This is a genomic window from Lysinibacillus phoenicis (assembly GCF_047238325.1).
Taxonomy (GTDB): domain Bacteria; phylum Bacillota; class Bacilli; order Bacillales_A; family Planococcaceae; genus Lysinibacillus; species Lysinibacillus irui.
In genome coordinates this window covers 57,672-115,342 of the sequence record NZ_JBDFMP010000002.1, presented here as the reverse complement: position 1 = coordinate 115,342, position 57,671 = coordinate 57,672, and the positions used below count along the sequence as shown (strand labels likewise).

Below are 57,671 nucleotides of genomic sequence, written 5' to 3'. Positions count from 1 at the left end.
TGGTCCTCCCGGATTCCGACGGAATTTCACGTGTTCCGCCGTACTCAGGATCCACTCAGGAGAGAACGAACTTTCGACTACAGGGCTTTTACCTGCTCTGGCGGACCTTTCCAAGTCGCTTCATCTAACTCGCTCTTTTGTAACTCCGTATAGAGTGTCCTACAACCCCAAGAGGCAAGCCTCTTGGTTTGGGCTCTTCCCGTTTCGCTCGCCGCTACTCAGGGAATCGATTTTTCTTTCTCTTCCTCCAGGTACTTAGATGTTTCAGTTCCCTGGGTCTGCCTTCAAGACGCTATGTATTCACGTCAAGATACTACGCGATTAAACGTAGTGGGTTCCCCCATTCGGAAATCTCCGGATCAAAGCTCACTTACAGCTCCCCGAAGCATATCGGTGTTAGTGCCGTCCTTCTTCGGCTCCTAGTGCCAAGGCATTCGCCGTGCGCCCTTAATAACTTAACCTACAGCTTTCAATTCACATCGCATTTCGTTGTCAGCTTCACTCGTTCAATCAGTCACGTACTGAAGTACGCTCCTTCATTCACTCGATTGCTTCCTAGAACTGCTTGTGTCTTGAAACCTTACTAATGTTATTAAGCCTATAAAAAACTTAAAAAATAAATGTGTTTGTTACAATTTCAATGTCGTTTTATCCAGTTTTCAAAGAACAAAGTTACTGCCTGCTTCTACTTCTTCGCAGCTTTGCGACGAAAGCGTAGCGACAGGAGCACATATTTGAAGTATTTCATTCGGAAGAATGAACCTTCAAAACTGAACGCAAAACGTAATCTTACAAACCCTAGGTTTGTATTCCGAAATAATCCTTAGAAAGGAGGTGATCCAGCCGCACCTTCCGATACGGCTACCTTGTTACGACTTCACCCCAATCATCTATCCCACCTTCGGCGGCTGGCTCCAAAAGGTTACCTCACCGACTTCGGGTGTTACAAACTCTCGTGGTGTGACGGGCGGTGTGTACAAGGCCCGGGAACGTATTCACCACGGCATGCTGATCCGCGATTACTAGCGATTCCGGCTTCATGTAGGCGAGTTGCAGCCTACAATCCGAACTGAGAACGACTTTATCGGATTAGCTCCCTCTCGCGAGTTGGCAACCGTTTGTATCGTCCATTGTAGCACGTGTGTAGCCCAGGTCATAAGGGGCATGATGATTTGACGTCATCCCCACCTTCCTCCGGTTTGTCACCGGCAGTCACCTTAGAGTGCCCAACTAAATGATGGCAACTAAGATCAAGGGTTGCGCTCGTTGCGGGACTTAACCCAACATCTCACGACACGAGCTGACGACAACCATGCACCACCTGTCACCGTTGCCCCCGAAGGGGAAACTATATCTCTACAGTGGTCAACGGGATGTCAAGACCTGGTAAGGTTCTTCGCGTTGCTTCGAATTAAACCACATGCTCCACCGCTTGTGCGGGCCCCCGTCAATTCCTTTGAGTTTCAGTCTTGCGACCGTACTCCCCAGGCGGAGTGCTTAATGCGTTAGCTGCAGCACTAAGGGGCGGAAACCCCCTAACACTTAGCACTCATCGTTTACGGCGTGGACTACCAGGGTATCTAATCCTGTTTGCTCCCCACGCTTTCGCGCCTCAGCGTCAGTTACAGACCAGAAAGTCGCCTTCGCCACTGGTGTTCCTCCAAATCTCTACGCATTTCACCGCTACACTTGGAATTCCACTTTCCTCTTCTGCACTCAAGTCCCCCAGTTTCCAATGACCCTCCACGGTTGAGCCGTGGGCTTTCACATCAGACTTAAAGGACCGCCTGCGCGCGCTTTACGCCCAATAATTCCGGACAACGCTTGCCACCTACGTATTACCGCGGCTGCTGGCACGTAGTTAGCCGTGGCTTTCTAATAAGGTACCGTCAAGGTACAGCCAGTTACTACTGTACTTGTTCTTCCCTTACAACAGAGTTTTACGATCCGAAAACCTTCTTCACTCACGCGGCGTTGCTCCATCAGGCTTTCGCCCATTGTGGAAGATTCCCTACTGCTGCCTCCCGTAGGAGTCTGGGCCGTGTCTCAGTCCCAGTGTGGCCGATCACCCTCTCAGGTCGGCTACGCATCGTCGCCTTGGTGAGCCGTTACCTCACCAACTAGCTAATGCGCCGCGGGCCCATCTTATAGCGACAGCGAGATGCCGTCTTTCAGTGTTCCGCCATGAGGTGGAACAGATTATTCGGTATTAGCCCCGGTTTCCCGGAGTTATCCCAAACTATAAGGTAGGTTGCCCACGTGTTACTCACCCGTCCGCCGCTAACGTCAAAGGAGCAAGCTCCTTCTCTGTTCGCTCGACTTGCATGTATTAGGCACGCCGCCAGCGTTCGTCCTGAGCCAGGATCAAACTCTCCATAAAAGAAATTTGATTAGCTCAAATTGTTTTGCTGGCATCAATTTTGATGTCCAAAATTTTGTTTCGTTCACTAGCCGAAACTAGTTACTTAAAACTTTATTGATTACGTTTTGCTTGTTCAGTTTTCAAGGTTCATTTTATACTGCCATACAGCGACAGGAATTTTATTATATCAAAACATTTTCGTGTTTGTCAACAACTAATTCAAAATATTTTATTCGCTAAATGATGTTTCACAATATATCAAAATATTTTTATGTTAACACCTGTGATTAATACTTATTAACATCTATCGATATTTCACGATAGAAATCAATAATATATTATATTAACAAAATAGTCAACAAGAAATTAGTTAAAAACTTTCTATTCTATCTCCCTACTATTTAAATATTGTATTTTATACAATAGCACGTTTTAAATCGTTTCTAAAAAATAATCCCATTGCTTTGCAGTTAGAACCGACCATAGCTCTTTCATCAAGAAAAAGCCTTACATACTCCTTCAGCATTATTATCCTGAAGCTTAAATAACGTATACCATCTTTTCAATTCACTGATTCTCCTAACACTATATCTTCCAGTTAGAGTGAGTAACAACTGAATATGCTTTTTCTTCAACTGTCGAATCGAAAGTTTCTACAGAATAGCTTTGAAATGGTGAACATAGAAGGCAATACATTCTTTCTGTAACTTTACTTTTATATCTAAAGCAAAACTAATTAATATATTTTTGATGAGTTAATGAATCAGAAGACTTTCTTATTGAAAAAATTTTAAAAGCCAACGAAATTTTATTAATCGTAAAATTTCACTGGCTTTTTAGTTTATAGCTAGGATTTATCCAGCCACTTTTGCTTAGAATGCTACCCGCTTTGCCTCATAGGCAGCAATATGTTCTTCGTATTTAAAGGTTAAAGCAATTTCATCCCAACCATTTAGTAATGTCTCCTTATAGTACGGATCAATTGTGAAATGATAGACTTTACCATCTTCACCTGTCACTGTTTGTTCAGCAAGATTTACTTCCATTGTATATGGCTTTGCTAATCCCTTAGCCAGAATTTCATCACATTCTGCTTCTGTTAACTTAATAGGTAGAATGCCATTTTTAAAGCAGTTATTATGGAAGATATCTGCAAAAGAAGGGGCAATCACCACGTTAAAGCCATAATCTAAGATGGCCCATGGTGCGTGTTCGCGGGATGAACCGCAGCCAAAATTATCTTGCGCCACTAAAATTTTGGATTCTTTAAATTCAGGTTTATTTAAAACAAAGTCTTTAATCTCATTGCCTTGTGCATCGTAACGCCAGTGATAAAATAAAAATTGTCCAAATCCTGTGCGCTCAATACGTTTAAGAAATTCTTTTGAAATAATTTGATCTGTATCAACATTTTTACGATCAAGTGGTGTGATGACACTATTAACGATATTAATTGGTTCCATTTTTAATCATCCCTTCCGTGTAAAGCAAGACTTACACAGTTTCCTTCACAAATTCACGTACATCCACAAAATGACCTGCAATCGCAGCTGCAGCTGCCATCGGTGGTGATACTAAATGTGTACGAGAACCCGCTCCCTGACGTCCTTCAAAGTTGCGATTGGATGTAGAGGCACAGCGTTCACCAGCTGGTACAACATCATCATTCATCGCTAGGCACATGGAGCAACCTGACTCTCTCCATTCAAAGCCTGCCTCGATAAAGATTTTATCCAAGCCCTCTTCCTCTGCTTGCTTTTTCGTCGTATGAGAACCCGGCACAACAATTGCTGTTACATTATCATGCACCTTACGTCCTTGAATGACACTAGCAGCAGTGCGTAAATCACTAATGCGTGAGTTTGTACAGGAGCCAATAAAGACATGCTGAATATCAATAGATGTTAAAGGTTGCCCTTCCTCTAAGCCCATATAGGCTAATGCTTTTTGAAGAGCTGCCTTATCAGATTCATCCTCATAATCTGCTTGTGTTGGAACATGACCAGAAACACCCGTACCCATCGATGGATTTGTACCCCATGTAATGATTGGTTCGATTTCTTCTGCATTTATGATACGAACTGTGTCGTACGTAGCATCCTCATCGGAAGCCAAACTTAACCAATAAGCGGCTGCTTCCTCCAATTTTTCACCTTGTGGCGCATATTTGCGACCACGAATATAATCCACTGTTGTTTGATCAGGTGAAATCAGCCCAGCTTTCGCTCCTGCCTCAATCGACATATTACAGATTGTCATCCGTTCTTCCATAGACAATTTATGGATAGCCTCTCCAGTGAATTCCACAATATGCCCAGTGCCAACACCAATACCAAACTTTGCAATAATGGCTAAAATAATATCCTTTGCAGCTACCCCAACTGGTAGCTCCCCTTCAACACGAATTTCCATCGTTTTCGGCTTATTTTGCCATAAAGTTTGTGTTGATAAGACATGCTCAACCTCTGATGTACCAATCCCGAAAGCAATCGCACCAAAGGCACCGTGAGTTGATGTATGAGAATCGCCACAAACGATAGTTTTCCCTGGTTGTGTTAATCCCAGCTCTGGCCCAATAACGTGTACAATCCCTTGGTCAGGATGACCCATTCCTGCTAGCTCAACACCAAACTCTTTTGCATTTTTAGCCAATGTTTCGATTTGGTTGCGTGCAATAGGATCATGGATTGTCGGTAAATTTTTCGTTGGTACGTTATGATCCATTGTCGCAAAGCTTAAATCAGGACGACGCACTTTGCGTCCGTTCAAACGTAGACCTTCAAAAGCTTGCGGAGATGTTACTTCATGAATTAAATGAAGATCAATATATAACAGGTCCGGTTTGCCCTCTTCCTGATAAACTACATGTTTATCCCAAATCTTTTCAATTATATTTTTACCCATTGTCTTCACCTATTTCTTTAAATATATGTTGTCATAATACTTTGTGAAACAAAACTAGTATCAATTTCGTTAATCACTTTATCTGTCCATTCATTTGTCGATAAAATGCGGCTGCCGTCACGAGCAAGATCTGCTGTAAAGTAACCATCATCAAATACTGCACTAACAGCACGCTCAATTTCTGCCGCCTCTTCTTTCAGGCCAAAGGAATATTGTAGCATCATCGCAACAGATAGAATTGTTGCCGCAGGGTTTGCTACTCCTTGCCCTGCAATTTCCGGAGCTGATCCATGTACAGGTTCATATAAGCCAAAATTATCACCACGAATAGATGCCGATGGAAGGACGCCCAAAGAACCAGTAATAACTGATGCTTCATCACTTAAAATATCACCAAACATATTTTCAGTGACTACTACATCATAGTGACCAGGATTTGTAATTAGTTTCATCGCAACAGAGTCGACTAGATTATGTTCTACAATGACATCTGGATAGTCTTTTTTCTTTGCTTCTACGACTTCACGCCATAAGCGACTTGTTTCAAGAACATTCGCCTTATCAACAGAGCATAATTTGCCTCCACGTAAACGTGCTAGCTCAAAGGCATTTTCAACGATACGCTCCACCTCTGCTTTTGAATAAACAGTTGTATCAATTGCGCCATTTTCAGTACGCATACGTGGTTCCCCGAAGTATACGCCGCCTGTTAGTTCACGAACAATCATTAAATCAACGTTTTCAGCTACTTCACGTTTTAATGGTGAAGCATCTAGTAAACTCGGGAACGCCTTTACTGGACGTAGATTTGCAAATAAATCGAAGTGTTTGCGAATACGCAATAACCCTTTTTCTGGGCGTAATTCAGGTGGGTTTTGATCCCATTTTGGTCCACCAACAGCTCCTAATAGAATCGCATCGCTATTTTCACACATCTCGATTGTTTCTTCTGGTAATGGATTGTTGTGCTGATCAATGGCAGCACCCCCAATTGTTGCATATCCTAAATGAAATGTATGATTAAATCGTTTACCAATCACTTGTAGTACACGTACAGCAGAAGCAACAACCTCTGGCCCAATCCCGTCACCAGGAAGGACTGTAATTTTTTTCTCCATCGTCAAAACACCTTTCTTTTTTTAGCGCATTCGCTAATTTAGTAAGAACGCTCACCTACCAACTATTTAGATGAGCGTATTCATTACGACTAAGCGTAATTTTTCTTGAAAGATACAATACGCCATGACATCATTGCATCCGACTCGTGAATGGTACATCACACAATTCACTACCTTTACAACCTATACAGGCTGTGCGCGAAGACTTGCTTGTATTAAATGACGGTTAATGGCATTTAAATAAGCTTTAGCCGAAGCTTCTAAAACATCTTGTGAAGAATTGCGGCCTGTTGTCGATACATTATCATAACGAATATTAATAACCGCTTCACCAAGTGCATCCCGGCCCTTCCCTACAGATGACACACGGTAATCAAGCACCTGAACAGCTCCAGGTACAAGCTGCTCCAGCGTATTAAAAATGGCCTCCACAGAACCAGAGCCAGTCGCAACAACCGTTTTCTCTAGCCCCTCTGGTGTTAGGACAATGGCTGTAGCAGTAGGAATATTTTCTGTTCCATATTGCACTTGTACCATCTTCAAATCAAAGAGTGGTACATCCTCTATTTGAACCTGTTGTTCTGTGAGAAGAGTTAGTAAATCCTCTTCTGTAATCTCTTTTTTCCGATCAGCTAGTTTTTTAAATTCCACAAACGCTTTGTTCAGCTTTTCATCGGAAAGGTTGAAGCCCATTGTTTCAGCACGATCACGGAAGGCAGCACGCCCAGAATGTTTCCCAAGTACTAATGGTATTTCACCCTCACCGATTAGGGCAGGTGAGATAATTTCGTAGGTTTCCGGATTTTTCAAGACGCCATCTTGATGGATACCTGATTCATGCGCAAATGCATTCTTTCCAACAATTGCTTTATTAGGCTGAATCACAACGTTTGTCAATTTACTGACTAATTGAGACGTGCGTTTAATCTCTTGCAGCTGTATTCCAGTTTCCACTTGGTAAAAATCTTTGCGAATATGCAGTGCCACCGCAATTTCTTCTAGTGCTACATTCCCTGCACGTTCGCCAATACCATTGATGGTTCCCTCTACTTGCGCGGCACCATTTTCGATGGCAGCAATCGTATTGGCTGTGGCCATCCCAAGGTCATCATGACAATGGGCAGAGAATTTTACTTTGTCAGCACCTTTTACATTTTCCAGTAGGAATTTAAATAATGCGCCATATTCCTGAGGGGAAGCATAGCCTACAGTGTCAGGAACATTAATCGTTGAAGCACCAGCAGCAACCACTTCATTCATAATTCGTACTAAAAATTCACGATCCGAACGGAATGCATCCTCGGCAGACCATTGCACAAGAGGAAAGAATTTTTTTGCATATTTAACTGCCGCAACCGCTTGCTCGATCACTTGATCTGGGGATTTTTTTAACTTATATTCCATATGAATGGGTGAGGTTGCTAGAAAAACATGAATATGTGGTTGCTCTGCTACTTTAATTGCTTCCCAAGTCGTATCGATATCCTTTTGGATACAGCGAGCTAGACCTGTGATAATAGAATTTTTTACGGTTCCTGCAATGCGATGGACGGCATCAAAGTCACCGGGTGACGAAGCAGGAAACCCTGCTTCAATAATTGTCACTCCAAGGCGCTCTAACTGTTTGGCAATTTCAATCTTCTCGGCCGTATTTAAGTTGATCCCAGCAGATTGTTCACCATCGCGAAGCGTCGTATCGAAAATATCAATTTTTCGCACTTGTAGCCACTTCTCTCACAACTTTTTCTTTACCTTCATTAATGAATGGCATCATAGCACGTAATTTTGCACCCACTTCTTCAATTTGATGGTTTGCACCAGCCTCTTTGAATTTTGTATATTCTGGGCGACCATTTTCATTTTCTTGAATCCAACGACGAGCAAATGTACCATCTTGAATATCTGTTAACACATCTTTCATTCGTGCTTTTACTGACTCATCGATAATGCGTGGTCCCGCCACATAATCTCCCCACTCAGCTGTATCTGACACCGAGTAACGCATTGTTGCCATACCGCCTTCAAACATAAGGTCAACAATTAATTTAAGCTCGTGAAGTGTTTCAAAGTATGCTAATTCCGGTTGGTAGCCAGCTTCTACTAGCGTTTCAAATCCTGCTCTTACAAGTTGTGTTGCACCACCACAAAGAACTGCTTGTTCACCGAATAAATCTGTCTCTGTCTCTTCTTTGAATGATGTTTCAAGAAGTCCACCACGTGCGGCACCAATTCCTTTACCATAAGCAAGTGCTAAATCTTTTGCTTGACCTGTCGCGTCTTGATGGATAGCGAATAAACCTGGTACGCCAGCTCCTTCTTGGAATTGACGACGCACTAAATGTCCTGGGCCTTTTGGTGCTACTAAAAATACGTCAACATCTGCTGGTGGTGTAATTTGACCAAAGTGAATGTTGAAGCCGTGCGCAAACATTAAAGCTTTGCCAGCTTGTAGATGTGGTGCAATTTCTGCTTCATAAACTGCTTTTTGACGCTCATCTGGTAATAAAATTTGGATAACATCTGCTTCTTGTGCAGCCTCCGCCACCGTTTTTACATCAATACCATCTGCTTTTGCAGCATCGAAAGATCCACCTGGGCGAACCCCTACTACTACATCAAAGCCTGATTCCTTAAGGTTTAATGCATGTGCGTGTCCTTGTGAGCCATAACCGATGATTGCGATTTTCTTTCCTTTTAGTACGTCCTCGTTGATATTTTGTTCATAATACATAGTAGCCATAGTTCATTTCCTCCTAGAATTTGGTTTGTTTTTTTAGCTCCATAAAGCTTGTTAAATTTATATGCAAACTATTTTAAAATAGAGAGCTGTGGATTTGAGATTTTTTGTGTTTCACGAACAGAAGCAGTGGCCCCTGTACGAGTAAGCTCTTTAATGCCATATGGTCGAATGAGTTCGATAAAGGCATCAATTTTGTCTGGGTGCCCTACCACTTGATACGTCACAACGTTTTTAGCCGTATCAATAATTTGAGCACGGAATGGTTCGACAATCGAATTCATTTCCAAACGTAAATTTGGCGGTGAAATAACCTTTACCAGCGCTAGCTCTCGCAAAACAATTGATTTATCCGTTATGTCATTGACCTTTAACACATCAATTTGCTTCGATAATTGTTTCACTAGCTGCTCGATCTTGCGTTCATCCTCGACGTGGACTACAAAAGTCATCTTTGAAAAGTTTGCTTGTTCCGTATGACCTACTGTAATCGATTCAATATTGAATTGACGCTTCATCAATAGACCTGTCAAACGGTTTAACACACCACTTTGGTTAATCACAGTTACGGTAATTACTCGTTTCAATTCTTTTTCACCCCAATCATTTCATGTAAGCCTTTGCCTGGTGCTACCATTGGGTAAACACATTCAAGCTGTTTCACTCGACAATCAATTAATACTGGCTCATCAGAAAGTAGTGCCTCACGGAAAATATCCTCCGCTTCATCAATTGTGTTAATTCGATAGCCTTTTATATTATAGGCATCTGCTAACTTAACAAAGTCTGGTTGGATTGGCATAAGCGATGATGAATAACGCTCTTCATAGAATGTCTGTTGCCATTGACGGACCATGCCAAGGCAGCTATTATTCAAAATCACAATTTTTACTGGTAAGTTAAACTCCTGTAGAATGGATAACTCCTGTGCAGTCATTTGGAAGCCTGCATCTCCTACAATCGAAATAACTTTTTTGTCTGGCTTCGCAAATTGAGCGCCAATTGCGGCTGGGAAGCCGAAGCCCATCGTACCAAGTCCACCAGACGTTACCCATGCATGATCATTATTTAAATGGTAGTATTGCGCTGCCCACATTTGATGCTGCCCAACATCAGTCGTTACAATGGCATCACCCTCAGTAATTTTATGCACTAATTGCAATGCCTCTTGTGGTAAAACTTCCTGATCATCATCATTCTTGCAATACCATAATGGATAGTCATTGGCATGATTGTTTAAATAGGCTAACCAATCTGCTGTATCAGGACCTTCGAAGTCCTTTTTCAATAATGCTTTCAAAGCTTCTTTTGCATCTGCAACGATCGGAATATCTGTCGGAACGTTTTTGCCAATTTCAGCAGGATCTATGTCGATATGGATGATTGTTGCATTTGGTGCAAATGTGGCTAAATTACCTGTTAAACGATCATCAAAGCGTGCACCAATATTAAGTAATAAATCAGATTTTGTGATGGCTGTATTTGCTGTTACTGTACCGTGCATGCCTGCCATCCCAAGGAATAAATCATGTTCACCATGAATGGACCCAAGTCCTAGCAATGTGTTCGTTACTGGAATACGGTATTTTTCTGCGAAGGCTGTTAATTCCTCACGTGCATCAGCAAAGAGAACACCTGCACCAGCTAAAATGATTGGATTCTTTGCCAAGGAAATCGCTTGAATCGCTTTTTGGATCTGTAAGTAATTTGGTTTATATGTTGGCTGATAGCCTGGTAAATAAATATCATCAGGTGCTTGTGGCGGATTCTCTACATCAAACAACATTTGTGAAACGTTTTTTGGGAAGTCCACGACAACTGGTCCCTTACGACCTGTGCTAGCAATATGGAACGCCTCTTTAACAATACGTGGAATATCATTTACGTCCTGCACTTGGTAATTGTGCTTTGTAATTGGTGTCGTAATCCCCATGATATCTGCTTCTTGGAAAGCGTCTGTTCCAATTACAGAAGTAGCAACCTGACCTGTAAAGACAACTAATGGAATGGAATCAATCATGGCGTCCGCAATACCTGTTACGAGATTTGTTGCGCCTGGCCCACTTGTCGCAATAACAACACCCGTTTTACCAGAAACACGAGCATAACCCTCGGCTGCATGAATAGCACCCTGTTCATGTCTAGTTAAAATATGGCGGATTGGATTTTTATACATTGCATCATAGATTTGCAATACGGCTCCTCCAGGATAGCCAAAGATGATTTCAACACCTTGATCGTGCAATGCCTGCACTAATACATCTGCACCGTCCTTTGCTTGATAGGTTTGCTCAGCAGTAACAGTTGTTACTAATTGTTCTTGTTCATTCATTGAAACATTTGCACTCATCAAATTATGCCTCCTTTATATCTTTCAAACTCACACATCAGTGTTGTAGATTAATGAAGTGTCACAAGCTGGATTATCTGCACTCTCTTCCATTTGGTTGAGAGTTTGCATTTCATTCGTGAAAATAATAAAAAGCCTTTTTCTCCACACGCAAAGAACTACCTTACGTAGGGATGAAAAAGACTTTCCATGGTACCACCCTTTTTTATAGCAAATAATTGCTACCTCGCGAATAAATGATTGCATTTATGCACCAATGCGAAAGAATTCGCATCCAATAGAGTGCCATAAAACATTTATTCATTAATAACGAGCACTTTCGACTATGCCCGGAGCTATCTAATGGTGTAAACACGTTTAATAGCCCACTCCGAGGGGATGTCGGATCTAGTTGTATCGCCGGCTTCCAGCACGACCGGCTCTCTGGTAGATACAAGGCTCTAGAACCTTTAACCTCATCAACGTTTTCTATATATTTAGTTGTTAAATTTTCATTACGCCGCCAGTTGAGGCGTTCGTCACTAATTTTGAATATCTTGCTAGCCAACCTCGTTTAATTTTTGGCTCAAAGACTGGTAATTTTGCACGACGTTCAGCTAAAACTTCATCTGAAACTTGTAAATTAATCGTACGATTTGGTAGATCAATTTCAATAATATCTCCATTTTCAACTAAAGCGATTGGACCACCTTCAGCTGCTTCTGGTGAAATATGTCCAATTGAAATACCTCGAGATGCTCCTGAGAAACGACCATCTGTGATTAAAGCAACCTTTGTACCAAGACCACGACCTTGAATCGCAGAGGTAGGTGCAAGCATTTCTGGCATCCCCGGGCCACCTTTAGGTCCCTCGTAGCGAATGACGACTACATGGCCCTCTTTAACTGTTCCATTATCAATATTCTCTTGGGCTGCTTCTTGTGAATCAAAAACGATTGCTTCGCCTTTGAATACTTGGATGGAAGGATCAACCGCCCCTACTTTAATAACAGAACCATCCGGTGCGATGTTACCGAATAATACGGATAACCCACCTACAGCACTATATGGATTGTCTTTTGTTCGAATGACTTGATCATTCGTGATGTGATAATCTTTAACAAGTTCTCCCATTGTCACTCCTGCAACTGTAGGACGATCTGGGTGAATAGCACCTGGAATCGTTGTTAATTCGTTAATAATGGCGCTAACTCCACCGGCTTTATTGATGTCATCCATTGAAATATCCGAAGCAGGCATAATTTTTGCTAAATACGGTACGCGTTCCGCTACTTTATTAATATCTTCAATGTTATAGTCTATTTCTGCTTCATTCGCAATGGCTAATGTATGAAGAACAGTGTTTGTTGAGCCACCCATTGCCATATCAAGAGCAAATGCATCATCAATAGCTTCTTTTGTAATAATATCGCGTGGCTTAATATCTTCTTTTACCATACGAATTAATTGTTTAGCTGCTTCTTTAATCAGCTGGTGACGCTCTTCAGAAGTAGCTACGATTGTACCATTCCCTGGTAATGCGACACCTAGCATTTCCATTAAGCAGTTCATGGAGTTTGCTGTAAACATACCTGAGCATGAACCACATGTTGGACATGCATTATTTTCAATATCTAACAGCTCTTCAGCTGACATTTTCCCTGATTTATGAGCCCCTACTCCTTCAAAAACTGATGTGAGGGAAAGCTGCTTACCTGTAGCAGAGGTACCGGCCTCCATTGGACCACCCGAAACAAAGATAGATGGTACATTCGTACGAACCGCTGCCATAAGCATACCAGGTGTAATTTTGTCACAGTTTGGAATATAAAAAACACCATCAAACCAGTGTGCATTAATAACCGTCTCAGCTGAGTCTGCTATAATTTCACGACTAGGTAATGAATAACGCATCCCAATATGCCCCATTGCAATACCATCATCGACACCAATTGTATTAAATTCGAATGGAATACCACCCGCTTCAATAATAGCTTCTTTCACTACATCAGCGAACGTACGTAAATGAACGTGACCTGGTATTATGTCGATATAAGAGTTACAAACCCCAATAAATGGTTTGCCTAAATCTTTTGCTTTTACTTTGCCTGTTGCATATAAAAGACTTCGATGTGGCGCTCGATCTACGCCTACTTTAATCATGTCACTTCTCATTTTAAACGCCCCTCATTGCTTTCCATACTTTGTTCGTCACTATAATCAAAATGTTCTGTCTCTTTTGTTTTTATTTATAGATTAACAGCTTTCTAGTCGATCACTGCTGTAACGAACGTGTTAAATTGTTGTTATCATAGTACGAAAAAAAGGTCTCGTCAACACTATTTTTTGAATTGTTTAAACAATTCAAAAAATCTGTCAAAATTGAAATCGTTTACATGCTGATTAAGCATAAGTTTTATCTCGCTTTGATAAAAATTTTGACATTTCGTTCAAATTTAAATTTTTCTGATAAAAACAAAAATGAATAAATAATAGACCTACCAAATACTAGGACAAGGTGGAATCATATAAAAATAGAGAGAGCGCTTACAATAGAAACAGTTTTTTTAAGTATCCTGTAAAAAATACTTGATCTGGATCATACTGCTGCCGAACCGTTAAAAACTTTTCGATCTCCGGATATAACTCATACACTTTTTGTGCTGTTAAATGATGTTGTTTTCCCCAATGAGGACGACCTTCATATTTTTGCATCAATGTATGCACCCATTTAAAATAAGGCTCCTCCGACATCCCTTTATACATATGAAAAGCTATAAAGGCTGACTCACGCCCCTGCGTAGGACTTAAAAAACCTGCTTCACCCGCAGTTGTTCGACACTCTAATGGAAAATGTACATCAAAAAGGCCTTTTTTAAAGGTTGCATGAATTTCTTCTAAACAGGCTTCAAAGTGAGATAACGGGATGGCATATTCACTCTCTTGAAACTTTACACTACGAGGTGAAGGATAAATTTCATAGCTTATTCCTACTTTTTCACTTTCCACGACATTAGCAGCAGCTATTTTACTCATCGTACCACTTAACGAAGGTTTCCATTTACATAGCTCTGACATAGCAAAGAAAGCACCATTTTCTACTATTTGAAGTTTTAGAGTTTCAATTCTCTTATTCCATTCACTTTGATAGATAGGCGCTACAGCATTCATTCGCTTTACTTGAATCGTCTCACTTCCAGGGAAATAAAACCACTCTACATGTCGATGTAGACGAATATCCTCAGCAAATGTAGTAAGTCCATTGCTCAATGTCTCTCTTGCCCCCACATAATGTAAGCCATATAGTGGCATTACCTTGACCGTAACTTTGACAAGAATACCAAGCATACCTAATGATACATGAAGGGCTTCGGATACATCGTCCATCCCTCTCCTGTGCTCATGATAAGTACCCTTTCCATCTACAAAGCCCCATGCCATAACTGCAGATGACAATGAACCTAGTGTAACACCTGTACCATGTGTGCCGGTCGATACTGCCCCTGCAATCGTTTGCTCCTGAATATCCCCCATATTGATTAAAGCAAAGCCATGTTTTGCCAGCATTGGACCCATTTCATAGAGATAGGTTCCAGCCCACAAAGTTGCCTCCTGCCTTTCCTCATTTACAGCAATTAATCCACGCATATTATGTAGGGAAATAGCTATATGCTCCGGCATTGCCACAGCGCTAAATGAATGAGCTGCACCTGTGACACGAATCGATTTTCCTGTTTCGCGTGCTTGTTTTACAATAGTTGAAACTTCTTCAATAGAATGTGGTGCATACATTTCGCTTGGATATGAAATAACATTCCCTGCCCAGTTAGTCCATTTTTCTCCATTTCGCCATTTTTCTATAGAAAACATTGGCCATCCCCCCTGTAAGTTGTGTAACGCCCGATATACTTGTCCCCTCGAATACCATGTAGCACTTGGAAACGCTCACAAAGCTCTCCTGCTTTGGCATGTCGAAAATAAATTGTATCGCCAATATTGACCGTTTTTCCTTTGACCTTAATAGGTGTTTGCACCTCACCGGCTCCCTCTAAGGTAAGATATGCGAATGTGGTAGGTTCATAGAATACTGGCAAGCGGTCCATGTTTACTGCACCTGAAGCCGTATAGCCCCCTCCGTGACAAACAACGATATTTTTTTCAGGCTTTCTCGTCACCCTTAAAGCAAATCCAGCTGCTTTTTCTAGCTGTAAATGAGTAAATTGATCGAATAGTCCAGGAGCGTAAAATGCAGATCCTACAGTAATTTCAGTCACTTCTTTTTGCTTGGCGGTGTAAGACATACTCCCAGAGCCACCACCATTAACAAAGCGTAGGTTTGGAAAATACGCTTTAATATGGGCAATAGCTAGTCGACGGAATTGTGTAACTTGTTTTTTGGCCTGCACTTGCATGGCGTCTATGACCCTACCTTTTAAAGCATTTGCAGGACGATTACCAACCCCTGCAATTTGGGCCTCATAGCCCATCGCTCCAGCAACTTCCAAGAAAGGATTTTTTTGAATATATTGTAAGAAAGGAGTTAACGTCTCAAGCGAATATAATGAGGAACGCTTTGTTCCAAAATACAATACTTTAAAATCATTCGACACATTGATATCGATACAGATTTGTACACGTACATCTATTTCTTCCCCTAACCTCGCCAATAATTGGACATGTTCCTGTCGATCAACCATAAAAGTAACCGTTTTTCCTTCTTTGACGAAATGCAACAAGCGGCGAATAGACGCTTCCTCCATTACCGGATAGCCTAGTAATACATCATCAAATTGCTGCTGAAGTAAGAAAATCGTCTCGGCAGCCGTGAACGTCATAAATCCTACAACCTGTGCGAGGTTTTTTTGAACATACCGGAGCACGTCGACAGAACGAATCGATTTTGTCGCAATGCGAATTTGTTTCTCGCCACAGGCATCTTGTACAATTTGGATATTTTTATCCAGCGCATCTAAGTCCAACCATGCAAAAGGTCTCTCCACATCAATGAATGCTTGATCTAATCTTAGCGTCATCATACCCCTCCCCTATATGTCTATGTATTTGACATTTGGCAGAAAAATCCCTCTTTTCAGTTATTTGGTCAAAATAAAAACAACCGTGAGCTGCAAATAATTTACACGACACGGTTGTTTTAGAATGAGACAAACATTTTATTCACCTTTCTATTTAATTGTTACGTTGTGTATAAGAAATCGGCTGCAAGATTTAGTAAAACTAACAAATGCAAACCAGCGATAAGAAAACCTTGACGATTCAAACGTTTCATGACAGCCATATTCATAAATAACACGCTCCTTTTCCTACATTATAATCGTTTTAAACAAAATTTTCAAACTATTCAAAAAGTGATGATTTTCCCATTTTTCCTTTCACTAAAATGAAAAATGATTAGGTAACTATGAATAATAGCCTATAACAAATACGGAAAATGAACATGCATATAGGTGATAGGTAATTGAAATTCTGCATCAACAAAAATGTGGGTTGTCGCGAATGAACAGGCTGTTTTTGCAAATAATTTAGTTAGATGGTTGATTTTATACTACTTACAATGGGGAGTTGGCGTAGATTGTAGATACTGGTACAAATTTCATTTGTGAACATACGTATGGACCATATAGAAGTATTGTATTTAATGTGGACATTTTCACAATAAATTATGCAGAAGGATTGGCTGTCATCCCTCCAGCCAACGCAAATTAGGCATCATACCCCAGCCTAATTTAAAGCATGTAATAATTACTAAACAAGATCAATGCGTTTAATCTACTCCATTCAGGGTATAACTAAGTAATCGCCATTATATCTTAATTTTAAGGAGATGAAAATAATGATTAGTTTCATTTGGTATTTAATCATCGGAGGAATTCTTGGATGGTTAGCTGGCGTAATTTTAGGTAAGGATGTACCTGGTGGCATCATTGGGAATATTATTGCAGGTATTGTTGGTTCTTGGATTGGTAGTATGGTTTTAGGGAACTGGGGTTGGAAAGTAAGTGATTTCTACGTATTCCCAGCACTAATTGGTGCTATCGTGCTGATCTTTATCGTCAGCCTTATTCTAAAAGGTATGCGTAAAGCAACTTAAATATGTAATGAAGAGCCATCCAATGTGATGGCTCTTTATTATTCATTATTTATAAGAACAGCCGCTTTGAGATCATCATGATAATCATCATATAATTTGTAGTAATACAACACATCTTCTACATATTCTTTGCTATGGTTGTATTCAAAAACAGCGTTCTTAATATTCCCTTTTGCAGCACCGTATTTAGATAAGTAATTAGCTGCGCTAAATACCGCATCCTCTATATCATATGGGTCAGCTATGCCATCTCCATTTGCATCTACGCCAAATCCTCCATATTTTGCAATGGTTTCTGGGTTCATTAATTCTGCCTTCGTGATATTACCTTTACCTAGCCCTGAACAAGTGGGATGCTTCCAACCAACGAATGTGCAAGGCATGAATTGCAAATGGCCTTCTGCTCCTGCTGACGAAACCATCGTTTTTATAGTAGAAAAACGTGTTTCAATTCGATGGTGTGCTGCAAGTAATGTCCATGGTACACCATATTTCTCCTCAGCCGCTACATATATAGGTATGTATTTCTCTGGAATATTCATATCGAAATGTTGTTGAATTTCTTCAATCGCCTTTTGTTGCGCGAGTTTTTCGAAAATCGGTAGTGTTTGAAGTTCCTTCCACGCAAAAAATGTCAGGACATAAACAGTTATCGCTATAGGAATTAATAATGCTATCATGCCCAATTTTGTGGCTGATGATAACATCGGTTTGTTATTCTTTTTCTTTGCCATAAGTCACACCTAATCTAGTATTCTTCATCCATTTTACCAAATTTTACGATATTGGTAGTAAATCTTTTGAAATTATGTACTTTATTAAACAAGATTACTATTTTCACTACGAAAGCGGTTGAAAGGTTTGGGAAAAATATAGTAAAATACAGATTGATTAATTTTATGGATAATAATAGGGAGGAATTTATTTTGTGGAAAGACTTTAAAGAATTTGCGATGAAAGGCAATATTGTCGATCTAGCAGTTGCAGTTGTTATTGGTGGTGCTTTCGGTAAAATTGTTACCTCCTTAGTTGAAAATATCATTATGCCATTAGTTGGTGTTTTAACAGGTGGTATTGATTTAACAAAGAGCTTTGTCTTTGGCTCAGGTGAAGCCCAAGTCAATTTAGGTGTATTTCTACAATCAATCATTGATTTTTTAATCATTGCATTTGCTATTTTTATGGCCTTACGAATCATGACGAAACTCACTCGTAAAAAAGAGGAAGCTGTTGTTGAAGAACCAGCTCCTGAACTGGATGCTAAAGAAGAGCTCCTCAAAGAAATTCGCGACTTGCTAAAAAAAGAACAAGCCTAACATAAGGGTCAAAAGCATCTGTCACATTGAGGCAGATGCTTTTATTTTGAGCTTCTATGTTGAAATTTACTTCTTTTGGTGGTCACTGCTTCCTTTCATAGTATTACCACTTCATAGTATTACCACTTCATAGTATTACCACTCTCCCTTCGTTTTATTTGACGTCATCACATTCTATACCCTACTATTCCTACTTGATTAACAATAAATAATCTAGCTAATTTTCTGAAATCACCCTTGTTCTTCTTGGGTATCCATGTTAAATTGGTAACAATTATTGAGAATACTATTAAATTGAAAGCGAAATTTGTCGCTTTTAATAATATTGGAGAAAAGAGTGACGTCATGACATTAAACAGAAGTATTGAAACAAAACTTGTACAACTAGGAAATTTAAGTGATCCGGCAACAGGTGCTGTGAGTCCACCAATTCATTTATCAACTGCTTATAAACATGGAGGAATTGGAGAATCTACTGGCTTTGACTATACTCGTACAAAGAATCCAACACGTGCTCTTTTAGAAGCAGGGATTGCAGATTTAGAAGGTGGCGACATGGGCTTTGCCTGTAGCTCTGGGATGGCTGCCATTCAACTAGTCCTATCCATATTTAAACCAGGCGATGAATTAGTGGTGCCAGATGATTTATATGGCGGTACATATAGACTTTTTAACTTCTTCCAAGAAACTTATAATATCAAAGCTGTCTATTCAAAATTTGAATCAGTTGAGCAAGTGGAAGCATTAATTACTGAAAATACACGTGCATTATTTATTGAAACACCGACAAATCCCCTTATGCAGGAATTTGATTTACAAGTGTATGCAGAATTAGCACATAAGCACGGAGCTTTATTAATTGTCGATAATACCTTCTATACTCCTTACTTCCAACGTCCGATCGAATTAGGGGCAGACATAGTAGTACATTCTGCTACGAAATATATCGGTGGACATAATGATGTCTTAGCTGGTCTAGTAGTAGCGAAAGGCGCAGAATTAGCAGAACGTATTGGTTTTATTCATAATGGCAGTGGCATGGTGTTAGGGGCGATGGATTCATGGCTGCTTATTCGCGGCTTAAAAACAATGCATATTCGATTAAAACAACATGATGTGAATGCGAAAGCAATTGCTGCTTATTTAGAGGAAGAGGAATTAGTGACAGATGTACTTTATACAGGAAAAGGTGGTATGTTGTCATTCCGTTTGCAAAAGCCTGAATGGATTGATCCATTCCTTCGTAACTTAAAGTTAATTACATTTGCTGAAAGTCTAGGTGGTGTCGAAAGCTTTATTACGTATCCGGCTACACAAACACATGCCGATATGCCTTATGAAGAACGTGTTGAACGCGGCGTTTGTGATCGTTTATTACGCTTCTCTGTTGGTATTGAGGAAGCAGAAGATTTAATTGCAGACTTACGTCAAGTGTTCGATATCCTTAGAAAAGAGGCATAAAAAATGAAGCAACGTATTGAAACTAGTCTCATTCACGCAGGGGTTCGCGATGGCTATGCGAATCAAAAAGGGGCCGTCAACGTTCCTATGTATCTATCATCTACGTTCCACCAAGAAAGTATTGATGAGTTTGGCGAATATGACTATGCACGCTCTGGCAACCCTACGAGAGATGCGTTAGAAAAAGCTATTGCCGAGCTGGAAGGTGGCGTTCGTGCTCATGCGTTCTCTTCTGGAATTGCGGCCGTATCAGCAGCACTCATGTTGTTATCACAAGGTGACCATATCGTCGTGACGGAGGATGTATATGGAGGTACGTATCGTTTTGTAACGAAAGTGTTACCACGTTTTGGCATTTCCCATAGTTTTGTGGATTTTACAGATATAGCTGCAGTTGAGGCAGCGATAACCCCTGCTACAAAACTATTATATATGGAGACACCATCGAACCCAACATTAGGTATTACCGACATTCGTGGTGTAGTGGCACTTGCGAAGCAACATCAATGTCTTACATTTTTAGATAATACTTTTATGACACCATTACACCAGCGGCCATTAGAACTTGGTGTTGATGTAGTCATTCATAGTGCAACAAAGTTTTTATCTGGCCATTCTGATATCATTGCTGGCTTAACAGTCACAGCTGATGAAAAGCTAGGACAAGAGCTATATTTTATCCAAAATTCATTCGGAAATATTTTAGGTGTACAGGATTCTTTCACACTATTACAAAATATTAAAACAACCGATGTACGCTTTAGTCGTTCTGCTGAATCTGCTCAAAAAATTGCAGAATTTTTAGCTAGTAACCCACTGGTGGAACAAGTCTACTATCCTGGACTTGCCTCACACCCAGGATATGCCATTCATCAGCAACAATGTACAAGTGCTGGAGCTGTATTATCTTTCCGTCTACCAAGTTATGCAGCTGCAAAAGCATTAGTCGAAGCGATGACAATTCCTGTTTTTGCAGTCTCACTTGGGGGAGTGGAATCAATTCTTTCCTACCCAGCAAAGATGAGTCATGCTGCTATGGAGCCTGAGGAGCGTGCAAAACGTGGGATTACAGATGGCCTTTTACGTTTTTCTGTAGGGCTTGAGCATGTAGAGGATTTAATTGCTGATTTCACACAAGCTTTGGAGATTGCTGCACGAGCATAATTGAAGAAACATGAAAACCGCGCCTAGTATGACGCGGTTTTTATTATTGAACGCTCAATTTTCCACCTTGGCTAATAAACGATATAAATAATCCCCATGCCCCTTCGCCAACAATGCATCTTGCTCTACCGAAATCCAATAAAAAGAAAATAGTAAGTCTCCTTCGTTCAATCCCGTTGGATGATGCTGCCAAGAATCTGGTGATTCATTCGTGGTTAAATGGTAAAAATATCGTTTCTGTAAAATACCTGACGGATGATTAAAGTAATCCTGTGCAATGAGTCCCTGGACGACAAGCGATGTGAGACCTGTCTCCTCCAACATTTCACGCTTCACTGCCTCTAATGGTGTTTCACCTTCCTCAACTGTACCTTTTGGAACTTGAATACCTGCCCCTATGGTATTTTGTTCAAATACGAGTACTTGTATTTGTTCCTCACGTTCTCTCGTAATATAGCCAAATGCTTTTTCAACTACTTGCATGAAAGTAATCCCCCTCTACTGATTGGATATTACAATAAAGATAAAAATTGGATTTTCAGGTGAAAAGTGTTGACACTTATTATACGATAGATACACGAAAATGACATTACTTTTGTACAGAATTTCCTAGTAAAAGTTGGTTTTAAATATATGAAGGTAACACAGCTCCTGAAACTTAAATAGTTTATTATTATCTTTTTGAGACACTAGCGTTTTAATAAACATATCATTGATGGTAAAAGCCTGATGCTCGTGAAGAAATGGCGATGATATTGAGCAGACTTCTCAACAAGTTAAAAGTGGTTTGCACAATATTAACAATCGCCAGAGTTATACTTAATAAGACAAAGATTTTAGTTGAGATATCCTTTTCTTAAAATAACTGGCCCTCGTAGGATTAGCGATTCAGGAAAAAAGACAGAATTTAATCAACAAGCTTTGTCGATTAAATCTGTCTTTTTGATTTTAACAGCTATAGTTTTTGAATATACAGCCTTACATAAAATGGTCTTCTTAGTCAGCTATCGATATAATTAAATTTTACCAGATAGAAACTCGGTCCTCCGGGGCTACATACATGCCATCTCCCGCCTTAATTCCATAGGTATCATAGAATTGCTGGAAGTTTACAATCGTACGGTTTACTCGAATTTTATTGGCTGAATGTACATCGTTTTTGCTCAGAACCGCTGCAAATTCTTTTGTAGTTGTGGATTTCCACATTTCTGCATTACTTTCGAAATAGGCTTTATAATCAGGATTACTCATTTGAGAGACAACTTGTAGTGAAGCAGCCATCCCACCTAAATCAGCGACATTCTCGCTTAGTGTCAGCTGCCCGTCGTTCAATACTCCTGGAATAATCTCAATTGCATTATAAAACTCAATCAATTTCTGATTTTTATCTTTGAATTTCTCAAAGTCCTCATCTGTCCACCAGTTATTTGCATTTCCATTTTCGTCGTAGGCAGATCCGTTGTTATCAAAAGCATGGCTTATTTCATGACCAATAACCATGCCAATAGCACCATAGTTTTCTTCAGGTTTAGCGTTAATATCATAGAAAGGAGCTTGCAGAATACCAGCAGGGAATGTAATTTCGTTATTAAGAGCATTGTAGAAAGCATTTACAGTGTATACGCTCGTTACCCATTCTGATCTATCCACCGGTTTTCCTAGCTTAGCTTTCGTGTTCTCAATGTATGCTTTGTTTACTGCAAAGGTATTAGAGAACAGTGAACCGCCTTCGTCATAAGTCTTGATCGCTACGTTATCTAATGTCGCATCCCACTTATCTGGGTAACCGATTTTAACGATCATAGTATCCAGCTTTTTAATAGCTTTCGCTTTTGTTGTTTCAGACATCCAATCAAGAGATTTAATTCTCTCTTCATACGTAGTAATTAACTTCTCTACCATCTGCTCAACATCTTTTTTAGCATTTGGTGAAAAATGTTTCTCGGCAAACATTTGCTCCAAATATCCGCTCATTGTACTCGTTGTTAGGGCTACAGCGTTTTCCTGTTCTGTTTTTTCTCCTGTAACTCCATATAACGTTGCAGCAAACTCATTAGCAGCGTCCCCGAATTCATCTGATAGCAAACTGCCTGTTGCCATAAGTAATTGCACTTTCGAGTAAGCTTTAAGCACATGAAGGTTCGTATCATTCAAGACTTCCGCACCTTTTTCCGCCAGCTTTAAATCGAATACGATTACTTTATCAGCACTGTCGACCTTCATAGATGTCAAGACTTGCTTCATATCTACTGTCTTAAACATGTCATCGAATTGTTGAATTGTATATGGATTATAATATTTATTAACATCGCCTTGTTCATGAGGATCGAGCGACACAGAAGCTAAGCTTTTTTCCATTTCGTAAACTTGCTCAGCAAGTGCTTTCGCTGTAGACTCTTCCTCGCCAGATACTACAAGAAGTTTTGTCATATATTCAATATAGGCATTTTTTGCATTTGCATCTTCCGTAACAAAACTGTTCTTATCCAAACCAGTTGCTAATCCGGCGTAATACAATGCATTTTCACTGCTGTTCTTTGCATCGTTCATGATGGCAAAGCCGAAAAGTGAGCTTAGTCCTAATTCTTTTTCTTGAGCAAGATCTGCTTGAACAAGTTCATCAAGAGTTTTAGCTTCGTTAATTGCCTTTACATATTTTTGGATGGGCTCAATCCCCTGCTTATTTCTATTTTTTGTATCTAACGCTGTCGAATAGAAGTCGGCAATTTTTTGTTCCTTAGTGCCTTCTGCAAATTCTTTACCAGAGAGCGCGTTTATTATTTCTTCAATTTTATCGGTATTTTCCTTTTGAAGCTCAGGGAAACCACCACCCATGATTTCTCCTACCGGAATTGTTGATTTATTTAACCATTCTTTATTGATTGCTTCATAAAAATCATCATTTAAATGAGAGCCTTTAAGTGACCATATTCTAGCGATGATGTTTTGGAATTCAGCAATCGTAATCGTGTCATTTGCACCTAAGGTACCGTCAGCGTTACCCGTCAGGACGCCTGCTTTTGTCAGTTTATCGATATCTTTTTTAGCCCATGCAGGTACATCTGTAAACTCAATGTCAAATGTTCCACTGCGAAGGTCATTGCCAACTGGCTCTGGCAATTCACCGAATGCTCTGCTCAACATGACTAATGCTTCCACTTTCTTAGCTGGCTCATTCTCTCTTAAATCTCCGTTTTTAGAGCCTTGTATTACAGTTGCTTTGTTAATTCCTGGTTGATAAGCATCTGCTGCTGTCAACAAGGTTGTAACGATATCTCCTCTTGTCGCTACTGGCGATGTTTCATCGGCATACACCGATACGCTAACGGATAGGACCATTATTATGGTCATGAGTAAAGATAAAAACTTCTTTTTCATCGTCGTGCTCCTCTAGTGTATTTTGTATAAATAAAGATAAATAGGTAGAATTTAGAGTTTCTACCATCCGTCTATTGTAGTTGATTTTCTTTAGTTTGAAAATATGTAAGTGGCATTTTCATTTTAAGCGGGATAATCTAGTCCGTTTTTTAGCGAAGGTAACTCATCAATAAGGTCGCTTTTTTAGTTAGCACAGTTAAGTACTGCTTTAAATAAAAAACGATGATCAATTTTCTACGATTAGAAAATTGGCCTTTATAAAGCACAGTGCATTTACTTAATACACCAAGCCTATAATAGACTTGCACCATCTATTGCTCTCTCTTAAGCTTTTTATACGAACAAATTCAATCTTTATGTAAGATGTAGATGCTCTGACTGGATTACAAGTGCTGTTAATCCTGTCATACTGCCGGATTCGTGCGCTTGTCCTTGTTGCCAAAGTACACCCTCTCCTGTTTTTATAACCATCTTTTCTCCATCTTCACCGCAAACCCAACCTTCACCCTGAACAACAATAAATAGCTGTGGAATGGGGGCTTCATGCATACCTACGACACCACCTGGTTCAATATAGATCAAGCCAATACTGGTAGGTTCTTCTGTTTTCATGATCTTTCGATAAAAAGCATCCACTGAATTATAATGGATGATTTCATTAGCTACTTCTTGTGTGAATTGTATTCGTTTCATTCATTCCTCGTTCCTTTCCTACTAGGCTAATTCTTCTTGCGCAAATGCTAGTAGTGTGCCAACCTCTTTCTTGACATAAAAAGCAAAAGCATCATAACCATTGCATTTGATTGTTTCCCAGTCTGCTGTTTGTCCACTGATGAGGAGCACATTTCCATGGTCATCTGAACGATAGTCATCAACCTCTTCATCATAGTCAATATTATAGAAAAATGAGACGACTATTTCAGTGGCCGGCATATTATATTTCTTTAACGGACGATTAACACGTTGATCTTCTGTATATTCATCGCAGAATAGCGCATTATAGCCATGTAAGGTCGCATCAAACAGTAAGATCTCCTCCGCTGTTTCAGAATCTTTAGCGACGATTCTAGCATGTTCGCCAGTGATGAAAGGTAATGGTTCGTCTTCAATCGTTAATAAATCACCGTAAAACCAAATTTCAAACTGTCGATTGCCTGTACTAGAATGAAGCTGAAACTGGGTTTCAACATCTTCTTGTTGGATGTTTTCTGCAAATGACTGTAAATATGTAGGAATAGAAATATTCAAAGCTTAATCCTCCTTTTTATATAATAATACATGCCACTTTCTATTTTTATCCATAAAAAAACCCAGAATTTTTTCTGGGCTTGATGACACTTACTTTTCTAGCATGATTAAAACTGACGGGCCTTTGCTTCACTTCGCAACAGGCGGTTATGGAGGGTAATCTCCGTTTCACCATTTACTTGCGATTTGGAATGCTTAATCCTTGACCAGTTGCGGTGGATTTTTTGAGATTTTGGATCTAAATTTTCGAACCTACTCATTTTTCATCCTCCTCATCATTATAGATTTCATAAGTGAATCTTTGTTATTATGAGCTACCTGGATGAATTTATACAAATTTTCATGGATGAAAACGCTACTCACTTTTTTTCATGAAGGAGATGAAGATTACAGTGATGACTACCACTTATAAAAGAGACGATGATGATCATTAAGTGAAAGAACGTCATTTTGCTTCCCTCTTTGCTCTCAGTCCTGGATCTCGACTTTCCCGCTTTACCTCTGGAGTCGCCGTCCTGCGTTCCAATCCCCTTCTACATAAAGAACTCCATATTCGTATGTTGATAAAAAGTAAACTTTCAAGGTGATTCATCACGAAAGAAATAAGATTGTAGACTAACTCGAAATTCATTGAGTTGGTCTACAGTCTGAAGAGCACCGGAAAATGTACATTATAGTCTTGTCATTGCACGATTTATCTTTTGAAACGATTGCCGGTATTCACAAAAATCATCAAGAAAATCGTTAGGGCTATGAAAAGAATAAATCCTATACTAAATAACCACTGTGTATGGAATACTTCATCCAGAATCCACAAGAGAACGCAAAAACAATAACCATACATCATTTTCCCCATAAATTTTGCTAGTGCTTTTTCGTCATATTGTTTTTTATCTTCTTGTGGCAACGTATTAAAGCCGGCAATTAAAAATGCTCCTTTACCTTGTGATAAAACGATGGCAAAGATGAGAAATGGCAACATGATTATTAAATAGACAAGAACTCCCATAGTCAATCAACCTACTTTTTCGTTTGTATAAATTGCTCTATCGCTGGTAGTAATTCTTCATGTAACGGCAATGAAGGGTCTGCATAGGTTGCTAAGTTTTTGGCACGATCGACTGGTGCCTTTTTAAGCACATGATTCATGCCCTCCATATAAAGCAGCTGTGCCTCTGGTTTGCGATTCTTTAATGCCTCCGCATCGGTTTCTTTCACTTGTAAATCGGTTGTTCCTTGGACTAATAATACACGACTTTTCACTTTGGCAAGCTCATCGGCAGGATGATACTTTAACAAGGAAATAAGGAAAGGCTGTACAGATGGTCGGAAGAGTGCTTGAAGCTCTGGCGAAACATTTTTCACTTGCTCACCTTGTTTTAACGATTTCAAAATGTCTGTCGATTCGTTGAATAGCTTTGGCGGTAACTGACCTTTTATTTGCTCTAATAGCACTTCATCCAATGGTCTTCCCGCTCCCGCAATCGAGACAAAGGACTCTACATCTGTTTTTTGGGCTGCTAGCAAACCAATGAGCGAACCTTCGCTATGTCCAATAACGTGAATACTTGAGTAAGCTTCATCAGCTTGTAATGCTTGGATAATTTGTACTGCATCATCTACGTATTGATCGAACGTGCTATCCTCTTCCTTTGTTAAAAGTGCTTGATTATCACCAAGTCCACGCTTATCATAGCGCACTGTCGCAATGCCCTCTTGCGCTAACCCTTCAGCAAGCATTTTCAAGCTATTATTTTTACCAGCTAAAGCTGAATTTCCATCCTTATCTGTTGGTCCAGAACCAGCAATAATAAGTGCCACTGGCGTTGGAGATGCGCTAGCCTTTTGCAATGCTACGGTTAAGTTACCATCTTCAACAGGAATCTTTATTGTTTCGTACGTAACGGGTTGCTCTTTATAAGCTTTTAAGATTAATGGGAATTTGGCACCGTTTTGTTGGAATGTAGCCTCTATTTGCTCATTTTTTAATGTTCCATTTATAGCAATCACAGAGCCGTTTAAATGAATGGACACTGTTACTTTATCGCCTGTATAGCTCACGCTTTTAAATGGAAAGTTCGATAAGCCTTGCGCTGGGACAGATAATGTGCCAGCTTCCTTTTGTAAATCAACGATAATCGGTAGTGGTCCATTAGGTGTTTCAATATTTCCTTCCCATTTTCCAATAAACTGTTCACTCATGGCACGTTCCCCTTTTGTTTCTTGATTTTCAGCTGTCGCCTCTTTTTGCCCACAAGCCCCTAAGAGTAACAGCGTACAGCATAACAATAACCATTTTTTCATCTAATCTTCCTCTCTATATAAAAATCACCAATAAAATTGGCAATAATGTTATACCAATTAAGAAGTAGCTCCACTTGTTGGCAAAATTAACGGTCCAGCCAATTCCGTATTTTTTTTGCACTAATAGGGATGGATCATTTTTGTTGCAATAAAATATGCCCCATTTCCAGTATTGATCATCTGCTACAGCTGTTTCATTTGTATGTATTTCATCAAATCGCTCATTACTTGTACTGAACTTCCAAATTAGTAATAGCAAGCCCCCTAACGTAACGACATTAAAAACAAGAAAAAGTGGGAAAAAGTATGGGGCTGTTTGGTCATGTAAAATCACAGTTATATAGTGTAAAACAACAAAAAGAATTGTCATACTAAAATTTATCGCAGCTAAATACCAGCTTCCATATTTACGATGAGCTAGCTCACGATGAATCGACGCTTCTTTGGCTTGTGCACTCAATTGTATTTTGGCACTTTTCATGCCCCGCCCCAGAATGAAAAAGCTGATTTGTATCGCTAATAATAGAAGCGGCATACTGATGACAGAGATCCATGATTTTTCCGTCCAGCCGTCTACCTTGCCTGCTGCATTCCAATGCGTCGCAAAAACATCTGGAATGGCCTCATAATTCATGTACGTAAAAGTGATGAGTGCTACTGTCATAATGATTGGTAAGCTAAAAAATACAGGCGATAGTGTTTCATCTTTTTGGCGAATAGATAAATCTGTAACGTAGACCATTTTTATGTGTGCTTCCCACTGCTCCTGTGCCTTTAATTTTTTCGTTCTGACATGGTAATTCATGTAAAGGCCAGATGAAAGAAGGAGCATAACATACAAGAAAATAAAGGAAATTAAAACCATCTTATCCTCTTTTATGGGTGAAAAGTATATGCCGATTTGCCCGAGTAAAAATAGACCTGTAAGAGCACCTATTATTTGGCTATACTTTTTCTTCCAAAGCAGTAATTGAGGATGCATGACATAGGGTTCTGGTATGGAAACACCAAAGACTATCGATTTTCTTGATAAGTGTGGTGTCATGGCTTCCAAAATCCCGACGATGATAAAGATGCCTACTATTATAAGCATACTACCCCTACTTCCATTGTTTTAAAATTCGTTGGAACAAATTTGTCATTTGTTCTTTTTCGAGCCCACGAGCAAAAGCTTCCGCCATAATAGGCTTTAAAGCATTTTCTACTTTTTCCACCTCTGTTTCCTCAAGCTCCCGCTTTTGACCACCAATAATAATAGCTTTTGCCTTTGGTTTTAATTCAATTAAACCCTTATCTTCAAGCTCATGATAGCTCTTACTCACCGTGCTTACATTGACTCCTAAATCCGTAGCCATGGCACGTACAGATGGTAATGTATCACCGTTTTTTAACTCACCTGTAGCAATCATTTCAATCAATTGATTGGCTAATTGTTTATAAAGCTGCAATTCACTGCTTGGATCTAACCGTATTTGCATGTCACCCCTCCAATCTGTATTGTTAACAACCAAACAGAATCTGTTATATCTAGGGTAATACAGATTTGATTATATGTCAAATGAAGGTATTTATTTTGGTGATGGCTATCTTGTATTGGAATTTTTACTCTTAAAGGTGGCGCCCTTACATATAGTGAGCGCTTTTGCCTCTACTGGGAGGGGATTCTACTGCTGTATGAGCGCTTTTGTTTTTATTTATGGGAAGGTCTTCACTTTTTTTGATCACTTTCGCTTCGTTTTCGAGCGGGGGCACACTCTTTATGATCACTTTCACCTCCTTTTCGAGCGGGGGCACACACTTTATGATCACTTTCGCTTCCTTTTCGAGCGGGTTCACACTTTTTATGATCACTTCCACCTCCTTTCCGAGCGGATACACACTCTTTATGATCACTTCCACCTCCTTTTCGAGCGGGGGCACACTTTTTATGATCACTTCCACCTCCTTTTCGAGCGGGTTCACACACTTTATGATCACTTCACTTCCTTTTCGAGCGGGTGCACGCACTTTTTGATCACTTCCACCTCCTTTTCGAGCGGAGGCACATTCTTTTTGATCACTTCCACCTCCTTTTCGAGCGGCAACACACTCTTTATGATCACTTCCACCTCCTTTTCGAGCGGGTGCACGCACTTTTTGATCACTTCCACCTCCTTTTCGAGCGGGGGCACGCACTTTATGATCACTTCCACTTCCTTTTCGAGCGGGTTCACACTCTTTATGATCACTTCCACCTCCTTTTCGAGCGGCTTCACACTTTTTATGATCACTTCCACCTCCTTTCAGAGCGGATTCCCCCCTTTTTTGATCATTTCCAAACACTTATGCGGTGGTTTCTCCCCAAATATCTTCTAACACCCTTGTTTCCTCAAACTAAACTAAAAAAGGACCCAGAAATAATTCTGGATCCATGGACACTTATTGCCTCTATTTGATTTTTAACTGGTATGGTTTACGCTTCTTCTTAATCTATAGCAAAACAGAATAGTTCTGTTTCACCTTTAGGCTTAAGATTTATGAAGCTTCAACCGTTGACAGTTGTGGCGGACTTTCCTGAGATTCTTGGTCTTTGGGTGTTTGACTATTACTCATTCTGCATCCTCCCCATCATCTTAGATTAATAAGTGTTTCCTCTTTTATTATGAGTCTTTGCTTTTGCTTTTATGCATGATTTTTTTCTTCAAAAACTTGTTGTGCGATTGTTAAAGCATTTTGTACCTTTGGAAAGCCAATGTAGGGTACTAATTGTAAAAGTGCCTCGACCAATTCTGTTTGTGTTAAGCCAGCATGTAAACCTCGCTGGATATGTGTTTTTGTTTGTGGTGCGGCACCTTGTGTGACAACTGCAGTAATAACAACAAGTGCCCGACTTTTCACATCCAGGCCTGGTCGTGAATAGACATCACCATAAGCAAATTCAATAATCATTTTGCGTAAATCGGGTGCAACATCGGCTAAGGCATCAGATTCAATCATCCTTGCTGCTTCTTCCTCTGTGACATATTGTTTGATTGTTTCGAGCCCCTTTGTCAAACGGTCATTCATTGTCTTAATTCCTCCCCATCTTTCCATATACAAAAACCCCAATTCCGCGTCTCCAGAATTGGGGATTGTCCTTCACGTATGTAAGGGTCTCTTTTTCACTTCACCCTCTGGCTCAGTTGAAAAAGGTTAAAGGTTTTCATAGTGCCTCACAGGACAGCTTTAATGAATATCTATGCAAAAGTCACTTGGACATGCACGCAAAATTAATGTTCTTGAAGACAGGCTTGGGCTTTTTCAATTTGAATTTTTACTTGATCAAAGCCAGTTCCACCAAGGGAATGACGGCGACGAACAGCCGCTTCTGGTGCTAGCACATCAAAAATGTCGGCTTCAATGAGCTTACTTTCCTGCTGCATCTCTTCCAATGGTAAATCTAATAAGTAAATGCCCTTTTGAATACATGTAAAGACAAGTTTGCCTGTCACCTCATGCGCCTCACGGAATGGCATCCCTTTTGTAGCAAGATAGTCTGCTAACTCCGTTGCATTCGAGAAATCGGAATGGACAGCTTGATGTAAACGTTCCGTATTAACGGTCATTGTACGAATCATGCCTTCAAAGATTTTAAGTGAGCCAAGAATGGTATGCACCGTATCGAACATGCCTTCTTTGTCCTCCTGCATATCTTTGTTATACGTTAATGGCGTACCCTTTAATACAGTTAATAAGCCCATAAGGTTACCATAAACACGGCCTGTTTTCCCACGAATTAGCTCTGCCATATCAGGGTTTTTCTTTTGTGGCATAATCGAAGAGCCTGTTGAAAAGGCATCATCTAGCTCGATAAACTTAAATTCATCTGTAGACCAAATAATAATTTCCTCTGCAAAGCGCGAGAGATGGGCCATAAGCAATGACGAATTACTTAAAAATTCGACGATAAAATCACGGTCACTTACAGCATCCATAGAGTTTGCATATACTTCAGTAAAACCAAGTAACTCTGCTGATTTTATACGGTCTATTGGGAAAGTTGTACCCGCCATAGCCCCTGCTCCTAATGGCAGAATATCTATGCGTTTCACGGATTCTGTAAAGCGTTGTTTATCTCGCTCAAGCATCCAAAAATAGGCCATTAAATGGTGTGCAAAGGAAATTGGTTGCGCACGTTGTAAATGTGTATAACCAGGTGCAATCGTTTCAATATGCTCCTGTGCCTTCTCTAATAGCGTTTCTTGGAATGTTACAATTAAATCAATGGCTTCCTGCACTCGCTTTTTCAAGAATAGATGCATATCCGTTGCTACTTGGTCATTACGACTACGACCAGTGTGTAGCTTACCACCAACAGGACCAATTAAATCAATTAGCATTTTTTCTAAATTTAAATGTATATCTTCATTGGCAACGCTAAATTCAAGTTCACCTGCAATTGCCTTTTCTTTTAATTGGGCAAGACCACCTAGTATGGCCTCTACGTCAGCTGCCGGTAAAATTCCTGTTGCACCAAGCATTGTGACATGTGCAACACTACCTTCAAGGTCCTCTAGCACAAGTTGCTGGTCAAAGCCAATGGATGCGCCAAACTCGTCTACCCATGCTTCTGCTGATTTTTGGAAACGTCCACCCCAAAGTTTTGTCATGTCAGCTCACCTTTTCCTTTAGTCCTTAGCCAAAGTGTAGTGAAAACACAAATGCCTCACCACACATTGCTCGTTCAATATTACTTTTTATTAACAGAAGAATTCACTACAGTTGGTAGACCCCATAATTCGATAAAGCCAACTGCGGAAGCGTGATTGAATTGATCTTCCTTGGAGTATGTTGCTAGCTTTTCATTGTATAGTGAATTCGGTGATTTACGTCCTTCTACAATAGCGTGACCCTTGAATAGTTTCACACGTACTGTACCATTTACATATTGCTGTGATTGTGCAAGGAACGCTTCAAGTGCATCACGTAATGGTGAGAACCATAAACCATCGTAAATTAATTCAGATAGCTTCTTCTCAATTACTGGCTTGAAGTGTGCTAATTCTTTTACAAGTGTTAAGTCTTCCAGTTCTTTATGAGCTGTTAACAACACTTTTGCGCCTGGAATTTCATACACTTCACGAGATTTAATACCAACTAGACGATTCTCCACGTGATCGATACGTCCTACGCCATGTGCACCTGCTACCGCATTTAATTCTTGAATTAAATCTGCAAGCTTCATTTCTTTACCGTTTAAGGCTACTGGTTTACCAGCAACAAATTCGATTTCCACATATTCAGCTTCATTTGGTGCATTTTCAACAGAAACGGTTAAACCGTAAGCTTCTTCTGGTGGAGACACCCACGGATCTTCCATAATACCTGCTTCATTGGCACGTCCCCATAAGTTTTGGTCAATTGAAAATGGTGAGTCTAATGTCGCTGGAATCGGTACATTATGTTTCATCGCATATTCGATTTCCTCATCACGGCTCCAACCCCACTCACGTACAGGTGCTAAAACTTCTAAATCAGGGTTTAAAGCTTTAATGGAAACTTCAAAACGAACTTGGTCATTTCCTTTTCCTGTGCAACCATGTGCAACAGCATCTGCGCCTACTTGGTTCGCAATCTCTACTAATTTTTTCGAGATTAAAGGACGAGAAAGTGCTGATACTAATGGATATTTTTGTTCATACCAAGTATGTGCTTGTAATGAAATTAATGCATATTCCTCAGCAAATTCGTCTTTTGCATCCACCATATAAGATTCAATAGCTCCTACTTGAAGAGCTTTATTTTTTACGAATTCAAGATCTTTTCCTTCGCCAACGTCAAGACATACTGCAATTACATCCCAACCTTGTTCTTTTAACCACGGAATTGCTACCGAAGTATCAAGTCCACCTGAATAAGCTAATACAACTTTTTTATTTGCCATTAAAAATGCGCCTCCATTGCTCTATAGATATGTATGTTTATACATTCATTTAAAAGTTTATACACGAATAGTATCATGTTATAAAAATAAATACAAGTGTATTTTTATAAATTCATAGACAATTATTTTTCCTGTCAAAAGTCTGTCACTGCAGACATTAAGTCATGATGGTAACACGAATATTTACTCTAAAAAACGCTTTTTTACTATTTATATAAATGTATACAATATAAATTTAGCAATGAACAAAAAAAAAGAATCCATCTTAAAAACTGGATTCTTTTCTAATTATTCATGGGAATGGTCTTATATAATACATTTTTGGGGTTAATTAAAATAAGAAGAATTGCGGCTAGTGAATAAAGAATGGCATTGTACATTAATAAATCGACTAAGTTGCCATTGATCAAACCAATAAAAAAATTAAAGAACTGATGAATGAGAATGGGGATGATGAGATTTTGGTTTAAATTATAAAATGCTGCCATGATGATACTCGTTGCTATGATAGACAACATAAAGAATAAACTATATTTGATTAAATCTATCCCCATAAATCCTGTTGTAAGCCAAATTGGTACATGCCACATCCCCCACCAAAATCCTATGATGATGGAAGCTATTAATGGGGAATATTTCTTTTGAAGCTCTAGTAGTGCAAAGCCTCGCCATCCTAATTCTTCACCTAATGGTCCAGATAAAAGATTTTTAATAAAGTAATAGCTTAGCATCCCCCAAGAAGATATTGTCAAAATAGAGTCTACCCCTTCCTTATTCCATACAAGTAAGACAATCATGAAAAAGATAGAGACTTGTATTGCCAGTACAACAACAATGACTGAAAGATGAAGCTTATTGGTTAATTTCTTTTTCACAAAGTGGGCAAAGCTTTGCGTAGGATAGATTTTTTTAAATAAGATGGCAAAGGCAAACGTTGATGACCAAGCTGACAAACAGCGAACTACGTCAAACACCCAAGTTGGAAGCCCTAAAAGCTTGATGGCTCCCACAAGGCAAAAAAGTGGCCAAAATATGACATTAGTTAAAAGTATAAAGCTTGCTACTGGTCTTTTAAGCTTCTTTGTTCTACTCATGTTAAATCCCCCATTTCACTACGAATACCTTTAGCATAAACCTGGGGGTTACTCACAGGTCAATCGTATTTTTTCTTTACTTGACCGGTACATACATTTCTAAAAAAATACGTTCAAGTCCCTCTTCATAAGTGGTCAGTAATAAGTTAACATAAACAAGCCCTACCAGTTCATAGCCGTATTCTTTGGCTACTTGTCTAATGCTCGCTTCCACTTTTTCGTCTGTATTTTTGCCACCCGTAGACCATCGCCCATCTTCAATGACTGTATACAAACATTTGGGATGAGCTACAATGTCTCCATCGATTATGTTTTCACCATCTTCTACTTTCCTGACAATCACAAATTGATTTTCTACCATGCCTTCATCATTGAACCGTATGACTCTTCTTAACGAAGTAAGAATCACCGCTTTTTTTAAACTGTCAGTGTTTTCTTTTAACGTGTCATAATCATCATAAGCTTTATAATGGTCGATCTCCCCCATTACTTCTAGAGGTTTCATTTCTTTTATCGTGTAGTTTCCTAAAAATTGTTTTATTTTTTCGCAGTCTTCTTTTACGAGCTGGAGCTTTTTTAATTGGAGCTTTTTATAAGCAATCTCCTCTAACACTTCCTGTTCTTTCTCTTCTACTATAGATTGAATCCCTTCAATGCTCTTGCCTTTTCTTAATTCCTGGATTTTTTTGATTTCCAAATCAATTTCTCTATAAAAGTTGATCGTTGTTAAATCATAGATATCAAAATGATTGTAGGTTCTATATCCATTTTCTCTATTATGCTGTGGCCTTACCAATTCCTTTTCCTCATAAAATTTGATTGTATCTCTTGAAATGCCTAAAAATTTAGCAACTTGTCCGATTGTATACATCGTATTCTCCTTTATTTGCTTCATTTTCACTACTATATCAACAAATTTACATAAATATGAAAAAAACTGTAGACACGCATAAAGCATGTTTACAGTTAGATTTTTGTTATTTCTTATGGAAAAACGATTTGCCTAAAAATTCAATGGTTGCAGGCGCAAGTGCATATAATTTACTTGATAATCCCATGATTTTTGGTAAGTTGACTTCACGTACTGGGCGTTCGATCGTTTTCACTGTTGCTCTTGCCACTTCCTCGGCTGATAATAAAAATCTACCTAAGGACTCTCGATAACCACTTGCATCATTTGCCTTATCTAAAAATGGTGTATCAATTGGACCAGGATGGATAGCGGTTACGTTGACCATGTAAGGTGCTAACTCCATTCGAAGTCCATTTGTAAAACCTACTATCGCATGTTTTGTAGCAGCATAGACACTCGCTTTCGGGGTAGCTACCTTTCCCGCCTGTGAACCGATGAATATCAAATGGCCTTGTTGACGCTCCATCATCGTAGAGGCTAATCTTTTCGCAAGATAGATTGGTACACTGACATTCAATTCGATCATTTGAGCAATATCCTCATCCATTAAGGCAGATGCATTAGCGAATTTTCCAACGCCTGCTGAGAGAATCGCAACATCAAGAGTGGGGAGCTGTGCACAAACATCATCCAGTGTATGTAAATTAGTTAAATCTGCTTGAATGACATGTGCTCCTAATCGTTCTAGTACTTTTAGAGCGACAGCATTGCGACCTGTGGCATATACCGTATGGCCTTGTGCAACAAGCAATTCTGTAATTTTTAAGCCTACACCACTTGTCGCTCCAGTCACAAAGATCGTCTTGTTATGGTTATTCATGTATGAACCTACTTCCTTTGAAATAAATAAATACCTGCTTCCGTTTTTGTAGAAGTTATATAATTTCTGGCTTCTAAATAATCTAAATGACCTAGTGTTTTGGAAAGGGTTAAGCCAAGCTGATGCTGGAAAATAGCTGGATACAGCCGTTTTGTTACTTGTACAACCGTTAATTGATCGTCTCCTAGTAATTCATACACCTTCATCGATTGCTGGTGCTGACGCTCTAAACGTTTATCAATTAAATATGGTATATCCACTAGCTCTGCCCCATGCCCTGTATGCATCATTTTGACAGGTAATTGGCGTAAAATTTCAAGAGATTCATTATATTGCAGTAATGATTTTGGTCGTCCAATCGTACGATCCAATGGTGGCTCTATTAATGGGTTTGGCGTTATTTTTTCGAGTAATAAATCACCGCCAATAACATGATGTGTTTTTTCATCCCAGAAAATAAAATGACTTTGAGCATGACCCAAAGTTTCAATCGCCTTTAATCCTGGATGACCAGGCACTTCATCTCCATCTGCCAAGATTTGTGTTAATGGCCGTTCGCCCACTAGCTCTAATTCACGACGAACATGTACACTTTTTGAAATATATTCTTGTGGTACCCCATGCTCCAACAAACGCTCACTATAAAATTGCTCGTGATAGCGTAAAAATTCTTCATCATGACGTAGCCATTTATCATTATAGGCATGCCCCAAAATTTCTGCATGTGGAAAAGCATCGACCCATCCAGCATGATCTGGATGATGATGGGTTAACACAACTTGTTCAATATCACGCATGTCAAAGCCAGCTGCTCGAATCCCCCATTTCAAAGCATCATAGGCTTCCATTGTTTTTGGTCCAACATCAAATATGCTAAGTGCATCGCCTTTGACAACAAATGCGTTGACATCTCCTACTTCATAGGGTGTTGGTATTTCTATTTTGTATATAGACAAAGTTGTCTCCCCCTTTTCAAGCGCTAGTGAATACTGATTCATTCTATTTTACAAGTTTTTTCTGTTTTCGTCATCCTCCTGTTGACACGTTGCCGATTCATCACTATAATTTTGAATAATCTAATTATTTATGTGCGTTGAGGAAGCCAAGTACGTAACTGGTGAAGGTGTTAGAGAGTGTTACATATGCTGAAAGTAACATCACCCACTCCCATTACCGAACCTACTTCTGAGCAGTTATGTAAACATAACCGTTTCCCTTGCGATAAAAGGGCTAAGAGTTGTGCCAACTAATGGCAAACAAAGGTGGTACCGCGGAAACAATAGCGTTTTCGTCCTTCTAAATAAGGACGAGAGCGCTTTTTTATTTTGAACTGGAGGTTTTGTTCATGAAAAAAATTTTATTTATCGGTGCAGGGTCAATGGCAGAGGCATTGATACAGGGCTGGATTAAGGAAAAGGTCTTTACCCCACAGGAAATTTACGTCACCAATCGCTCTGACAAAGAACGCTTACAATTTCTACAAGAAACATATGGCGTTCATTGTCTGTTTGATCAGGCGATTTACAAGGAGGCGGATCTTATTATTTTAGCGATGAAGCCAAAAGATGCTATTGCTGCGATGTGTGACCTTCAATCTAAGATTACGGAGCAATCTGCTATCCTGTCGATTCTAGCGGGAATTGCCATTACTACCATTACAGAATATTTAGGGAATCGTCCTGTAGCAAGAGTGATGCCTAACACGTCTGCCACAATTGGTATGTCAGCAAGTGGCATTGCATTTAATAACGAGGTGTCTTCAGGTCAGCGTATCATGTTCCTCCAATTATTAGAGGCTGTGGGCTCTGTTATTGAAGTTGATGAGGATCAATTACACGCTGTAACAGCTCTTTCAGGCAGTGGTCCTGCATACATTTATTATTTAATGGAAGCCTTTGAACGGGTAGGTACGAAGGTGGGGTTATCCAAAGATACTGTGCGTCTTTTAATGACCCAAACATTAGCAGGTACGGCCGAAATGCTTAAGCAATCAGTAGATGAACCAGATGTTTTACGCAAAAAGGTTACAAGTCCAGGCGGCACGACGGAGGCAGGTATTCAAGCTTTAGAGCAATATCAATTTAATGAAGCCATCGAAGCATGCATTAAAGAAGCAGAGGCTCGATCTCGTTCACTTGCAAATGGTTAATATTATGTGCAAAATAAAGTGTATCACTAGGAATTAGGAGGCTTTATTTTGAGTAAATTATTTGAACCCTATCAATTGCAATCAATCTCCTTAAAAAATCGTGTTGTCATGGCACCGATGTGCATGTACTCTGCTGAAGATGATGGCATGGTAACACCTTTTCATTTGGTCCATTATGCCACACGTGCAGCAGGTCAAGTTGGTTTAATTATTTTAGAAGCGACAGGTGTTGTTCCAGAAGGGCGCATCTCCAATAAAGATTTAGGAATTTGGGATGATGCACATATTGAAGGCTTGCGTCAAGTAGTGGAAGGAATAAAAGCTTATGGTGCAAAAGCAGGTATCCAGCTTGGCCACGCTGGGCGGAAGGCAGCAGTAGATGGTGAAATTTTTGCCCCTTCAGCCATTGCCTTTAGCTCAGATTATAAAACCCCGACGGAAATGACTGAAGATGACATTCACTATGTAGTAGAAGCATTTAAACAAGCAGCAGTTCGTGCCGCAAAAGCTGGCTTTGATGTGCTAGAAATTCATGGCGCACACGGCTATTTAATTAGCGAATTTTTATCACCTGCTTCCAATAAACGTCAAGATCAATACGGTGGTTCACAAGAAAATCGCTATCGTATCCTTCGTCAAGTTATCGATGCGATTCGCAGTGTTTGGGAGGGGCCTTTATTGGTGCGTGTCTCTGCAGAGGATTATGCGGAAGATGGCACGACAATGGAGGATTTCATCGTCTTTAGTCGCTGGATGAAATCCCAAGGTGTTGATTTAGTCGATGTCTCAACAGGTGGTGTTGTCCATGCAGCGATTAATGTCTTTCCTGGCTATCAGGTACCACATGCCGAGGCCATCAAGCACGGGGCTGACATCCCTACTGGCGCTGTTGGCCTGATAACAAGTGCCATTCAAGCTGAAGAAATTCTCCAAAACAATCGGGCAGATTTAATTTTCTTAGCACGTGTTTTACTACGGGAACCCTACTGGCCATTACATGCGGCTAAAGAATTAGGCGAAGAAATTCAACCACCTGTACAATACGCTCGTGGTTGGTAAATGAGTATCCAGCAAAAACAGCTTGCTATCTAGCAAGCTGTTTTTTCATTAGAAAAGTGGATTTTGTTTTAATTCTTCATCAATAGCCTGTACCAATGTCTCCGCGTCATTTGCTGTCACAACTTCTCCATTTACTATTGCAAAAATACCTTGCTCGCAAATTTCACAATGGGATGTGCAACCCGACTCCTCGATATCTATATCATCACGTTCCATTAATATGTCATACGCATCTGCTGCACCCAGTGACAAATTAGTGATACAAAACTCAACTCTATTTTTAAATGGCTGTGGCTGTGCTTCTTTCTTTTTTTTAAAAAGAGAAAATACCATATTTATTGCCCCCTTGCTCTCTAGAACTCTATGATAACATAATTAGTTAGGATATTTTTGAAAACCCTTTCAACTAACTGCATCATGTATATTGCATTTTTGAACGTCGTGTGAATTATAAATAATTTCTTGTTTGCAATACATCGACCAATCCCTGTGTAACCTGTGTAGATTATAAAATAAGTATACTGGCACACTAGGTAATGGGAAAGCTTCAAAAGGAACAATATTAAATCGCCCCTCCATCCGTTCTTTTCTTACAATCATACGAGGTAAAAATGACATCCCTAACCCATCTTTAATAAAGCGTTTTACCACATACGATTGAGAAATGGATACTTGCTTCGTTACAACATATTTTTCTCTTAATTTATGTAATAACTCTCCCCAAATGGTTGGATGATGGTGCGTAAACAAAGTGTACGTTTGAAATAGCTCCTCATAATCAATATAGGTTCCTGTTTCATCATCATAGGCATCAAGTGGAATAACTAACTCGAGTGGACTATCGATAAGTAATTCTTGATACCATTGTCGATAACGTGTAGGTAATAACGAAATACCAATATCGGCCTTATCCTGATTGACTAAATCTTCTATTTTCGTTGAATCCTCTACTAAAATTGCTATTTCAAGTGTCGGATTGTCATTGCTAAATTGATAGATGACATGAGGCAATATAGTTTCAACCATTAAAGGGGTCATCGCAATAATCATCTTCTCCTGAATACCTATACTTGCTAATCGGATACGTTCAATACTTTGCTCCCACTGGCTCATCATTTGCTGTGCTTCCAGTTGAAACAGCTTTCCAGCGTCCGTTAATTGGACACGGTTTTTTTCACGCTTGAACAATTGGACATGTAAAAATTCCTCTAACTGCTGGATATGGACGGTAATGCTTGGCTGTGATAAATGCAGTTGCTCCGCTGCTGTTCGAAAATTACAAGTTTGAGCTGCGACAATAAAAGATTGGACCCACTTATATTCCAATATCTCACCTCCCTGATTAAAATTTTTAATTAAATTCATTAAATATATTTAATTTACTAAATTATACAATAATAATAGACTGATAATTAATATAGATGCTACCAAAAGGAGAGAAACGTATGCTGAATACTACATTAAGTCAACAATTTCTGTTGTTTGCCAAAAATGAATGCAAAGGATCAAGCCCACTGTATGAACATTTAGCTTATAAAATTGCCATTGATGAGGATTTGTTAGCTATTGCCTAATTGATCCCACAGGGTCAGCCTGCGCCCAATTTATTGTTGGCAGCAGTTCATTATTTGTTAGCAACATCTGATGAGCCATTATCTCATTATTATGCATCTTTAACACCCTCTCCTCTCCCAATACAGGAGGTGTTCCCTGCTTTTAAAGCATTTGTACTGTCCCATACAAATGAATTAAAGACATTGTTACAAGAAAGGCTTGTCCAAACAAATGAAATTCGACGTTGTTCCTATCTCTACCCAATGATGACTGAAATTTATGACAAGCATCAACAACCGCTAGCTTTCATTGAAATTGGAGCAAGTGCAGGGTTGCAGCTTGGCATGGATCACTACAATTATTGCTATAACCAACAATTAGCCATTACCAATACTGAAAATGATATCATGTTGATTTCAGAAAATCGTGGTGAACCATTGCCTGCCTCTCTGTCAAAGCCTCCTGTTGTTTGTCAACGAATAGGTATCGATTTAAATCCGATAGATTTGCGGGATACGAAAGAATGCCAATGGCTTCAGGCTTTGATTTGGCCTGAACACCATGAGCGCAGAACATTAGTCAATCAAGCTCTCCCAATCATGAATGAAATAGATATTCAGTTGGTTAAAGGAGATGCTATTCAATTGATTAAAAAGCTCAGTCGGACAGTTGAGCAAGAAGCTATGTTGGTGGTGTATCATACACATGTTGCCAATCAAATACCACTCGAATTACGAAATTCTTTACTAGAACAATTAAAAGAGATTAGCATGGAACGACCGCTCTACCATTGCTATAACAATTTTTTTGATGGACAGCTACATCAGGATTTTATGAATCAAGGCACAATCGAGTCCATTCGTACAATGGAAAGTCCAGACGGTCATGCACGATGGTTTCAATGGTCAAATAGCTAGCCTATAGCACAAAAAAACGCTGTGTCCTACTACTAACACAGCGTTTCTTTATTAATCTTTAAAAATCATATTCTGCATCTTTTTTTGCCCGAATATCTGCAAAAGCATCCGTAACCATAACTGTATCCTCTGCCAATCGTTCTAGACGGAAAAGGACATCATCATTGACAATTTCTTTGCGTAAAAAATCCTTTTCTTCTATAAATACATAAGTCGGAACTATATGTGCTTTCATATAGGCAAGGATTGGCTTTAGTTGTTGCTCCACCATTAAATAGTGCTTTGACGTCCCCGCAGTCACAATGACACTAACCACTTTATCGCGAAAGGCATTGACAGGTAACAGGTCAAAGATATTTTTTAATGTAGCGGGTATAGAAGCTTGGAAGGTTGGTGTCCCAATGACAATAGCATCTGCAGCCATAATCGTTTCTGTGACATATTTTGTATCACCATCATAGTCAAAGTAATTGCGACCGTCACTAAATACTAGCTGATAGTCTGCGAGATCCAGTAGCGTGACTTCATGCTCTGGGTATTTTTTTTGTAATAGATCAACCATTTTAAGCGTAGCTGTTCTTGTTTTGGAACCGACAATCGAACCGGCAAGCGCGACTATTTTCATGATGGTACACTCCTTATTTTACTGTATATTTTTTTATTGCAGGGATAATATCATTGCCGATTATTTCAATGTTTTTCATGATTTTATCGAACGGTACCCCACCGAAATCAATTTGTGCCATAAAACGTTGCATACCATATAATTCATACTGATAGAGTAATTTCTCTATAATCTCTTCCTTACTACCGACCATCAAGGCATCACGTGTATCAGTAGCTTGAGCAAATTGTTGTTTTGGATACCCTCCACCACGAATGGCTTGGAAACCACCGTTTAAATGTGGATACATACCTTGTAAAGCCTCTTTCGTTGTGTCTGCTACATAAAATAAGCTTGTTGTCGCAACTGGCAATTCCTTTGGATCATAGCCTTGTCGCTCTGCCGCTTCTCGATAGGCGTCTACAGATGGTTTAAAATTAACAGCTGGTCCTCCTAATGTTGTGAGCATCATAGGGATTCCCATATAGCCCGCCTTGATAGCACTTGCAGGAGGGCCACCGACAGCGCGCCAAATCGGTAATGAGCCATTTTTTGGCTGCGGTAATATTTGTGCATGATGGAGTGGTGCACGGAATTGGCCCTCCCACGTCACAAGCTCTTCATCATTGATTTTCATAAGTAGCTCTAATTTTTCCTCAAAAAGCTCTTCATAATCATGTAAATCAACACCAAGCAAATGATAGGCCCCTACTCGCGAACCGCGTCCCGCAACAATTTCCGCACGACCATCCGATAATAAATCAATTGTGGCAAAATCCTCATAGACACGTACAGGATCCGAAACACTTAATACCGTTGCAGAACTAGACAGCTTAATTTTTGATGTTGCTTGCGCGATTGCACCTAACACGACTGTATGTGCTTGTGTTGTGAAATAAGCTTGATGACTTTCACCAACACCGAAAACATCAATACCAGCTTGCTCTGCTAATTGACTAGCCTCTACTAGCTCTTTTAATCGCTGCTGTGCAGAAATACGGTGTCCTGTTAATGGGTTTGGAATATGGTCACCTAAAGAATATAATCCAAATTCTAGTCCTTGTGATTGATTAATACGATATTTTTCCATCATGTTCTCTCTCCTTAATCAAGTGGTTCTAAAATCGCTTCAATATCCGCACGTTTCTGTTCTAAAAACGGTGGAAGATCGAGCTCTTTTCCTAGGTCCTCGATGGCGGAATCCACTGTAAACCCTGGGCCATCTGTTGCTATTTCAAATAAAATACCGTTACGATCTCTAAAATAAAGACTGTGGAAATAATAACGATCAACGACACCTGAACTCTCCAATCCTCGCTCCTTAATTTTATCTTCCCATTGCCGTAACTCTTCAACGGTTGAGACACGTAATGCAAGGTGATGGATACTGCCCTTACCAGGTTTCTCGCTTGGCCCTTCTAATTCCTTGACGACAATTTCTCCATGCACTTCCCCTTCACTTGATTGCAGAATGGCTTCTTTGTCATCATCTTCAACCACTGAATAGTGAAATAAATCTTTTAGTAAATTTACTGTTCGTTGTAAATAACGTACAGTGATTTCAATTGTACCCATCCCTAAAATGCGATGTTCTTCTGGTATATCTGTGCCATCCCATGTTTGCCATTGAGCAGGCGCTTCCTTCCCCTGATGGTTTAACAGCACCATCCGTAATCCTTCGTGGTCTTCAAAAAATAACGCATCTTTACCTGCATACGATGTGAGGCCACTATGTTCAACTCCTAGCTCTTGAAAACGCTCTTGCCAATAAAGTAAGCTTTCAAAGCTTGGTACGAGTAAGCCAATACGTGTAATGGCATTCGTCCCTCTCACTGTACGTCCCGCAACCGGCATTTCGAAAAATGTCAATTCAGTACCAGGTGCTCCTGTTAAGTCACCATAAAATAAGTGATACATAGATGGTGAGTCTTGATTTACTGTTTTTTTCACACGGCGTAGCCCTAGAATTTTAGTGTAAAAATGATTATTTTGTTTGCCATTTTTCGTCAGCATCGAAATATGATGGTGTCCGTTTAATTTGTGCATCCTCAATTTCCTCCTTCTCGTTTTCACTTGACTAAGCAAGTGACGATGCAAAAAAAATTACACAGGTGGCAATTTTTTTCTCGACTATGCTTTTCAAGCTTTGTCATGACTTTATATAAAGATTTTAGTTCTTCATCTGTTAACACTTCTTCAAAAAATGAGGACTGGAAGTGAAGCTGACTGGGGGTTGCAGCTTGAATCATGTGCTCTCCTTTTGCCGTCAATGAAATTGTTTTAGTCTTCCAATTTTGCTTACGCTCAATTAGTCCCTCTTTTTCAAGTCGGGCAAGCATACGAGACATGCCCCCTTGAGTAACCGTTACTTTCTTTGCTAATTGAGATTGTGTAATAGGTGCATAAGTTTGAATTTGAATCAGAACATCGAATTGTGCTGTTGTTAAATCAAAACGTTTTAAAAATTCATTCGATAGCTGATTACTTTGGGTTGTAAAGCGCATCATACGAATCCATGTTAATGAGCCTAATGTATGATTTCTCACGACTTCATCCTCCCTTCAGTTATCACTTTACCACGCAAGTGATAACTTAGCAAGAAAAATATCTTGAATTTGAGATATTTATTCATAGGGAATATCCCTATATGATGCCAGGTGTTGAAATGGGATATAGATTGCCTTGAAAGGCGAAGGAGATTTTGCCTGTTTCTTCGGAAACAACCATTACAAGAGCATCACTCATCTCACTTAATCCTAGCGCAGCTCGATGTCTTGTTCCTAATTTTTTTTCACCCGTGTAACGCTCTGACAGTGGCAGTACGTTGGCTGCTGACTCTATCTGATTACGATTGACTAACACTGCCCCATCATGTAACGGATTGCCCGGGAAGAAAATAGATTCTAATAAGGAATGAGTTAAATCTGCACCGATATGAATACCAGGCTGAATGAAAGCCTCTAAAGCATCTTGTCGCTGAATTACAATTAAACCACCATGCCTTCTCAATGACATATTTTGCACACTATGCGACAATTCCGGATACTTTTCTGTAAACGGGGAAAGATAACAATTTAAATAAAACGTAGCCGCCTTCATTTCAATTGTCATAAATCTCTCTTTAATTTTTTCAAAATTGCCGAGAAGACAATTCGTATTTGTATCCATTTCTTCAACACTTTGCTGCAAGGACAAAATTACTTGGAGAAGCTCATCCTTTAATGTTTCTTTCATCGGTGAAAAATCACAATTGATTGGATTCACAAAAAGCACCTCTCTTTTCTATAACTGCGAAGTCTCTTCTTGCCTTAGTTTCTCTAGGTGGGCTATTTTTATGCGCAGTGCATTTGAATGAAACAAGCGTAATGGTTATTCAGCCTTGTTTTCTTTACTTAAGTAGAAAGATAATAGTAACCCTATGGCACTCAATAATGTTGTCACAAAGAAAGACGCACGGATTCCATTTAACAAGGCGTTAGCTGCATCCATTGGCTGTTGTAATGTTGACACGGTACTCATGATTGTTACCAGCAATGCTGTTACCAATGCTCCCCCAACCATACGCAGCGTGCTATTAACTGCTGTCGCATGTGCCATCAAATGGGTAGGTAAAGCGTTCATGCCTGCAGTTGTAAGTGGCATCATGATCATTGATATACCAAAAGAAATGATTGTAAATGTCCCTGCAATGAGCCAGAGTTTTGTATGCATTGATACCCACATTAAAAAACTTGAGCCAAGTAAAATGCTTGTAAAGCCTACAAGTGCCAAGCCTTTTCCTCCAACCTTATCAAAAATTTTACCGGTCACTGGAGACATAAAGCCCATTACAAGGGCACCTATCAATAACACCAGCCCTGTTTCCAATGCCGAAAGTTGACGTACATTTTGAATATAAAAGGTTAATAATATTTGAATGCCGATCATGAGCGCATAAACCAAACCCGATAAAAAAGTTGTAATGGAAAAGATCTTTGATTGAAATACACGAAATTCAAGCATCGGTTTGGGTAATTGAAGCTGACGTCTAATAAATAGAAGAAGCATAATCCCACCAATTACTAGCGGTACAAATACTTGCATCGATTTGAATCCAACCGCTCCAGCTATACTGAATCCATATAATAGGCCACCCCAACCTAACGAAGAATAGACAATTGATAGACTATCTAACTGCCGCTCTTTTTTAGTCGTTACATTTTTCATAAAAATTGTGGCCACTGTCAATACAATGACCGAAACAGGTAATACCGTAAAAAATAAATGTCTCCATGTAAGCTGCTCTAAAATCCATCCTGATAAAGTTGGGCCTATTGCCGGTGCAAAACCTGTAACAAGACCTGCCAATCCCATAATAGAACCTCTTTTTTCTTTCGGATACAACGTTAATAATACCGTTTGCATTAAAGGCATAATAACACCTGCACCAGCCGCTTGAATGATTCGTGCTAAAAGTAAAACTGTAAAAGATGGTGCAAATGCGCCTAAAAAAGTTCCGACACTAAATAAAGTGAGGGCAACTATTAACAGTAAACGATTCGAGAAACGACCGATTAGAAAAGCTGTAATCGGGATAAGAATGCCATTTGTTAATAAATACACAGTTGTGAGCCATTGTGCTAAATTGGCATCTATCTTGAAATCTTCCATTATTGGTGGCATAGCAATAAGTAATAATGTCTGATTGAGAATAGACACAAATGCAGCAGCTAGTAAAATAGCTACTATTAAATTTCTTTTTCTATTCATATAAACCCCCTCTTCTATGTATGTTAGTACTAACTAACATTTTGTTTTAAAAAAATATAGTAAAGTTGTGTGAGTGAAAGTTATACAATAACTCCACTCACAAAATTAGTTATTAAATTATGAACAAAAGTATCCCTTTGATCTTTTAAGAAATGATAATCCCATAATGCATTTGATACAAAAAATCCAAAAAGGCTTGTTAAAAAAACAATAGCCTGTCCTTTTGTATCTATTTCCTTCATCCTTCCTTGTTCGATTTGAGATTGGAAATAAGCAGCTAATAATTGGAGCAATTGCTTCGTTTGGTTATCCGAAATGGTATCCATTAATCCAGGTAGCAAACTTCTATCTTGGGTTGTAATAAGAAAAATAGGTTTATTTTTCTCCATAAAAGCTAGATATGTATTGGCAATCTGCTGTAAGTCATTAGCAAGGTCCCCTGATAACTCTTGCGCAAATAAATGCTCAAAGTATGGGATATAAGAATGATGATGTAGCACTGCTTGTAGGATACCCAATTTTGTTTCATAATGACGGAAAACAGTCATTTCGCTAACACCAGCAGTTGAGGCAATATCTTTCACCGACACATTCGAGTAGCCCCTTTCCGTCATTAAGGTTGTGGCAGCAGCAAGAATTTTATCTTTTGTATCTTTTTTCATTCTAACTCCCCCAAATGTTAGTTGTAACTAACAAAAATATAGTCGATTGAGCACAACTTGTCAAAAAAAGTGTTACCCTAGAAAAAAATCTAGTGATAACACGTAATACACTTACATATGTCCCGCTCGAATTTTCTTGACGATACTGAAAGTCGTGTATGTCGCAGCTGGTGCTAGTACAACAATAAAAATAATCCAAACGGTTAGGTTGTTCGTCGCTTTTAATGTTTCATAATTGGTCATGACAAAAATAATTAAACCGAATAGTAATAAATAGCTCAGCACATTTGGAAAAATAACGATTAATCGTAATAGTGCTGGTGGCATCTTTTGTTGATTCATTTCACCACACCCCTTTTTCAATTATACGTGAAACAAGCTATTTATCCTACTATATTTTTCCTATATAGGTATCTGCTGATAGTTGGAGGTTTTCTAGTGTCGTATGTAACTGATCGATAAAGTCAGTCATGCTGTTCTTTAGCTTTTTGGGCTAAGAATCTTTATCTTCTTCACAAAAAAACATCTATTAGCAGCAATAGATGTTTTTTAGACATTAAATTAATTGATTGTTTTGCCATGTAAAGACGGCTTGGTCAGCAGTCAGGAGCGTTTGAGGGAAAATTTCCTGTGCTTCTGCCAAAAATTGAGGTAAATCATGTGGAAGAAAACGAGCACTTAAATGATTTAATAGTAAATACTGCGCACCCGCTTGCTGTGCGACTTTTGCCGCCTCCACATTTGTAGCGTGGCCATAGCTGGCAGCTAAATCCGTTGTTGTGCCGTCAAATGTGGCTTCATGCACCAGGATATCAGCACCCATCGACAACTGTATGGCCTCTTCACAATATTTCGTATCACCTAAAATCGTCAGGGTGAAGCCTTTTTTTGCAGGTGCCACAACGTCCTTCGCTTGAATCACTTTGCCGTTTTCAAGCACAATATCTTGGCCATTTTTCAATTGTCCAAGCAACGGTCCTTTAGGCACACCGAGTGCTTGTGCTTTGTCGATTAATAACTCGCCCGGTAAATCCTTTTGTTCAATACGGTAGCCGTAGCATGGAACAACATGACGAAGTTCTCTTGCACGAATTGTAAAGTGTGCATCCTCATAAATAAGCCCTTCCTGCACTTCTACAAAGCGAAGTGGATACGTTAAATGAGTTTTGGATAAGGCCAATGTTTGTTCAATCCATTGCTGTAACCCTGCTGGTCCGAAAATCGTAAGGGGTTCATCTCCTCCTTGAAAGGATCGAGAGCTTAAAAAACCAGGTAATCCTAAAATATGATCCCCATGTAAATGTGTAATGAAAATTTTTGTTACTTTCCGAGGCTTTAATGACGTGTGTAAGATTTGATGCTGTGTTGCCTCCCCACAGTCAAATAACCACATTTCGCTCACTTCATCTAACAGTTTTACCATCAATGCACTCGTATTTCGTTCTTTTGAAGGCATGCCTGCGCCTGTCCCTAAAAAATGTAGCTGCACATATGCCACCTCACTTCTTTTTTTATCATTTTATTGTACCTTATCATTCCCCATAAGAAAAACCTTTGGTGAATGGCCTTCTCCAAAGGTTTCTCGTTTATTTTGGTTGCCATGAAACAAGTGCTGCATGAAAATCATGACGATAATAATATCGCCCATCCTTTTCTTCAATAAAAGGGAGGAGAGATTCCTCCACATGTGCTCGCTGGAAGTTCGTCGTTAGTATTTTTTTACTTTGCGTTGTTATAAGCTGTTCATAGCTTTCATATTCATAGACACGTTCCAGCGGGATAATTTGACAATCCGCATAGATATCCATTTCATACAGTAAATTCAAAAATTCTATATAATCTCTGCGCGGGAATTTGATCTCATAGCCATACTTTTCATATAATCGCTCGTAGTGTGGCTGTATAGGCCCTGTTGTCATCCCAATGATGGCACGCTTTTTTGCTAGTCGATTCATATGGTGTAAGGCAGATTTAATCTCATACATGCGGTAAAAGCAATTCACACCCAAGACGATATCATGCTGTTCCATTTCATCATTCTCTAGACTTTCCCATTTAGCATGAACATATGAAACGTGCTCCTGATGAGCCATGCATTGTTGTAAGTATTGTAAAATGCTTTCTGAGCTATCCACACATGTTAGCTTGTTTACTATCTCGGCTAATGGCAATGTATAATTACCCCAGCCTGGGCCAATTTCTAACACAGAATGCTGTGGTTCAATGCTTTTCTGAAGCTCCTGAAAAATACGTGCAGCATAAGGATCTGTTTGCCCCTTTTTTTTTACGTGCAACAGACTGCGCCCAAAATTGCTCCTCTAGCTGATCATTCACCATACGCTCAGGCATATTACCATGCCAGTCCTTCATGCCTTCTTGCCATAAAGCCTCATAATTAATGGCTAACGGTCCTTTTCTCGTCATACAGATACCTCTAATGCTAAAATTTCATAAATCTTTTTCATATCAAGATTGGCTCGAACATGCTCGGCTAACATATTATAGGCATCTTCTCTTCGTTCGGCGTCACTTTTTACATCACTTGGTAAAGCTGCTAACCCTTTTTTTGCTCGTATTTCATTAACTAGCTGACGAGTGAATGTACGATTATGAAACAGGCCGTGGAAATACGTTCCTATCACTTGTTCATCACGACTAACCGCACCATCTTCTCTGCCATCCTCTAGCTGTAAGAACGGCGATACTTCATCACGTAAAATTTTCGTGCGTCCTAGATGAATTTCATAGCCTGTCAATGTGTCCTGTCCTCTTGTTCCTGTCATTTGTACCGTTTTTTTATTGCCTACAAAAATCGTTTCCATTGGCAATAAACCAAGACCATGAGCAGATTCACCATTTCCCTCTACCGCCTCAGGGTCTAGCAATGTTTCACCAAGCATTTGAAATCCACCGCAAATGCCGATTATTTTTGTTCCGCGCTCACGTAAATGATGGATGGCTTGATCGAAGCCTTGCTCTTTTAACCAAGCTAAATCATCCATAGTACTTTTTGTACCAGGCAGTATAAGCAAATCTGGTGTGCCAAGCTCGTTAACATGTCCAATTAAGCGTACACCTACTTCTGGCTCATCAAAAAATGGATCAATATCGGTGAAATTTGAAATACGTGGCAAACGAATCATCGCAACATCTACGGCAAACTCGCCACGTTTTGGCTTTTTAAAGCGCAGTGATGATAAAGCAAGGGAATCCTCTGCTTCAATATTGACATCTACATAAGGGATAACACCAAGAACCGGGATGCCTGTTTCACGCTCCACCCATGCTAAACCATCATCTAATAATTCACGCATGCCTCTAAATTTATTGATAACTAGTCCCTTGACACGTGCACGTTCATCATCATCTAACAATGCTAATGTACCAACAATCGAGGCAAAGACCCCACCACGATCAATATCAGCAACAAGCACTACTGCTGCATCTGCTAAATGCGCCATACGCATATTGGCAATATCGCGATCCTTTAAGTTAATCTCTGCTGGGCTACCTGCCCCCTCTAGCACAATAACATCATATGTATTTTGGAGTGTGCGTACTGATTTTTCAACGATCGGCATCGCTTCCTGAACAAAATTATTGCGGTAGCTTTTGGCATCCATATTTAAAAAATGCTTGCCATGGACAATGACCTCTGACATCATATCTTGCTTCGGTTTCAGCAGTATGGGATTCATATCAGTCGTCGCCACAACACGTGCTGCCTCGGCCTGTACCCCTTGTGCACGGCCGATTTCTCCACCATCAGCTGTTACAAATGAATTTAGGGCCATATTTTGTGATTTAAACGGCACTACATGAAATCCATCATCCGAAAATATACGACACAATGCCGTACATATCATACTTTTTCCAACATCGGAAGCGGTTCCTTGAATCATGATCGATTTTGCTGGCATAGTCACTTTCCTCCGTAATTATTGGTGTAACGCGGTTTATGCTCTGGCCCCGCGGGTATTCACCTTCACTCTGCGGGTATTCACCTTCACTCCGCGGGCATTCACCTTCACTTCGCGGGTATTCACCTTCGCTCCGCGGGCATTCACCTTCACTCCGCGGGTATTCACCTTCACTCCGCGGGTATTCACCTTCACTTCGCGGGTATTCACTCTTGCTTCACGGGTATTCACCTTCACTTCGCGGGTATCCACCCTCACTCCGCGGGTATTCACCTTCACTCCGCGGGTATTCACCTTCGTTCCGCGGGTATTCACTCTTGCTTCGCGGGTATTCACCTTCACTCCGCGGGCATTCACCTTCACTTCGCGGGTATTCACCTTCGCTCCGCGGGCATTCACCTTCACTCCGCGGGTATTCACCTTCACTCCGCGGGTATTCACCTTCGTTCCGCGGGTATTCTCCTTCACTTCGCGGCTATTCACCTTCACTTCGCGGGTATTCACCTTCACTCCGCGGCTATTCACCTTCACTCCGCGGCTATTCACCTTCACTCCGCGGCTATTCACCTTCACCCGCAGATATTCCCTTCATCCAACGGATTGTTAAAATTCTAGTCCTTTTACTGCTGGAATACCTTCATCATAATAGTGCTTTGTTGCATCGATGGTCGATACTAAATCAGCCATTGCTAGTAACGCAGGATGTGCGCTTCTTCCTGTGATGACAAGGTGCATGGTAGATGGGCGTTGCTGGATAGCCTCGATGACTTCTGCTAATGGTAGGACATCATCGATTGGAAACTTGCTAATCGCGAGTGCATTGTTTAATTCATCTAGTACCAATAAATCGATGCTCTCATCTTGCAGAGCTGCCTTCGTTTTTCTCCATGCCTTTGCTAAGGCAGTACGATGCTCCTCAGGTGTTTTTGTCCACGTAAAGCCAATACCCATCTGCTCCATCTCTACGCCAAGTTTACGAAGGGCAATTTGCTCTCCGTAAGTACGTTCGGGGGATTTGATGAACTGTAAATAGCGCACAGTTAAGCCTCGGCCAACCGCGCGTAATGTTACACCAAGTGATGCTGTCGTTTTACCTTTTCCTTCGCCTGTATATACTAAAAACAAGCCTTTTCTTGCCATGCTGTTAGCCTCCTTAGAGCCAAGTTGTCTTTTCTTCAAATGGCGTGCGCTTCTTGTCGTTCAGTTCTTGCTCTTGTGGGTACCCAATAAATATTGTTCCGACTACTTTTTGACTAGCACTTGCTCCAATAAATGCGTGCATACGTGGATCATGAACAAGTCCGACACCACGTGTACGCCAGACAAAACCAAGTCCAAGCTCTTCAGCTGTCAGCCACATGGACATAATGGCACTACATACGGCAAAGACATTGTCTTGCGTTGCATCGGCATCACCTTCTACCACATCTGCTGTTACGACAATCGCTACAGGCGTTGTTTGGACAACCTTTAAAGAGCTTTCTACTAAATTCGGCTTTGTTGGGAAGCGCTCTTGTAAATAAGCACTCGCCATTGCCTCATAGCGCTTCATGGCTTCATCTTGGATGACATAAAAATGCCAAGGCTCGCGCATACGGTCATTTGGCGCATAAGTTGCTGCCTGTAAAATTTGTTCAATTTTTTCCTTTTCAACTGGCTGCGTTGTGTAATTTCGAATTGCTCGTCGCTTTTTTAATGCTTCGATGACTGTCATATTACTTCCTCCTATTGCGCTTCAACTAAATGATTATGAAAAGGCAAGTCCCTGCTCTTCAAACCATTGAATTTTTTCTCGTACATTGACTACATCGCCAACTACAATCATAGAAGGATTATGATACCCTTCACGTTCAATAATGCCTGCAATCTCATCAAGTTGCCCTGTAATCGTTCGTTGTTGAGCAGTTGTGCCCCATTCAATGACTGCAACAGGCGTTGTTGCCTTACGTCCATTCTCGATTAATTTTCGAGCAATATAGGCAATATTGCCAACGCTCATATAAAAAGCAACGGTATCAATGCCAATTGCTAGTGCAGGCCAATTTAAGAAATCTTGCCCTTTTTCTTCACGACCATGGCCAGTCACAAGAGCAAAGCTTGTCGCAAAATCTCTATGTGTCACAGGAATCCCTGCATAAGCAGGAGCCGCAATTCCTGCTGTAATACCCGGAACGATTTCATACGAAATACCATGATTTTTTAGTATTTCTGCTTCTTCGGCACCTCGACCAAAGACAAAGGGATCGCCCCCTTTAAGGCGTGTGACAACCTTTCCTTGTTGTGCTTTTTCAACAAGTAATGCATTAATTTCATCTTGGATGAGATGATGCTTCCCTGGAAGTTTGCCGCAATAAACGAGCTCGGCATCCTTTTTTGCAAAATCAAGCAATGTAGGATTCACAAGACGGTCATAAGCGATGACATCTGCCTTTTGAATACATTCCAGGCCATACACAGTAATGAGCTTCGGATCTCCAGGGCCTGCTCCAACGATATATACGATTCCATCCTTCATTGCTTTTCTCCCATCAATAATTGTTGTAAATATGCTTCACGTTGATCGATTTCACCATGACGTGTCCATTCCAAAATGTTTGGCTCTAGCAATGCTTGCAATGCCGCACGTCTTTGTGGGCCCTTGTCATACTTTGCAGCAATCATTAACCTGGCTTGTTGTAAGAAGCATACATAGTCTTCATAGATTTCATCAAATTGATCTTCTAAATCTGCTTTAATTTTGCGGGCTAAAGCTGGGCTTGCTCCCGATGTTGAGACAGTTAATACCAATGGACCTCGGCGAACAATCGCTGGCGTAATGAAATCACTTTCACTTTGCTGATCTGTTCGATTAATTAATTGCCAATGCTGTGCAGCCTCTTGTACAGCTTCGTTAACAGCCGTCTCATTCGTTGCTGCAATAATGAGAATCGCATCATCCAAATCACGTGGTTCAAATTCCTTTTGCTTCCAAGTAATTTGCCCTGATTCAGCAAGTGGCTGTAATGTGTCATGGAGTGTAGGACTGACAATGACGATATGGGCCTTTGCTGGTAACAAGGATGCTACCTTCTGTGTTGCAACATGACCGCCACCTACAATCACAACTGTTTTATATTCTAAATTGATATGAATTGGAAAATAATTAGTCATCATTTTTCACCTTCTTACAAGCTGTTAACCAATTATCAACTAGCTTTGGGTTTGATACAAAATGGAAATGTGTGTAACCAGCCACCAAATTTCCCCTTTGATAGCCTTCTTGCTTTTTACCAAAACGTCCAATCGTTTCGTAGGCAGGGGTGTGAAGAGAGCCACTATATTTAGAATAATGGAATTCATGTCCTTTCGCTTGTTCCTCTGCACCGATTAAGAAATTATCCGCAGTACCAAAAATTTCACGATAGCCTAGTGCTGCTAATTTTGTTTGCATCGCTACTTCTCCTGGAATGACACCTACCATATCATAACGTTCACCATGGCTATTGGTAATCGCCTCTGTTAAATACATAAAGCCTCCACATTCTGCTAATGTTGGCAGACCTTTAGTGATAGCTTCACGTATCGAATTTTTCACAGCGGTATTTTTAGCAAGTGTCTCCGCAAATTCTTCAGGGAAGCCTCCACCAATATATAAGCCATCAGCTTGTGCTGGTACAGGTTCATTGGCAAGTGGTGAGAAGAATTGCAATGTCGCACCCTTCGCACGTAACAAAGCCAAATTTTCTTCATAATAAAAATTAAAGGCTGCATCTCTTGCCACAGCGAGACAAATATTTTGTGAAGGCTCTTCTCTAAATAGCTGACCGCATTCTTGAAGCATGGGAGCCCTTGTTAAATCAAGTAATTGATCTAAGTCAATGGTCTCAGCCATAAGGTCACCTAGTTTCTCAAAAAAGGAATCGAGCTCCCCTCTTTCAATGGCTGGCACTAAACCTAAATGACGACTTGGAATATCAATCCCTTCCTCCCGCTTTAGATAGCCAATGACAGGGATACCACATTCTTGTTCAATAGCGGCCTTGGCGATTTCGTAATGACCCACACTGCCAACTTGGTTAGCAATAACGCCTACAATTCGTGGTTTATCTGAGAGCAATTGGAAGCCCTTTACAACAGCCGCCACACTACGTGCCATACTTGCACAATTGACTATTAAAATAACCGGACTCTCTGTCACTACACTAATATCTGCTGCAGAACCCGCATCTGATAATGGACTTTTGCCGTCGTAAAAGCCCATCACTCCTTCAATAATGGATACATCGGCATCTTTACTGGCACGTGCCACAATATCACGGACTGCTTCATGCGAGAACATCCAGCTATCAATATTACGTGAAACCCTGCCTGTTACAGCCGTATGATAGGTAGGATCGATATAATCAGGACCACATTTGAAGCCCTGCACAATGTTCCCTTTATTTTGTAGAGCTTTCATCAGACCAATAGTAAAGGTCGTTTTGCCTACGCCACTGCCCGTACCAGCCAGTACAAAACGATTTGTTTGCATGGACTTCCTCCTTAAAATAGGTATCTAGCAACTGAAATCGTAGCATTACCTGATTTTTTCTTTTCTAGAATGAGTGATTGGACCTGTGCATAGCGCATCGCCGCTGGTTCACTAACACCATATGCTCCTGTATATTTAAAAACCGTTTCTGAAGGTGATGGAAAGTCGATTTCATTTAATTCGGCCGGTGAATAGGTGATGAACTCCCAATCATATTTCTTTGTAATATCTATGAAACATGGCTCATCTTTCTTTAGATCAATTGTACATAACGCTCTTACACTTTTTTTCGAAAGTTTAAGCTCTGCCAACGTTTCATCAATTACTTGTTCAATTTCCTCTAAAGATGTACCACGATTACAGCCCATTCCTAGCACAATGGATTTTG

58 protein-coding genes and 2 rRNA genes (2 of these 60 cut by a window edge) are annotated in these 57,671 nt (G+C 39.9%); 8 read left to right on the top strand and 52 right to left on the bottom strand.

What is annotated here, in order from left to right; all coding sequences use genetic code 11:
- The 12 genes from ABC382_RS01720 to ABC382_RS01665 form a co-directional block, all read right to left on the bottom strand.
- Positions 1-461, bottom strand: a 23S ribosomal RNA gene (locus ABC382_RS01720) (it extends 2,467 nt beyond the left edge of the window).
- 366 nt (positions 462-827) lie between these two features.
- A 16S ribosomal RNA gene (locus ABC382_RS01715) occupies positions 828-2,380 on the bottom strand.
- The 16S and 23S rRNA genes sit together here, the layout of an rRNA operon.
- Before the next feature lie 854 nt (positions 2,381-3,234).
- Positions 3,235-3,825, bottom strand: a complete 591-nt coding sequence (leuD, locus tag ABC382_RS01710; protein ID WP_322605540.1) for a 3-isopropylmalate dehydratase small subunit — start codon at positions 3,823-3,825, stop codon at positions 3,235-3,237.
- A gap of 31 nt (positions 3,826-3,856) precedes the next feature.
- Entirely contained in the window at positions 3,857-5,266 is a 1,410-nt protein-coding gene (leuC, locus tag ABC382_RS01705) for a 3-isopropylmalate dehydratase large subunit (RefSeq protein ID WP_322611935.1), read from the bottom strand.
- Between the two features lie 17 nt (positions 5,267-5,283).
- A complete protein-coding gene (gene leuB, locus ABC382_RS01700; RefSeq protein ID WP_274793507.1) occupies positions 5,284-6,384 on the bottom strand; it encodes a 3-isopropylmalate dehydrogenase in 1,101 nt (366 codons plus the stop codon).
- Between the two features lie 183 nt (positions 6,385-6,567).
- Complete coding sequence (locus tag ABC382_RS01695; RefSeq protein WP_274793508.1) at positions 6,568-8,103, bottom strand: 2-isopropylmalate synthase; 1,536 nt, start codon at positions 8,101-8,103, stop codon at positions 6,568-6,570.
- Positions 8,090-9,124, bottom strand: a complete 1,035-nt coding sequence (gene ilvC / locus ABC382_RS01690) for a ketol-acid reductoisomerase (protein ID WP_274793509.1) — start codon at positions 9,122-9,124, stop codon at positions 8,090-8,092. Before ilvC ends, ABC382_RS01695 begins: the two co-directional genes overlap by 14 nt.
- Positions 9,125-9,192: 68 nt before the next feature.
- On the bottom strand, positions 9,193-9,708 hold the full coding sequence (gene ilvN / locus ABC382_RS01685; protein WP_274793510.1) for an acetolactate synthase small subunit: 516 nt from the start codon (positions 9,706-9,708) through the stop codon (positions 9,193-9,195).
- Entirely contained in the window at positions 9,705-11,471 is a 1,767-nt protein-coding gene (gene ilvB, locus ABC382_RS01680; protein ID WP_274793511.1) for a biosynthetic-type acetolactate synthase large subunit, read from the bottom strand. The genes ilvN and ilvB overlap by 4 nt, the downstream gene beginning before the upstream one ends.
- A gap of 483 nt (positions 11,472-11,954) precedes the next feature.
- Positions 11,955-13,625 (bottom strand): dihydroxy-acid dehydratase, encoded by a 1,671-nt coding sequence (gene ilvD, locus ABC382_RS01675; protein WP_274793512.1) that lies wholly within the window; start codon positions 13,623-13,625, stop codon positions 11,955-11,957.
- Positions 13,626-13,997: 372 nt separating this feature from the next.
- Positions 13,998-15,320, bottom strand: a complete 1,323-nt coding sequence (locus tag ABC382_RS01670) for a D-arabinono-1,4-lactone oxidase (protein ID WP_322611934.1) — start codon at positions 15,318-15,320, stop codon at positions 13,998-14,000.
- On the bottom strand, positions 15,308-16,483 hold the full coding sequence (locus ABC382_RS01665) for an amino acid deaminase/aldolase (protein WP_322611933.1): 1,176 nt from the start codon (positions 16,481-16,483) through the stop codon (positions 15,308-15,310). Before ABC382_RS01665 ends, ABC382_RS01670 begins: the two co-directional genes overlap by 13 nt.
- An 818-nt stretch (positions 16,484-17,301) precedes the next feature.
- Here ABC382_RS01665 and ABC382_RS01660 point away from each other — a divergent pair.
- Positions 17,302-17,559, top strand: a complete 258-nt coding sequence (locus ABC382_RS01660) for a GlsB/YeaQ/YmgE family stress response membrane protein (RefSeq protein WP_274793515.1) — start codon at positions 17,302-17,304, stop codon at positions 17,557-17,559.
- Between the two features lie 38 nt (positions 17,560-17,597).
- Here the strand turns inward: ABC382_RS01660 and ABC382_RS01655 are convergent, their stop codons facing one another.
- Positions 17,598-18,293: a lytic transglycosylase domain-containing protein gene (locus ABC382_RS01655; protein ID WP_274793516.1), complete on the bottom strand. Its 696-nt coding sequence runs from the start codon at positions 18,291-18,293 to the stop codon at positions 17,598-17,600.
- 192 nt (positions 18,294-18,485) lie between these two features.
- Between ABC382_RS01655 and mscL the strand changes: the two genes are divergently transcribed.
- From mscL to ABC382_RS01640, 3 genes are all read left to right on the top strand, one after another.
- A complete protein-coding gene (mscL, locus tag ABC382_RS01650) occupies positions 18,486-18,875 on the top strand; it encodes a large conductance mechanosensitive channel protein MscL (RefSeq protein ID WP_274793517.1) in 390 nt (129 codons plus the stop codon).
- A gap of 345 nt (positions 18,876-19,220) precedes the next feature.
- The gene (locus tag ABC382_RS01645) at positions 19,221-20,336 is read left to right on the top strand and encodes a methionine biosynthesis PLP-dependent protein (protein WP_322611931.1); all 1,116 of its coding nucleotides are present in this window, start codon (positions 19,221-19,223) and stop codon (positions 20,334-20,336) included.
- 3 nt (positions 20,337-20,339) lie between these two features.
- Positions 20,340-21,500, top strand: coding sequence for an aminotransferase class I/II-fold pyridoxal phosphate-dependent enzyme (locus ABC382_RS01640; protein ID WP_322611930.1), 1,161 nt, complete (start codon positions 20,340-20,342; stop codon positions 21,498-21,500).
- Positions 21,501-21,554: 54 nt separating this feature from the next.
- Here ABC382_RS01640 and ABC382_RS01635 read toward each other — a convergent pair whose 3' ends face one another.
- From ABC382_RS01635 to ABC382_RS01550, 18 genes are all read right to left on the bottom strand, one after another.
- Positions 21,555-21,983, bottom strand: coding sequence for an NUDIX hydrolase (locus ABC382_RS01635; protein ID WP_274793520.1), 429 nt, complete (start codon positions 21,981-21,983; stop codon positions 21,555-21,557).
- 540 nt (positions 21,984-22,523) lie between these two features.
- Positions 22,524-24,851 carry a M13-type metalloendopeptidase gene (locus tag ABC382_RS01630; RefSeq protein ID WP_322611929.1) on the bottom strand — a complete coding sequence of 776 codons (2,328 nt, stop codon included), beginning with the start codon at positions 24,849-24,851 and terminating at the stop codon, positions 22,524-22,526.
- A 381-nt stretch (positions 24,852-25,232) separates the two neighbouring features.
- A complete protein-coding gene (locus tag ABC382_RS01625) occupies positions 25,233-25,571 on the bottom strand; it encodes a cupin domain-containing protein (RefSeq protein ID WP_322611928.1) in 339 nt (112 codons plus the stop codon).
- Positions 25,572-25,592: 21 nt separating this feature from the next.
- On the bottom strand, positions 25,593-26,126 hold the full coding sequence (locus tag ABC382_RS01620; RefSeq protein WP_322611927.1) for a hypothetical protein: 534 nt from the start codon (positions 26,124-26,126) through the stop codon (positions 25,593-25,595).
- A gap of 107 nt (positions 26,127-26,233) precedes the next feature.
- The gene (locus tag ABC382_RS01615; protein ID WP_274793524.1) at positions 26,234-26,386 is read right to left on the bottom strand and encodes a YpzG family protein; all 153 of its coding nucleotides are present in this window, start codon (positions 26,384-26,386) and stop codon (positions 26,234-26,236) included.
- 434 nt (positions 26,387-26,820) lie between these two features.
- The gene (locus ABC382_RS01610) at positions 26,821-27,135 is read right to left on the bottom strand and encodes a DUF3784 domain-containing protein (RefSeq protein ID WP_274793525.1); all 315 of its coding nucleotides are present in this window, start codon (positions 27,133-27,135) and stop codon (positions 26,821-26,823) included.
- An 11-nt stretch (positions 27,136-27,146) separates the two neighbouring features.
- On the bottom strand, positions 27,147-28,430 hold the full coding sequence (locus ABC382_RS01605; protein WP_322611926.1) for an alpha/beta hydrolase: 1,284 nt from the start codon (positions 28,428-28,430) through the stop codon (positions 27,147-27,149).
- Positions 28,431-28,443: 13 nt separating this feature from the next.
- On the bottom strand, positions 28,444-29,523 hold the full coding sequence (locus ABC382_RS01600) for a DUF1648 domain-containing protein (RefSeq protein ID WP_322611925.1): 1,080 nt from the start codon (positions 29,521-29,523) through the stop codon (positions 28,444-28,446).
- A 7-nt stretch (positions 29,524-29,530) separates the two neighbouring features.
- The gene (locus ABC382_RS01595) at positions 29,531-29,908 is read right to left on the bottom strand and encodes a GntR family transcriptional regulator (RefSeq protein ID WP_322611924.1); all 378 of its coding nucleotides are present in this window, start codon (positions 29,906-29,908) and stop codon (positions 29,531-29,533) included.
- A gap of 145 nt (positions 29,909-30,053) precedes the next feature.
- Positions 30,054-30,365 (bottom strand): hypothetical protein, encoded by a 312-nt coding sequence (locus ABC382_RS01590; RefSeq protein ID WP_412926539.1) that lies wholly within the window; start codon positions 30,363-30,365, stop codon positions 30,054-30,056.
- A gap of 38 nt (positions 30,366-30,403) precedes the next feature.
- Positions 30,404-30,700 carry a hypothetical protein gene (locus tag ABC382_RS01585; protein WP_322611922.1) on the bottom strand — a complete coding sequence of 99 codons (297 nt, stop codon included), beginning with the start codon at positions 30,698-30,700 and terminating at the stop codon, positions 30,404-30,406.
- Between the two features lie 391 nt (positions 30,701-31,091).
- Positions 31,092-31,475, bottom strand: a complete 384-nt coding sequence (locus tag ABC382_RS01580; RefSeq protein ID WP_322611921.1) for a carboxymuconolactone decarboxylase family protein — start codon at positions 31,473-31,475, stop codon at positions 31,092-31,094.
- A 203-nt stretch (positions 31,476-31,678) separates the two neighbouring features.
- Positions 31,679-33,058: an argininosuccinate lyase gene (argH, locus tag ABC382_RS01575; RefSeq protein ID WP_322611920.1), complete on the bottom strand. Its 1,380-nt coding sequence runs from the start codon at positions 33,056-33,058 to the stop codon at positions 31,679-31,681.
- 80 nt (positions 33,059-33,138) lie between these two features.
- On the bottom strand, positions 33,139-34,332 hold the full coding sequence (locus tag ABC382_RS01570) for an argininosuccinate synthase (RefSeq protein WP_274793532.1): 1,194 nt from the start codon (positions 34,330-34,332) through the stop codon (positions 33,139-33,141).
- A 284-nt stretch (positions 34,333-34,616) separates the two neighbouring features.
- Positions 34,617-35,426: a CPBP family intramembrane glutamic endopeptidase gene (locus ABC382_RS01565; protein WP_412926538.1), complete on the bottom strand. Its 810-nt coding sequence runs from the start codon at positions 35,424-35,426 to the stop codon at positions 34,617-34,619.
- A gap of 76 nt (positions 35,427-35,502) precedes the next feature.
- Positions 35,503-36,297, bottom strand: a complete 795-nt coding sequence (locus ABC382_RS01560; protein WP_412926537.1) for a MerR family transcriptional regulator — start codon at positions 36,295-36,297, stop codon at positions 35,503-35,505.
- A 106-nt stretch (positions 36,298-36,403) separates the two neighbouring features.
- Positions 36,404-37,159, bottom strand: coding sequence for an SDR family NAD(P)-dependent oxidoreductase (locus tag ABC382_RS01555; RefSeq protein ID WP_274793535.1), 756 nt, complete (start codon positions 37,157-37,159; stop codon positions 36,404-36,406).
- 8 nt (positions 37,160-37,167) lie between these two features.
- Entirely contained in the window at positions 37,168-38,157 is a 990-nt protein-coding gene (locus ABC382_RS01550; protein ID WP_274793536.1) for an MBL fold metallo-hydrolase, read from the bottom strand.
- Between the two features lie 347 nt (positions 38,158-38,504).
- On the opposite strand from ABC382_RS01550, the gene proC reads away from it, so the two are divergent.
- On the top strand, positions 38,505-39,308 hold the full coding sequence (gene proC, locus ABC382_RS01545) for a pyrroline-5-carboxylate reductase (protein WP_274793537.1): 804 nt from the start codon (positions 38,505-38,507) through the stop codon (positions 39,306-39,308).
- 48 nt (positions 39,309-39,356) lie between these two features.
- The gene (gene namA / locus ABC382_RS01540) at positions 39,357-40,367 is read left to right on the top strand and encodes an NADPH dehydrogenase NamA (RefSeq protein ID WP_412926536.1); all 1,011 of its coding nucleotides are present in this window, start codon (positions 39,357-39,359) and stop codon (positions 40,365-40,367) included.
- Positions 40,368-40,415: 48 nt separating this feature from the next.
- Here namA and ABC382_RS01535 read toward each other — a convergent pair whose 3' ends face one another.
- Complete coding sequence (locus ABC382_RS01535) at positions 40,416-40,700, bottom strand: YuzB family protein (RefSeq protein ID WP_312507268.1); 285 nt, start codon at positions 40,698-40,700, stop codon at positions 40,416-40,418.
- Between the two features lie 69 nt (positions 40,701-40,769).
- A complete protein-coding gene (locus ABC382_RS01530; RefSeq protein ID WP_412926535.1) occupies positions 40,770-41,693 on the bottom strand; it encodes a LysR family transcriptional regulator in 924 nt (307 codons plus the stop codon).
- Positions 41,694-41,812: 119 nt separating this feature from the next.
- Between ABC382_RS01530 and ABC382_RS01525 the strand changes: the two genes are divergently transcribed.
- Both ABC382_RS01525 and ABC382_RS01520 read left to right on the top strand, forming a co-directional pair.
- A complete protein-coding gene (locus tag ABC382_RS01525; RefSeq protein ID WP_274793541.1) occupies positions 41,813-41,941 on the top strand; it encodes a hypothetical protein in 129 nt (42 codons plus the stop codon).
- The gene (locus ABC382_RS01520; protein ID WP_274793542.1) at positions 41,942-42,838 is read left to right on the top strand and encodes a DUF2332 domain-containing protein; all 897 of its coding nucleotides are present in this window, start codon (positions 41,942-41,944) and stop codon (positions 42,836-42,838) included.
- Positions 42,839-42,896: 58 nt separating this feature from the next.
- Here ABC382_RS01520 and ABC382_RS01515 read toward each other — a convergent pair whose 3' ends face one another.
- The 19 genes from ABC382_RS01515 to ABC382_RS01425 all read right to left on the bottom strand — a co-directional run.
- Positions 42,897-43,463 (bottom strand): NADPH-dependent FMN reductase, encoded by a 567-nt coding sequence (locus ABC382_RS01515; protein WP_274793543.1) that lies wholly within the window; start codon positions 43,461-43,463, stop codon positions 42,897-42,899.
- Between the two features lie 13 nt (positions 43,464-43,476).
- Positions 43,477-44,532, bottom strand: coding sequence for an LLM class flavin-dependent oxidoreductase (locus ABC382_RS01510; protein WP_274797345.1), 1,056 nt, complete (start codon positions 44,530-44,532; stop codon positions 43,477-43,479).
- A 14-nt stretch (positions 44,533-44,546) separates the two neighbouring features.
- Positions 44,547-45,488 carry a ring-cleaving dioxygenase gene (locus tag ABC382_RS01505; protein ID WP_274793544.1) on the bottom strand — a complete coding sequence of 314 codons (942 nt, stop codon included), beginning with the start codon at positions 45,486-45,488 and terminating at the stop codon, positions 44,547-44,549.
- 23 nt (positions 45,489-45,511) lie between these two features.
- A complete protein-coding gene (locus tag ABC382_RS01500) occupies positions 45,512-45,988 on the bottom strand; it encodes a MarR family winged helix-turn-helix transcriptional regulator (RefSeq protein ID WP_322611913.1) in 477 nt (158 codons plus the stop codon).
- Positions 45,989-46,085: 97 nt separating this feature from the next.
- Positions 46,086-46,706: a sporulation-specific diadenylate cyclase CdaS gene (cdaS, locus tag ABC382_RS01495; protein WP_312507263.1), complete on the bottom strand. Its 621-nt coding sequence runs from the start codon at positions 46,704-46,706 to the stop codon at positions 46,086-46,088.
- 105 nt (positions 46,707-46,811) lie between these two features.
- Entirely contained in the window at positions 46,812-48,191 is a 1,380-nt protein-coding gene (locus ABC382_RS01490) for an MDR family MFS transporter (RefSeq protein WP_274793547.1), read from the bottom strand.
- An 80-nt stretch (positions 48,192-48,271) separates the two neighbouring features.
- Positions 48,272-48,853: a TetR/AcrR family transcriptional regulator gene (locus ABC382_RS01485; RefSeq protein WP_274793549.1), complete on the bottom strand. Its 582-nt coding sequence runs from the start codon at positions 48,851-48,853 to the stop codon at positions 48,272-48,274.
- 111 nt (positions 48,854-48,964) lie between these two features.
- Positions 48,965-49,195, bottom strand: coding sequence for an acyl-phosphate glycerol 3-phosphate acyltransferase (locus ABC382_RS01480; protein WP_274793550.1), 231 nt, complete (start codon positions 49,193-49,195; stop codon positions 48,965-48,967).
- 214 nt (positions 49,196-49,409) lie between these two features.
- On the bottom strand, positions 49,410-50,342 hold the full coding sequence (gene rnz / locus ABC382_RS01475) for a ribonuclease Z (RefSeq protein ID WP_274793551.1): 933 nt from the start codon (positions 50,340-50,342) through the stop codon (positions 49,410-49,412).
- Positions 50,343-50,439: 97 nt separating this feature from the next.
- Positions 50,440-51,147 carry a class I SAM-dependent methyltransferase gene (locus ABC382_RS01470; protein WP_412926534.1) on the bottom strand — a complete coding sequence of 236 codons (708 nt, stop codon included), beginning with the start codon at positions 51,145-51,147 and terminating at the stop codon, positions 50,440-50,442.
- Entirely contained in the window at positions 51,074-51,277 is a 204-nt protein-coding gene (locus tag ABC382_RS01465; protein ID WP_412926533.1) for a hypothetical protein, read from the bottom strand. The genes ABC382_RS01470 and ABC382_RS01465 overlap by 74 nt, the downstream gene beginning before the upstream one ends.
- Positions 51,274-52,773 (bottom strand): cobyric acid synthase, encoded by a 1,500-nt coding sequence (locus tag ABC382_RS01460; RefSeq protein WP_274793553.1) that lies wholly within the window; start codon positions 52,771-52,773, stop codon positions 51,274-51,276. The genes ABC382_RS01465 and ABC382_RS01460 overlap by 4 nt, the downstream gene beginning before the upstream one ends.
- 36 nt (positions 52,774-52,809) lie before the next feature.
- Entirely contained in the window at positions 52,810-53,325 is a 516-nt protein-coding gene (locus ABC382_RS01455) for a hypothetical protein (protein ID WP_412926532.1), read from the bottom strand.
- A 51-nt stretch (positions 53,326-53,376) separates the two neighbouring features.
- Positions 53,377-53,913 (bottom strand): cob(I)yrinic acid a,c-diamide adenosyltransferase, encoded by a 537-nt coding sequence (locus ABC382_RS01450; protein ID WP_322611909.1) that lies wholly within the window; start codon positions 53,911-53,913, stop codon positions 53,377-53,379.
- A 13-nt stretch (positions 53,914-53,926) separates the two neighbouring features.
- On the bottom strand, positions 53,927-54,487 hold the full coding sequence (locus tag ABC382_RS01445) for a nitroreductase family protein (protein ID WP_274793555.1): 561 nt from the start codon (positions 54,485-54,487) through the stop codon (positions 53,927-53,929).
- 33 nt (positions 54,488-54,520) lie between these two features.
- Positions 54,521-55,288 (bottom strand): uroporphyrinogen-III C-methyltransferase, encoded by a 768-nt coding sequence (cobA, locus tag ABC382_RS01440; protein ID WP_274793556.1) that lies wholly within the window; start codon positions 55,286-55,288, stop codon positions 54,521-54,523.
- Positions 55,285-55,923: a precorrin-2 dehydrogenase/sirohydrochlorin ferrochelatase family protein gene (locus tag ABC382_RS01435; protein WP_322605563.1), complete on the bottom strand. Its 639-nt coding sequence runs from the start codon at positions 55,921-55,923 to the stop codon at positions 55,285-55,287. Before ABC382_RS01435 ends, cobA begins: the two co-directional genes overlap by 4 nt.
- Positions 55,916-57,283, bottom strand: a complete 1,368-nt coding sequence (locus ABC382_RS01430; RefSeq protein ID WP_322611908.1) for a cobyrinic acid a,c-diamide synthase CobB — start codon at positions 57,281-57,283, stop codon at positions 55,916-55,918. The genes ABC382_RS01435 and ABC382_RS01430 overlap by 8 nt, the downstream gene beginning before the upstream one ends.
- Positions 57,284-57,294: 11 nt before the next feature.
- Positions 57,295-57,671: the 3' portion of a cobalt-precorrin 5A hydrolase gene (locus tag ABC382_RS01425; protein ID WP_274793558.1), read on the bottom strand. 745 nt of this gene lie beyond the right edge of the window; 377 of the gene's 1,122 nt are visible here — the last part of the coding sequence; the start codon falls outside the window, past its right edge; the stop codon is at positions 57,295-57,297.

Coding starts and splice junctions, on each gene's coding strand:
- ABC382_RS01565 (WP_412926538.1), bottom strand. CDS start 35,426: ATGAGTAGAACAAAGAAGCTTAAAAGACCAGTAGCAAGCTTTATACTT.
- ABC382_RS01465 (WP_412926533.1), bottom strand. CDS start 51,277: ATGACGAGAAAAGGACCGTTAGCCATTAATTATGAGGCTTTATGGCAA.
- ilvD (WP_274793512.1), bottom strand. CDS start 13,625: ATGAGAAGTGACATGATTAAAGTAGGCGTAGATCGAGCGCCACATCGA.
- ABC382_RS01510 (WP_274797345.1), bottom strand. CDS start 44,532: ATGGAAAAATATCGTATTAATCAATCACAAGGACTAGAATTTGGATTA.
- ABC382_RS01580 (WP_322611921.1), bottom strand. CDS start 31,475: ATGAATGACCGTTTGACAAAGGGGCTCGAAACAATCAAACAATATGTC.
- ABC382_RS01665 (WP_322611933.1), bottom strand. CDS start 16,483: ATGACGCTAAGATTAGATCAAGCATTCATTGATGTGGAGAGACCTTTT.
- ABC382_RS01460 (WP_274793553.1), bottom strand. CDS start 52,773: ATGCCAGCAAAATCGATCATGATTCAAGGAACCGCTTCCGATGTTGGA.
- cobA (WP_274793556.1), bottom strand. CDS start 55,288: ATGAAGGATGGAATCGTATATATCGTTGGAGCAGGCCCTGGAGATCCG.
- ABC382_RS01445 (WP_274793555.1), bottom strand. CDS start 54,487: ATGACAGTCATCGAAGCATTAAAAAAGCGACGAGCAATTCGAAATTAC.
- ABC382_RS01550 (WP_274793536.1), bottom strand. CDS start 38,157: ATGAATCAGTATTCACTAGCGCTTGAAAAGGGGGAGACAACTTTGTCT.
- proC (WP_274793537.1), top strand. CDS start 38,505: ATGAAAAAAATTTTATTTATCGGTGCAGGGTCAATGGCAGAGGCATTG.
- leuB (WP_274793507.1), bottom strand. CDS start 6,384: ATGGAGAAAAAAATTACAGTCCTTCCTGGTGACGGGATTGGGCCAGAG.
- ABC382_RS01640 (WP_322611930.1), top strand. CDS start 20,340: ATGAAGCAACGTATTGAAACTAGTCTCATTCACGCAGGGGTTCGCGAT.
- ABC382_RS01630 (WP_322611929.1), bottom strand. CDS start 24,851: ATGACCATAATAATGGTCCTATCCGTTAGCGTATCGGTGTATGCCGAT.
- ABC382_RS01560 (WP_412926537.1), bottom strand. CDS start 36,297: ATGTATACAATCGGACAAGTTGCTAAATTTTTAGGCATTTCAAGAGAT.
- ABC382_RS01600 (WP_322611925.1), bottom strand. CDS start 29,523: ATGCTTATAATAGTAGGCATCTTTATCATCGTCGGGATTTTGGAAGCC.
- ABC382_RS01490 (WP_274793547.1), bottom strand. CDS start 48,191: ATGAATAGAAAAAGAAATTTAATAGTAGCTATTTTACTAGCTGCTGCA.
- argH (WP_322611920.1), bottom strand. CDS start 33,058: ATGACAAAACTTTGGGGTGGACGTTTCCAAAAATCAGCAGAAGCATGG.
- ilvC (WP_274793509.1), bottom strand. CDS start 9,124: ATGGCTACTATGTATTATGAACAAAATATCAACGAGGACGTACTAAAA.
- ABC382_RS01645 (WP_322611931.1), top strand. CDS start 19,221: ATGACATTAAACAGAAGTATTGAAACAAAACTTGTACAACTAGGAAAT.
- ABC382_RS01655 (WP_274793516.1), bottom strand. CDS start 18,293: ATGGCAAAGAAAAAGAATAACAAACCGATGTTATCATCAGCCACAAAA.
- ABC382_RS01450 (WP_322611909.1), bottom strand. CDS start 53,913: ATGGCAAGAAAAGGCTTGTTTTTAGTATATACAGGCGAAGGAAAAGGT.
- ABC382_RS01570 (WP_274793532.1), bottom strand. CDS start 34,332: ATGGCAAATAAAAAAGTTGTATTAGCTTATTCAGGTGGACTTGATACT.
- leuD (WP_322605540.1), bottom strand. CDS start 3,825: ATGGAACCAATTAATATCGTTAATAGTGTCATCACACCACTTGATCGT.
- ABC382_RS01525 (WP_274793541.1), top strand. CDS start 41,813: ATGCTGAATACTACATTAAGTCAACAATTTCTGTTGTTTGCCAAAAAT.
- ABC382_RS01605 (WP_322611926.1), bottom strand. CDS start 28,430: ATGAAAAAATGGTTATTGTTATGCTGTACGCTGTTACTCTTAGGGGCT.
- ABC382_RS01430 (WP_322611908.1), bottom strand. CDS start 57,283: ATGCAAACAAATCGTTTTGTACTGGCTGGTACGGGCAGTGGCGTAGGC.
- ABC382_RS01555 (WP_274793535.1), bottom strand. CDS start 37,159: ATGAATAACCATAACAAGACGATCTTTGTGACTGGAGCGACAAGTGGT.
- ABC382_RS01670 (WP_322611934.1), bottom strand. CDS start 15,320: ATGTTTTCTATAGAAAAATGGCGAAATGGAGAAAAATGGACTAACTGG.
- ABC382_RS01635 (WP_274793520.1), bottom strand. CDS start 21,983: ATGCAAGTAGTTGAAAAAGCATTTGGCTATATTACGAGAGAACGTGAG.
- ABC382_RS01535 (WP_312507268.1), bottom strand. CDS start 40,700: ATGGTATTTTCTCTTTTTAAAAAAAAGAAAGAAGCACAGCCACAGCCA.
- ilvB (WP_274793511.1), bottom strand. CDS start 11,471: ATGAGTGCAAATGTTTCAATGAATGAACAAGAACAATTAGTAACAACT.
- ABC382_RS01615 (WP_274793524.1), bottom strand. CDS start 26,386: ATGAGTAGGTTCGAAAATTTAGATCCAAAATCTCAAAAAATCCACCGC.
- ABC382_RS01480 (WP_274793550.1), bottom strand. CDS start 49,195: ATGAATCAACAAAAGATGCCACCAGCACTATTACGATTAATCGTTATT.
- ABC382_RS01625 (WP_322611928.1), bottom strand. CDS start 25,571: ATGAAACGAATACAATTCACACAAGAAGTAGCTAATGAAATCATCCAT.
- ABC382_RS01610 (WP_274793525.1), bottom strand. CDS start 27,135: ATGGGAGTTCTTGTCTATTTAATAATCATGTTGCCATTTCTCATCTTT.
- leuC (WP_322611935.1), bottom strand. CDS start 5,266: ATGGGTAAAAATATAATTGAAAAGATTTGGGATAAACATGTAGTTTAT.
- ABC382_RS01505 (WP_274793544.1), bottom strand. CDS start 45,488: ATGCACAAATTAAACGGACACCATCATATTTCGATGCTGACGAAAAAT.
- ABC382_RS01435 (WP_322605563.1), bottom strand. CDS start 55,923: ATGACTAATTATTTTCCAATTCATATCAATTTAGAATATAAAACAGTT.
- ABC382_RS01485 (WP_274793549.1), bottom strand. CDS start 48,853: ATGAAAAAAGATACAAAAGATAAAATTCTTGCTGCTGCCACAACCTTA.
- ABC382_RS01660 (WP_274793515.1), top strand. CDS start 17,302: ATGATTAGTTTCATTTGGTATTTAATCATCGGAGGAATTCTTGGATGG.
- ABC382_RS01515 (WP_274793543.1), bottom strand. CDS start 43,463: ATGAAAATAGTCGCGCTTGCCGGTTCGATTGTCGGTTCCAAAACAAGA.
- ABC382_RS01595 (WP_322611924.1), bottom strand. CDS start 29,908: ATGCAAATACGGTTAGATCCAAGCAGTGAATTGCAGCTTTATAAACAA.